Below are 57515 nucleotides of genomic sequence, written 5' to 3' on the forward strand. Positions count from 1 at the left end.
GTGGACCGATCTACACAACGGGGCTAAATGGAACCAAACCTACTAAACCGTAACCAACACATTTTGTCCTATAAGCCCCAAAAAGACCAGAATATTGGGAACCTTCCCGATAACGCTCACGGATTCGCTGCTGGGAACGACGACGCTAAACCCGTCTTCACCGGCTTTGTTCGTAATAGTGAGCTTTCCTTGATCATCCACGGTGACCTGATCACGGGTGAGGCCGAGAGCTGGGTTGTTCTTGAGGAAAGCGTCAACGATCTTTGCCTGCTGATCCGCGGACAGAGTGTAACTATTTGGGTCAGCAACAGTTACTTTGCCCGCGTTATGGGTGCTTTGATTTTGAGGGGCGCCCTTTTGGGGATCCGGGTTCTCCTCCCGGAACGCGAACGGCGGAGCGTAGTAAAAAACCTTGACGTTGTAGGTGTCGAAGGTGTCCGGAGTTCCCTTCTTGGCCACGATAACCGGTACATCCTTAACGCGATCTTTACGCTTCGGGCCGTACGAATTGGCGTTGGCCTCACTGAGGTTCTTTACCGTGAACTCATACTCATCGGGGTTCAGGTTGTTCTTGGTGAGCTGATCCTTGACGGAGGCAATCACCTCAGCCTCGGTCAGTCCGTCGACTAAGAAGAAGTTCTTTGCGATGGCGCCGCCGAACTTTGCGGAATTGGCTTGTTCGGCGCTGGAAGCTCCCGTGGGGGAAGCTGGATCGGCGAGCGCGGGTGTGCCGCCGAAGAATATAAGGGTGGCCGCCAGGGTGGCACCCGCTATCTTACGAAAAGAGGTCACGAGATCCCTTCCTTATTTCCCAATCGTTGAACAATGAATGCAACATTGATTTGAATAGAGAATTCGTATCATTATTCTAATCCGCAGGTCAGAGGGTTGAAAACCGATTTCCTGTGACGTATGACCAGGTCTTTTCTTGTTGGCGAATGTGCGGGTAGCAGGGAGGGGGTGGGTGCTGCCTTACCTGTTCAGGCTTGTATGCCACTGGGCGTAGCGTTCTTGGACGGCGTGGAATTCTTCTTCGGAGATGCCGTACTCTTCAATCCCTGAAAGAAGAAGGCGGGTGAGTTTACGCTGAAATTCGAGATTTTCTATGGAAGATCCGATTCTCTGGCAGTTCCGGAAATTTTGATTCCCACATCGCGTAGACGCGCCACGGCAAGCTAAGTGTTGGCCAGGCCCGCATGAGGAGTTCCCGATTGAGCCAGCGCTCCTGCTGCTCTGTGGTTCCTTCGTTGATCAAAGCTGTGTAACCGCGCTTGATGAGGCCGTTGCTTTCAAGATGGATCGTCTGAGAATTTGGTGCCCAGATGATCGAGTGGTCGAGGTAGAGAGTGCCACCCATGCCAGGGCCGCGAAGCGCATCTAGGGAAGAAGGTAGTTCGTAATGCTTGCGTTGTGAATAGGGTGCAATATCACGCATGCGGCCTCCTTCCCGGTTCTTCCCCCATCCTAGAGGGGAAGGGCACCGCCGGCCATAGTGGGAACAATTAAATTGAATACCGCGCAGAATAAATGCGATAAAATTATGCGTAACGGTGTTATGTGGGTGCACGGTTACGTAGGCACAAGGAGGTGCGGGTTATGGCACGGCTACATGTGAGAAGGCGGTGGTCCTTCTTTGATGACAGGAGCCGCCACTATTTGAGCGTGAACGGAAAGAAACGCCCGGAGGTACTGCTTCCCGAACGCGATAATGTTTTTGAGGTGGGCGACGGCGCCTGCGTTGCTCAGGTGCGAACGCTGGTTCCCCTCAAGAGTAATCCCGTATCTTTCTCTGCGACGGCGGGGAGCGATATCTATCTCAGCTATCGCCTCAAGAAGGGAGCCATTATTGGCCTCATTGTGCTCTTCGGCGCGGTGGCGGCCCTGCCCTTTGTGGTGAAATCCGTGAACCGCATGATTCTGCTGCCGGTGGCCGGGGTGTGCCTGATCGTGCTGCTGGTGCTGTCGCTCACCGTTTTTTCGACGATGTACACGCTCAAGATAGAGGACTCATCCGGAGTGGCTGCATAGCCGGCCGCGTGGGCCAGCCTCCCACAGGCATGTGTGCTGGCGGCGGGCTAGGCGGCGTCGTCGTTCTTATCGGGAATGCACTGCGTTGTTGACGAAATACGCTGGGCGCCGCGATGGTCGGCGAGCCAACGCTGGCCGTTAACGTCAGTAAAGCAGAAACGGAAGTTTTCGTTGATGACGGTGCGCGGGGGTCGGTCGCCAAAAAGGGCGTCGCCGTAGGTGTCCACGTACTCGGCTTTTTCTTTCGGCGGGAGCGTGGGGAATGTGATTTCGTAGCCGGCGGCGGTTTGCCGGAATTCGTGATAGTGGTCGGCGGAGACGGTGAGGCCGTTGGGCGGGGCGGGCATTGCGAGCGTGAGGTCGAAAACCGGGTTGGGGGAGGCGTTGTGGAAACTCGAGGTGATCTGCCGGCCGATTTTCCCGGTGTCGGTGCGGTGTTCCTCCGCGGTGATCTTATTTTGGGTGAAGGCCTGGTTGGCCTGGGAAAACTGCTCGGCTTTGATCGCCTCGTGGCGGTCGTAAATATTCAAGCCGAGCACGGCCACCGCGATAACCACCGAAATAAGCGAGAGCGTTTCGGATAGCGGCAGCCAGCCGCGTCGCTTCCCGCGCGGCTGTTCAGTGCCGATGGCCTTCTCCTCATCCATGCGGTTATCCCTTTTCTGCCCGTTTTCGAATCGTAGCCGCGCTTGGCGTGACTGACGCCGGCGCCGTGCAGCGCGGGCCCGTAGTGTGGGCCCGCGGTGTGCGGCCACCGATGAATTTTAGCGTTTTCAAGAGGGGGAAACATGTGGGGTTCTTCAACTGGCGATGTTGAATCGATAGCGACGACGGAGCGCAGTGTAACTATGGGAGGTGTTCGTCAATCCATGCGCGTAGGCCTGATTCATCTACCTGTCCCGCAGCCACGCTTAAAATAATCGCGATCATCTCATCGTCCGTATAGCTCAGTTCCACACCGTTGAGCGCGAGGAAGACTAACATCGCGTGCGTGCCAATACGCTTGTTTCCGTCGATAAACGGATGATTCTTGATAAGCCCAAACGCAAGGCGAACAGCTTTATCAATAAGACTGGGGTACAGATCCTGCCCACCAAAACTCTGTAATGGAGTCATGAGGGCTGAATCTAAGAGGCCTTCGTCTCGGAGCCCCGATGTCCCACCTGATGTTTCAAGTAGTTCCTGGTGAATCAGGAGGATCTGCCGCTTGCTTAGGTACTTCACTTCGCCAGTTCCTCATATACGCGCGCATTTTTTCTTATGAGTGCGGCTGAGACCTTCGCGAGCTCGGCATCGTCCGGCTCTGTGATTTCATCCGCCTTAGCGAATTCTGTGATGATGTAACGAGGGCGATTATTTTTCAAAATAACGGCTGAGCCATACTCGTCTACCAATCGCGCCACCTTCGAGAAATTCTGATTCGCTTCCGAAATTGGTACCAAGGTATTCGTATTGACATTCATGGCTTACCTCCCCTTCCAAGAAGAATATACAACATATCCTAGGTTGAATATAGCCTAATTTGAAGGGGGTATGGGTGTCGGTTTTGGCGAGAGTTAGCCCGCCTGACTAACTGTTTCTAATACTCGCTACCAGATCGTTCACGGCTTCTTCGGATTCAAGTCCCAAACGTTCTGCTTCGCCCGCTAACCCAGTTTGGAGCACTGACAATGCATAGCGGGCGGAGTTGATCACGCGCACATCGCTGCCGTCTACGACGAAGGCAATGCGGTCTCCTTTGTTGATGCCCAGCCGCTCGCGCACCGCCTTCGGGATGGTTACCCGTCCCTTCGCCTTCACTTTGGCGGATTCTGCAAATTTTTTAGTCACCGTCATCCCTCCTTGGATGTGGGTGTAGTGCTGATGCTTGCGATTTTAGTGGGTGAGATATTGATGTGGGGCCGGACTCGCTGCCTGAAAACTGGAGCGGGCGACGGGAATCGAACCCGCCTCTGCAGCTTGGGAAGCTGCCATTCTACCGATGAACTACGCCCGCGAGAGCGGTGAAGCCTCACGCGAGCGGCCGAACCGCAGGCGCGAAAGAATCACTAGGTGATTATCCTAGCGTGCCATCCCCGCCAGCGCAAAGCGCGCCCGCGGCTTAGTGCTTGCGGCATGTGTTGCTCAGTTCCCGCGGCTTGCGCGACCCAGCACTCACGGCGCGGAAGCGCGCCCGAATTGCTTCAATTCCTCCACATACCGCCCCGCAGGTAGCGCCCACCCGCGCGGGCGTGTCAGAATCTAGGCGTGTTACTTTCCGATGTTGATATTTTGCGCTCCGTGAGCGAGGGCCGCATCGCCCTGCACCCCTGGGATCCGGCGATGGTGCAGCCCTCCTCCATCGATATTCACCTCGACCGCTTCTTCCGACTCTTCGATAACCACAAATACCCGGTCATCGACCCGGCCGCGGACCAGTCCGACCTCACGCGCCTGGTAGAAGTTCCCGCCGACGGCGAATTCGTTTTACACCCGGGAGAGTTCGTGCTCGGCTCCACTTTTGAGCAGGTCACTTTGGGGAACGACGTCGCAGCTCGCCTGGAAGGGAAATCCTCCCTCGGGCGCCTGGGACTCCTCACCCATTCCACCGCCGGGTTCATCGACCCGGGCTTCTCCGGGCATGTCACCCTCGAGCTGTCCAATACGGCAACGATGCCGATCAAGCTCTACCCGGGCATGAAAGTGGGCCAATTCTGCTTCTTCCAACTCTCCTCGGCGGCCACTAACCCCTACGGAGCTGGCGCAAGCGGTTCACGCTACCAGGGTCAGCGCGGCCCCACGGCCTCCCGCTCCCACCTTAATTTCCACCGTATCGACGTGACCCACTACCCGGAAGCCGATAACTAAACTCCGGCCTTAGCAAGCCTCGCGCTTCCAAAGCAAGCCTGGCCGCGCGGTCTCATCGAGAGCGGAAACACGGGACACTCCCGCATATTTTCGCTACTGTAATGATGTTCCATGCGTTAACAATGAGCTCCACCGCCTAAGAAACCGGCGCCCGCACCTACTAGCTGTATCGCGCCAGGTCATCCGCGGAGGGGCTCAGTGGCGTATGTTTGGCACGCTGCGCACGTAGAGCACGTAGCGCACCCGGCGTGCATGGCAAAGGTCGAAGGGACGGAGGCTGCCGTGGCATATGTGCTCCTGCTATTTGCGGTGGGGGCGCTGTGTGCACCGCTCGTGATGCAGCGCGGGCGTTTCGGCTTCGCAATCCTCGCTCTCCTCCCGGCCGGTACTTTCCTGTGGCTCCTCAGCCTCATCCCCCGCATCCTTCGCGGTGATATCTACCAGCAATCCCTCACCTGGGTGCCCCAATTGGGCATGGACCTGGATATCCGCATTGACGCTCTCGGCCTGCTCCTCGCCCTCATCGCCACCGGGGTGGGCGCGGCCGTGCTCTTCTACTCGGCGCGGTATTTCAAACGTGATGCCTCCTACCTGGGCCGGTTCGGCGCGATTTTCGTGGCTTTCGCCGGGGCTATGCTCGGTTTGGTCACCACGGATAACACCGTCGCCCTCTATATTTACTGGGAACTCACCACCGTTTTTTCCTTCCTCCTCATCGGCCACTATTCCGACCGGCAATCCTCGCGGCGCGCGGCTTTCCAGGCCATTATTGTGACCACGGCGGGTGGGCTGGCCATGCTGGGCGGGATCACCATGCTCGGGGTCATGCCCGGGGGATCTTTCTCATTGCGCGAGCTCGTGGTGGCTTCCCACGAAGCCACGCTGTCACCGGGGAATTCCGCGCTGCTGACGAGCGCCGTCGTACTTGTACTTATCGGGGCTTTCTCCAAATCCGCCCTGGTACCTTTCCATTTCTGGCTGCCGGCCGCCATGGCCGCACCCACGCCTGTCTCCGCCTACCTGCACGCCGCGGCGATGGTTAAAGCCGGGGTGTACCTGGTGGCGCGCCTGGCCCCCGGTTTCGCGCATAATCCAGCTTGGCGCTGGATGGTAATCATCCTCGCCTCGTACACGGTGCTGCTGGGTGGTTACCGGGCCCTCAAACAAACCGATATTAAGCTGGTTACCGCTTTCGGCACGGTCTCCCAGCTCGGACTCATTATTCTTTTCGTCGGCTACGGAGATTCGGCGATGCTGCTGGCCGGGCTCATGCTGCTGCTGGCTCACTCCCTCTTCAAATCCGCACTCTTCCTCTCCGTGGGTATCGTGGACGTGTGTACCGGCACCCGTGACCTGCGCGAACTATCCAATGTGGGCCGCAATATGCCCGCGGTTGCCACCTTCGCCGGAATGGCGGATGCCTCCATGATGGGTTTCCCGCCCTTCGCCGCTTTTGTAGCGAAAGAAGGTGCGCTCGGCGCCCTGTGGGGTGGTAGCGCCACCGATATCGCGGTGCTCGTGCTCATCGCGGTGGGTTCGGCGCTCACGGTGGCCTACGGCCTGCGGTTCTGGTGGGGCGCCTTCATGCGCAAGCCGCGCGTAGAGGATACCGAGGTGCGTGACGTTTCCGCGGTGATGATCTGGCCGGTAGGAATATTGGCGACGGCGGGCCTGGTGGCCGGGCTCGCAACCGCGCCCATCAGTACCTTCCTAGAGCAATACCTGGCCCAATACCCCGTGCTGGCCCCCTACCAGGGCCACCTGCACCTGTGGTCCGGCTTCAACGGGCCCTTCCTGGTGACCCTCGCCATCCTCGCGGCCGGTTGCTGCCTCTTCTGGCAGCGCCACCGCATCTCCGCCTTCACCCAGCGCCACGCCCTGCGCCTCAGCGCCGAGGAAGCCTACCAGCGCATTGTTTCGGGCACCGAGCGTTTCTCCATGACCGTCACCGCCCGCACCCAATCCGGTTCGCTTCCCACCTACCTCCTCACCATTTTCTGGTTCCTGCTCATCACCGTGGGAATCGCGCTGCTCACCAACCCGGTGGGTACCCTGGTGGTGCCCCGGCTCTTCGATAGTTGGGCGCAGGCCGCGGTGGCCGTTGTTGGCTGCCTGGGAGTGCTGCTTGCCGCGGCCTCTCGCCACCGTCTCAAAGCCGTGATCCTCATGGGAATCGGTGGCTACGCCGTTGCCCTCACCTACGAGATGTACGGGGCTCCTGACTTGGCTCTCACCCAGGTGCTTTCCGAAACTCTCACCCTCGTGGTCTTCGTGCTGGTGTTGCGGCGCCTGCCTTCCTATTTTTCTTCCCGGCGCACCAAAGGCACCCAGCGGTTCCGCATCGTTTTCGCGGCCATCATGGGGGTGCTTTTCGCGGGGCTGGCGTATCTGGCAGCCGGGGTGCGCACCCACGCGCCAATTTCGGAACTCTTCGCCGATGAAGGTTTCCGTTTCGGGTACGGGCGCAATATCGTCAACGTTACCCTCGTGGATATCCGGGCTTGGGACACGATGGGGGAGACCTCCGTGCTGGTGGTCTGCGCCGTCGGCATTGCCTCCCTCCTCTTCGTGCGCGACCGCCTCGGTGGCACGGATCGGTTGCGCAATATCCTGGGCGCGAAAAGCGAACGGGCGCAACGCTTGCACCGCCTCGGTGACGACCCGGTGGCATATGTGCGCAACTCGCTGCGCGCCGAAGAAGAAGCGAAACGTTCGGGGCGTAACCGCGCCTGGCTCGCTTCCGCGAACCGCCCCGGGGTGGCCTCCCGCCCGATTATGTTGCAAATCGGCACTCGCCTGGTTTTCCATACCATCCTCATTATTTCGCTCTTCTTCCTTTTCGCCGGGCACAATATGCCGGGCGGAGGTTTCGCCGGCGGGCTGCTGGCCGGCATCGCGCTGACATTGCGCTACCTGGCCGGCGGCCGTTTCGAACTGGGCGCCACCCTCCCCATCCTTCCCGCACACCTACTGGGAACCGGGCTGGGCTTGGCTACCCTCTCCTCGCTCGCCCCCATCATGTTGGGCGGTAACCCGCTACAAACCGCGAAAATCGACATGGTGCTTCCGATCTTTGGGGACGTTCATTTTACGACGGCGCTCATTTTTGACACCGGCGTCTATATCGCGGTTGTTGGCCTGGTGGCCGAAATTCTGCGCTCCCTCGGCGGGGAAATTGACCGGCACGGAGAGATCGAAGAAGGCGTCTGGGATGCTGATATTCGCATCGAACCTTCCCATGACGCCCGCCAGAACCTGCGTGAAGAAATGGAATCCCAGGCGGAGCTCAGCGAACGCGCTTCCCCGAAACAAGAAGCCGAGCGCCTGGCTCTGGCTGCCGAACAACGCGATGCGGCAACGGAAGGAGAGCAAGAATGAGCGTATCTCTCGCCCTCATCCTCATGTGCGGGGTTTTCGTTGCCGTAGGGGTCTATCTTATTTTGGAGCGCTCCCTGTCCCGGGTGATTCTCGGGCTGGGCTGCCTCTCCAACGGCGTCAATATTCTTTTCCTTATCGCGGGTGGCCGCACCGGCAATCCGCCCTTTATCGGTAACGGTTCGCCGGATCTGTGGGCGGACCCGCTGGTCATGGCCATGATGCTCACCGCGATCGTTATTACCCTGGCCACCACCGGTTTCCTGCTGGCCATGGCCTATCGCACCTGGCAGCTGCGCGATGATGACGAAGTACGCGACGACGTCGAGGATCGCGCCGTCGCCGTTCGCCAACAACTGGAAGAAAGCAGCCAGCGATCCGAAGTGGGAACAGACTTGCAGGAAACCTCCGCGGAATTCCGCGACGAAACCGATACCCCGGCCCCGCGCTTCGGGCGTTTGGGCCGCTGGAACCGCAAGCATCCGCAGCGCCGCCGGCACCGCTACGTCGCTAACCCGAATGCCACCCACGGCGTGGACGGCTCGCTCGCGAACGGCGGAAAACCGCGGAATAGTGGACGCGGCGGAAACGCGGGAGGTACGCGGCGATGATTTCCTGGCTACTTCCCGTTCCCATTGTGCTGCCCCTGCTGGCCGCCGGGGTGCTCCTGGCGGTTCCGCGCCGGCGCCGCGTGCAAGCCTGGACTGCGGTAGGGATGCTTTCCATCGTCCTCGTGGTCGCGGTGATTCTGCTCTTCGTTTCCGCGCGCGGCCCCATCACCCTGGACGTGGGGAACTGGGCGGCACCCGTGGGTATTTCCCTGGTGGCCGACAGGCTCTCCACCATCATGCTCACCACCTCGGTCACGGTGACCCTCATCGTGCTGGTGTACTCGGTATTTCAGGGCGTGGCCGACGGGGAACGCGGCGCCCCCACCTCGGTGTACTACCCGGCTTTCATGATTCTTTCCGCCGGGGTATCCGATGCTTTCCTCACCGGCGATCTTTTCAATATGTACGTGGGCTTTGAGATTCTCCTGGCCGCGTCTTTCGTGCTCCTCACCATGGGTGGCACGGCCGAACGCATGCGCTCCGGCTCGGTCTACGTGATCGTCTCGATGGTTTCCTCCCTCATCTTCCTCACCGCGCTCGGCCTCACCTATGCCGCGGTAGGTAGCGTCAATCTGGCCGACCTCGCCGTGAAACTCCCGCAGGTAGATCCGGGAATGCGCATGGTCCTCCAGATCGTGTTCCTCGTGGCCTTCGGCCTCAAAGCCGCGATCTTCCCGCTGGCCGCCTGGCTACCGGACTCTTATCCCACCGCCTCCGGCCCGGTCACGGCCGTTTTTGCGGGCCTGCTCACCAAAGTGGGCGTCTACGCGATTATCCGCACCCAGGTGCTGCTCTTCCCGGGCGGGCGCCTGGACGATATCCTCGCCGGCTTCGCGGTGGCCACCATGCTCATCGGTATCCTCGGCGCGATCGCGCAGGAAAACATTAAGCGCCTGCTCTCCTTCACCCTGGTGAGCCATATCGGCTACCTTATCTGGGGCATCGCTATCTCCACCGAAGCGGGACTCTCCTCCACAATTTTCTACGCCGTGCATCATATCGTGGTGCAGACCGCGCTGTTTTTGGTGGTGGGCCTGATTGGCTGGGTGGCAGGAACGACGTCGCTCGTGCGGCTCGGCTCCATTATGCGCGCGGCACCCATGGTTGCGGTGTTGTATTTCCTCCCCGCGCTTTCCCTGGGCGGTATTCCGCCGCTCTCCGGTTTCCTCGGCAAAGTGGGCTTGCTGGAAGCGAGCGCTGCGCGCGGCACCCCGATTGACTGGGTGCTGATAGCGGCCGGCCTGGTTACCTCACTCCTTACTCTCTACGCCGTGATCCGTGCCTGGAATATGGCTTTCTGGCAGGAAGCCCCGGCGGAGCTGCCCTCCACCACCTACCCGAGCGGCATGGTGATCTCCGCCTCCGGACTCATCGCGGTGATGCTCGGTATTACTTTTGCGGCCGCGCCGCTGCGTTCTTTTACCGACGGCGCAGCTGCCGAGCTGGAAGCCCGCACCCCCTATATCAGCGCGGTGCTTCCCGATTGGGATCGCGGTACCGGGATCTCCCCGGAAGTGGATGAAGAAACCGTGGTACCCCACGAAGATTCCACCCCGGATACCGGCACCTTCACCCACACTCCCGCACCGCAGGAAAGCCCGCGCCTGCTGCGCTCCCCGAGCCCCACGCCCGCGGCGTCGCTGCCGGCTGGTGCGCCGGTGCCGGGCGGTGCGCCGTCGTTCAACACACCTACGCCCACGCCCGCGGCGGTTCCCACGCCCGTTCCCACAGTCTCCGGAGGTGAGCAATGAGTCGCGATAGCGAAGCAATCCGCCTGGTCACCCGGCGCGAAGGTCGTTTCCCGAGCGCCTCCCTGGGGGTGCTGATGTGGCTGACCATCGTGTGGGTGCTGCTCTGGGGGCAGGTCAGCGCCGCCAATATCGTGGCCGGTTTTTCCCTCGCGCTCCTCGTCACCGAACTGGCGCCGTTCCCTACCGCCTCCTTCGACGGGCGTTTCCGAATCTGGGGAGTGATCCGCCTCGTCGCGATTTTCGTACGCGACCTCGTGCATGCCTCCTGGCAGCAAGCCTGGTTTATCCTGCGGCGCGCTACTCCGCGCGGCGCGGTGATCCGCGTGCGGCTGCGCTCCCACTCGGATGCCTACCTGGCGATTACCGCCGGGATGTCCACGCTGGTGCCCGGCTCGCTCGTTATCGATACCGATGCTGCTTCGGGCACCTTGTACGTGCATGTATTCGATGTGGGCATGGCCGGGGGAGTGAGCGCCGCGCACCAATCGGTGCTCGATTTGGAGGAACGGGTGCTGCGTGCTTTTGCCTCGCGCAGTGAGCTGGTGCAGGCCGGCTTCGTGCCAGGTTCCAGTCCCAAGGCCGGGCGCCTGCCCGTTCCCTTCGCTCCCGATAGCTCCGGAGGTGAACGGTGATTATCGTGATGGTTATCTGCGGGGTGCTTCTGGCTATCTCCGCGCTGCTGGTGACGGTTCGTATTGTCAAAGGCCCCACGGTCCTCGACCGGGTGGGAGCGCTCGATGTGATCACCTCGATTATGGTGGGGGCGCTCTGCCTCCTCGCGGCAGTGACTCGACGAGCCGATTTGCTCGCGGTTTTCGTCGTCGTCGCCATTGTCGGTTTTCTCGGATCCGTGGCCGTGGCGCGTTTTATTCGGCCCGTGGACCAAAACGACCCGAAAGAAATGCGGCGCCTCGCGAAGGCGAACGAACGCGAAACAACCGACGAAGAAGAAGACGAAAGCCCCGCTCACGATCCGGATCGCGAGCCGCCCACCGCTCGCACCCAATCGGATACCGCGAACCTTCCGCGGGCGGATGCCGCGGGCACCCAGGAAGGAGCCCGGCCGTGAACCCTTGGGATATTATCGGTGCCGTGCTTATGCTGGCCAGCGCCACCCTCACCTTCGTGGCCGCCATCGGGATGTTCCGCTACCCGGACCTCATGACGCGCCTGCACGTGGCCACAAAACCGCAGGTCCTCTCCCTCATTATGGGCTGCCTGGGCGCGGCCTGCCTGGTGCGTGACCCGTCGATGACGTGGACGCTGCTCCTCGTTATCGGCTGCCAGCTCATTACCTCGCCCATTTCTGCGCATATGCTTTCGCGGGCCGGCTACCGCACCGGGCGTATCGATTCGGATGCCATGGTCGTGGACGAATTGCGCGAGGACCTGCGCTTCGGGCGTGGGCTGAGTCATAATAGTTCTGGACAGGAAAAGAATTCTGCGCGGGGGAGCACCTCCACGCATTAAATATCGGAGGCGGCGCCGGGTTTCCAGGCGGGGCGGCGCCGCGCGAAGAAAGGGACGCTGTGGATATCGGTTGGAAAGTTGTGAGTGCGGGCGTTGGGGTGCTCTCGGGGATCGTCGCCAATAAAATCGTGGACGTGGTGTGGAAGGGCATTTCCGGGCGGGAGATCCCCGATTCGGAGGATCCGAATGCGCCGCTCGTAGACGCGGTTATTTTTGCGGTTGTCTCGGCGGGGGTGGCCGCGGCCGTTTCCCAGCTCACCCAGCGCCAGGCCGCCAAATGGTACGGCAAGGGCGAAGTGATCGATTCGCAGGTGCGCGCTCGGGCCTAAGGTTCGCGCGGCGCCGATCCGGTTCCGACCCGGCGCCGATCCGGTTCCGACCCGGCGCCGATCCGGTTTCGGCTCGGGACCGCAGGTGTGAAAATCTGGGACCTCCGTACTAGACTGGACGGCACGACAGGGGAGCGCAGCAGCGCTGAGAGTGCGGCCGGCACGCGGCACGCAGACCCTCGAACCTGCTCCGGTTAGTACCGGCGAAGGGAGTCGAGATCTCTCCTCCGCACCGCGGAGACCCTCCTTATATCCTGAGGAGGATGCATGGTCCAGAAAAATAGGCACGGCGCCCGCGCACTTACGGCCGCCGCGATGGTTGCGGCACTGGCCCTGGCCGGCTGCTCAAAGAACGACGACGCCGCCTCTCCGGCAGCGAGCGATCATCCCACCACAGTTCGCGTGGTCAGCCACGAATCATTCAACCTACCCGATGAACTCATTGCCCGCTTCGAGAAAGAATCCGGGTACACCATCGTGAAATCGGCACCCGGGGATACCGGCCAGGTTGTAAACCAATTGGTGCTGGCGGATGGCAAACCCGGCGCGGATATGGTGTTCGGGGTGGATACCTACACCGCCTACCAGGCGCTGGACGGTAACACCATCGCCGATTATTCTTCCCCGAAGCTTCCCGCGGGGGTGACCGCCCTCGAAGGGAAACTCAATCCCATCGATCAGGGCGAAGTCTGCGTGAATTACGATCGCGAGTGGTTCACCCAGAAAAATATGATTCCGCCCCTGAGTTTCGCGGATCTTTCCCGCCCCGAATACGCCGGGCTGCTCGCGGTGGAAAACCCAGCTCTTTCCTCTCCCGGCCTGGCTTTCCTGGCTGCTACCGCGCACGTTGCCGGGGGAACGGAGGGGCTCTCCCAGCTGTGGGGTCAGCTACTGGGGGCCGGAACCCGCATTTCTGGCTCGTGGACGGATGCTTACTACACTGATTTTTCCGGTTCGGAAGGCAAGGGAAACTACCCGCTGGTGGTTTCCTATTCTTCCTCCCCTGCTGCTGAAAACGGGCGCACCGGCGTGATTGAATCGACCTGCGTACGCCAGGTGGAATACTCCGGGGTGCTGCGCGGGGCAGAGAACCCGGAAGGCGCGCAGGCTTTTATCGACTTCCTGCTTTCCGAGGATGTGCAGAAAGCTATCCCGGAGTCGATGTACGTGTACCCGGTGGCCGATGTGGAGCTGCCCGCGAGCTGGCAGCAGCACGCCCCGCGTGTCAAGGACCCCATCGTGCTGGACGCCAAAGAAGTGGGGGCCCAGCGCGCCGAATGGATCCGCGCCTGGCGTGACACCGCGGGAATGTGAGTAACGCATTCCGTATCCCGCGCCCGCGCGGAGCTTCCCTGGTGGTTGCCCTCGCGCTCGCGGTCCCGCTATTTTTCCTCGCGGTATTTTTCCTGTGGCCGGTGGTGGCGATGCTCGCGCGCGGGCTCGTCACCCCGGCCGGGGTGGATACCGCGGGTTTCGCCGCCGAGCTCACCCGCCCGCGCACCTGGAAAGTCGCCGGGCAAACCCTGTGGATGGCGGCGGCCAGCACCGCCTGCTCGGTCGTGCTGGGGCTTCCCCTCGCCTATGTGCTCTACCGCCTGCGACTGCCCGGGGTGCGGGTGGTGCGGGCCTTCGTGGTGGTGCCTTTCGTGCTCCCCACCATCGTGGTGGGTACCGCGTTCCGGGCGCTGCTGCGCGCCGACGGCCCCTACGGTTTCCTAGGCTGGGATTCCAGCCCGTGGGCGGTGGTCGCGGCCATGGTTTTCTTCAATACCGCGGTGATTTCCCGGACGGTAGGGCCCCTGTGGGCGGCGCTGCCCCCGCACGCGGAGGCCGCTCGCACCCTCGGTGCCTCCCCGTGGCGGGCTTTCCGTACCGTCACCCTTCTGGAACTGGCCCCGGCTATTACCTCCGGCGCGGCTATTGTCTTTTTATTTTGTTCGACGTCGTTCGGAATCGTCCAAACCTTAGGCGCACCCGGCTACGGTACCCTCGAAACTGAAATCTGGGTGCAGACCACCACCTTCCTTGATTTACGGGCCGCGGCGGTGCTTTCGCTGCTGCAAGTGGTGATCGTTGGGATTGCCACCGCGGTGGCGGCCCGGGCCACCCGGCGCACCTCAGCGGCGCTGCGCCTGCGCCCGGCCGCCCGCAGGAAAGTGGGCCCGAGTGATATTCCGGCGCTGCTCATCAGCTCGGCTACCGTTATTTTCCTGATCGGGGCTCCGCTCCTCACCCTGGTGGCGCGATCCTTCCAGCGTTCGGGCACCTGGACGCTGGAGAACTACCGAAACCTCATCGGTTCTTCTGGATTTGCGGGGGTGTCGGCTTCCGATGCACTCCGGAATTCTTTGACGACGGGACTGAGCGCTGCCGCACTTGCCCTACTCCTCGGGGCGCTGTTGGCTTTCGCGTTGGCCTCCCCGTGGGCCCCGCCGCGGCCGGTGAGCACGGCCGCGGAAGGGATCGCCCTGCTGCCGCTGGGTGTTTCCGCGGTGACGGTCGGTTTCGGATTATTCCTCACCATCCGGATGCTTGTACCTTCCGCGCAATTACTCGTGCCGGTAGCCCAAGCGGTGGTGGCCCTTCCCCTCGTGGCCCGGGTGATTCTCCCGGTGGTGCGGGCCATCGACCCGCGCCTGCGCGAGGCTGCCGCCACCCTGGGGGCCGGGCCGGGGCGGGTCTGGAGAAGTATTGATCTGCCGCTGGCCGCCCGGGCGCTCGCGGTGGCCGCCGGTTTCGGCCTGGCCATTTCCTTAGGGGAATACGGTGCCACATCCTTCCTGGCCACCAGTGATTCCACCACGCTTCCGGTGCTGATCGGCCAGCTCTTGGGGAGGCCCGGGGCGGAAAATTACGGGACCGCGATGGCCGGGGCGGTAGTGCTCGGTACGGTCACCGGGGGGCTGATGGCGCTGAGTGAAATGGCGGCGCCTGCCGGGGCTGCGTCGTCGTTATTAACGCAGCAGAAAGGAAAGCTTCGTGTTAGAACTTTGTGACGTGTCGGTGCGTTACCCGGACGGTTTCGAGGCGGTGCGCGGCGTGAATCTTAGCGTGGAGTCGGGCACGACCGTGGCGCTGCTGGGGGCCTCCGGTTCGGGGAAATCCTCGCTGCTGCGCGGGATCGCCGGGCTGGAGGCAGTACGCGGGCAGGTGCTGATCGACGGCGCTGATATGACGGCGGTTCCCACCCATCGGCGCGGGGTGGGCATGGTTTTTCAGGACGGGCAGCTTTTCCCGAATCGCAGCGTGGGTGGAAATATTGCCTACGGAATTGAGAAGGGCCGTCCGCGCGCCGAGGTAGAGGCGGAGGTTGAGCGCTGGCTGGAGCTGGTGGAACTGAGCGGTTATGCCAAGCGGGCGGTCACGACTCTTTCGGGTGGGCAAGCCCAGCGGGTGGCTCTGGCCCGTTCCCTGGCGGCGCGCCCGCGGGTGCTGCTCCTGGACGAACCGCTTTCCGCCCTCGATACCCGCCTGCGGGAGGACCTGGCGGTATTCCTGCGCCGGGTGCTGCAAAAGGCCGGCACGACGGCGGTCTACGTGACCCACAATGATGCCGAAGCGGCGACCGTTGCCGACCGGGTAGTGCACATGGATAGCGGGCGGCTGGTTGCCGCAGGTTAACTAATCTTCCTGAACAGTGCAGCTAGAGCCCGAGGAAGCGCAGGATTGCGGGGAAGTCCTCGTTGATCTGCGCGGTGCCGGCCGCGAAAGAGGCTTCCAGCTTTGCCACATTGGTTTCCCTATTCGAAGTCAGCTGGTGGCGCGGGAAGTAGAGGTAGGCTCGCCCCCGCGCTTCCAGATTGAAAAGATGAGCCCGGGTGGCGTTGTACTTCGCGGCACGTTCCTCCAGTGCGGTAATGAGGTGAGGATATTTGCGGAACGCCGCCCGGATCAGCGCACTTGCCTTTCGGGAAGGTGCCGGGCGCACGTAATCGCGCGGTTTCGTCATAATAACGACGGCGCGCTCGAAGCCAGCAGCCTCAGCAGCATCAATAGGTATACCCCCGGATGGCCCGAGCGCGCCGTCGGCGTAAAGCTCACCGTCGAGCGTTACGAAAGGCATAATGCCGGGCATCGTTGAGGACGCCTGCACCCGCACCAACAGGTCGTCAAGAACCCTAATATCGCTGCGGTGCCAGTGCGCGGCGGCGCCGTCGCTCAAACGAAAAGCACTGATATCGAAATCACCGGGCGTGGACTGGAAAGTCTCGAAATCAAAGGGAAGGGCTTGGCCCGGGCGCGACGTGTGAAGGTAAATATAATCCGAGTTGAAGGCGCCCTTGCCGCTGAGGAAGGTCCGCCAGTTTCCGATATTCGGATCTGCCCCAAATTCCACGAAAGAATGCCGGGCCCGCAGCGGGTCGCGGCTGAGGTAATTCGCCACGTGGCTGGAACCCGCCGAAATTCCCGAAACATGCGGGAATTCCAGGCCTGCCTCGATGAGCTTGATAACCACCGGGGCGGTGGCGCTCGCGCGCATACCGCCGCCCTCAAAAACGAGGGCGGTTTCAGCAATCCGAGACATGGGGTTTCCTTTCTACGTGCCAGGCCGGGGCGGGTGCGGCCGCGAGCGAAGCTGACTCCGGCCGCGGCCCGAACTACCTGCCGCGCACTCCTGATTCGCCCATTCCGTAACGCAGCGAATTGACTTCGCAGCTGCATTCGGTGGCGATATTGATAGTGGAAGCAATCGCACCTTCGGCACGCAGCTCCAGCAGGCGGGGAACAACCCGATCCCGCAAGGACCACGGGTCAATGGTATTGACGTAGATCTTGGTGCCGCCTTCAAAACCGGCGAGGGTGGAGGTGCGCCATTTGAGGAGCACCCGCCACGGGGTTGCTACTTCCATATCCCGCGAAGGTGCGTACCATTCTTCATTCGTGGGAATATCTGGGCCGGTGGCCGCGTGCATGGCATGCACCAGATCCGAAACGGCGCGCAATTCATGGCGGGTGTGCTCGAAGGGTTGGGAGGCTTCCGAACGCGACCATACTTCGAGGGTGGGGTAGCGATGCCCGAAACCGGCGTAGGCCACCGCGTACTTATTCTCCGCAATAACGAGATTGTGGTAGCCGGCGTAATCCACCCCGTACTCGTTGAAGATATTGGGGTTATCGCGCACCCGGTCCACTTCGTAGCGGTGATTGACGGTGCGCTCATCAATCGAGACCAGCTGCTTATGGAGGTGTTCGAAGGAGGCACCGGCCGGCCGCAACCAATTCTGGAAGACCTGCACGTATTTGACGTAGCGGTTCTGCTCGTACAGATCGCGCATGGCATCCGCGGTAAGCAGGAAGTACCAGTAGTGCTCAGCCGGGGTGAGGGTACCCGAGCCAGCCCGATTCGCGGTGGAATCGGAACCGGGCACATAGTGGTGGCGCCCGATAATGAGGTCATGCCCGCCCCCGTAGAACGGTAGCGCGCTCAAGAGGCGCTCCCGCTCCGGAAGTGCATTCCAGGCATCCTCATCCATGCCCGAGGCAATGGCCTTGTTATGCGCCACGGAAAGCACGTGGGCCCGCCCGGCCGCATCCGAGGTGTAGCGCTCAAAAGCATCCTGGCGGCGGGTGGTGAGTTCGTACTGGTAGTTGGTGGTCCAGTACTGGAAAGGAACAATCTCAAAAAGATTGGGAACCCGCCGGAAATCCCACGGGTCCGCCAGGGAATCCACCGGGGCATCATAGGTGATCCGAGCTTCACCCGTGGCGGGATTGCCAACGATGCGCGCCTTTTCCGGCGGTGTTTCCAGCACCCGATCCGCGCAGAAAGAACAGAAGTTTTCCGGGTGATTCGCGCTCAGCGGTTCCGCGATAGGAACTTCCGCCTTGAGGGGCCGGTTAGCGCGGCCCGGCTGGGTCCACACTTCGGTACCGGAAAACGGGTTGATCTGTTTGATGGTCCCATCCGGAAGCCGGGTAATAGGCGGGCGAATTTCGTGGCGTACAACCATAAGTTTCCCTCACGTTCGGCAGCAGAGCCACCCACCATAGTAGTGGGTAGCCCCGCTGCGAGCACGGTGAAGCTGAATTCTTAGCTCACCGAATACCCGGCCTGCGCCAAAGTTGCATAAGCCTCATTGACGAAGGCTCTGCGTACCTGCACCTCATAAGAATTGGCGGTGGTGGCCCGCACCGAAGCGAAGTCACGCCGCCCACCGGTGAAGCCGTGCGAGATCGCGCCCATAATGGCACCGAGCACCGCCCCGCAAGCAAGCCCGAAGAGGAGCACCTGCCAGAGCACCACGGCCGGCGCGAAAAGAATAAAGAAGAAGGAGAAGAAGAGACCCCAGGAAGCCCCGCCTGCCGCGCCGTAGAGCGCGGCCTTTCCGGTAGTCAGGCGCCCGGTCACCTGCTCCACGCTTTCCAGATTCACGCCGACGATACGCACATTTTCCACCGGGAACCCGGCATCCGAGAGCGCATCTACCAGGCGTTCGGCCTGCCGATAATCAGAAACTTCCGTAATGGTGCGGTAATCCGCGGCACTTTGTTCAGCGGCGCGCGCGGTGGCGGACGCGCCAGTAGTTATGTTTTCATTCATAGGCTCATCCTAAAGGTGGCCTATGACAGAAAAATCGCCCTCGAAACAAAAATCAGCTGCGCGCCGGAAATGCTCGCTAGCGGTGGAAACCGGGAAGCGTATTCCGGCGCGCAGCCTGGATGGTGTCAGTGCGCGCCAAATCATACGGGCGCGCAGCTCACGCACACTGGCTAGCCAGCCACGTTAATCAATCGTGGATAGGTCCGCGGCGCCAATAATCCCGGCGTCATTCCCGAGCCGCGCGAGGCGAATTTCCGGCAGCGTCCGGTATTTCGCCACGGGGAGAACTTCGGGGAATTCGCGTACCAGCGGATCGAGCACGAGCGAACCTGCTTCGCTCACCCCGCCGGCGATCACGAAGATTTCCGGATCGAAAATGGTGGCCATATCCGCCAGGCCGATGGCGTTCCAATGGGCGAGCTCGTTGAAAACATCGAGGGCCATCTCATCGCCTTCCTGGGCGGCCGCGGTCACGGCCGGGCCGGTCACGCGCCCCTCACCCAGTTCCAGGATGCGAGCGGCACCGCTGGGATAATTCGCGGCCCGCTCGGTGGCGAAACGTACCAGCGCACTACCCGAGCCCATCACTTCCCAGCACCCGCGCGAGCCGCATCCGCACAGCGGCCCGTTCGGAACCATGTGGATATGCCCGATTTCAGCCCCGAAACCGAAAGCTCCGCGCAGCAGATTCCCGTTCATAATGACGCCGCCACCCAGCCCGGTGCCGAGCGTTACTACAACGGCAGATTCCGCATCCGCGGCCGCGCCGAAACGGTATTCGGCCCAGGCGGCAGCGTTGGCGTCATTTTCAACGACGACGGGCATGCCGGTGAGCTCAGCGATACGTGAACCGAGCCGTCCGTTCTGTAGGGGCACATTCGTGCCGTAGATCAACGTATCGCGATCCGCGGCGATATAGCCGGCCTGCCCGATTCCAACGGTGGTAGCCCCCGAGGATTTGAGGTCATTGACGCAGGCGGCGATAGTTGCGATAAAGGCCTCGGAATCCTGGCGCGGCGTGGGGCGCCGGACCCGCTGCAAAATTTCACCTTGTTCATTGACGACGCCGGCGGCCACCTTCGTGCCGCCAACATCCACACCGATGCTCAGAGTCATGGTGCAAGTCTACCTGGCGTGGCCAGCCGGATTCCGGGATGGCGCAGCGGCGTCGTCGTACCGAAAAAAGAGGGTGCGCAAGGACGTGACGTAGCTCGCGAAAAGTGGGCGGGAATAAAAACCACGCCCCTAAGGTTGAGTTAGGTGGACTCAAGAAAGGGCGAGCCGATTGGACATAGGTTCTCGGATCGTTCAGACTTGGAAGGAAACTTTGTCGAAGGGTCCGCGGCCGGTACCGCCGGCGTGCGGATCTGCGGCACGAATGCAGAAGGAGCAATCATGGCACGTGCAGTAGGTATTGACTTGGGAACAACCAACTCCGTGGTGGCCGTCCTCGAAGGCGGGGAACCCACGGTGATCGCGAATGCGGAAGGTGCGCGCACCACCCCGTCCGTCGTGGGCTTCTCTAAGAGCGGAGAAGTGCTCGTGGGTGAAGTGGCCAAGCGCCAGGCTGTCACCAATGTTGATCGCACGATTTCTTCCGTCAAGCGCCATATGGGCGATGACTGGAAGGTTGATATTGACGGTAAGGATTACAACGCGCAGCAGATTTCCGCGTTTATTCTCCAGAAGCTGAAGAAGGATGCGGAAGCCTACCTGGGCGATACCGTCACCGATGCGGTTATCACCGTGCCGGCCTACTTCAATGACGCACAGCGCCAGGCCACCAAGGATGCCGGCACCATCGCCGGTCTGAATGTGCAGCGTATCGTCAACGAACCCACGGCCGCGGCGCTGGCCTACGGCCTGGAAAAGGGTAAGGAAGATGAAACGATTCTGGTCTTCGACCTGGGCGGTGGCACCTTTGATGTTTCCCTCCTGGAAGTGGGCAAGGATGAGGATGATTTCTCCTTCATCCAGGTGAAGGCCACCTCCGGGGATAACAAGCTCGGTGGGGATGATTGGGATCAGCGCATCGTCAACTGGCTGGTTGACCAGGTGAAGAACGCCTCCGGTGTGGATCTGTCCAAGGATAAGATCGCGCTGCAGCGCCTCAAGGAAGCCGCGGAAAAGGCGAAGATTGAGCTGTCTGCCGCGACCTCCACCCAGATTTCGCTGCCCTATATTTCCATGAGCGAATCCGGGCCGATCCACGTGGACGAAACCCTCAGCCGCGCCAAGTTTGAGGATATGACCAAGGATCTGCTGGATCGCACCAAGACCCCGTTCATGAACGTGATTCGCGATGCGGGCATCCAGATTTCCGATATTGATCACGTGGTGCTGGTGGGTGGATCCACCCGTATGCCGGCTGTGACCGAAGTGGTCAAGGAGCTCACCAACGGGCGCGAACCCAATAAGGGTGTCAATCCTGATGAGGTCGTGGCCGTGGGTGCGGCGCTGCAATCCGGTGTGATTACCGGGGACCGCAAGGATGTTTTGCTTATCGACGTCACCCCGCTCTCCCTCGGTATTGAAACCAAGGGCGGCGTGATGACCAAGCTCATCCAGCGCAATACCGCTATTCCCACCAAGCATTCGGAAACCTTCTCCACCGCGGAAGATAACCAGCCTTCGGTATCCATCCAGGTGTTCCAGGGTGAACGTGAGTTCACGCGCGATAACAAGCCGCTGGGCACCTTCGATCTGACCGGGATCGCGCCGGCTCCGTCCGGGGTGCCGCAGATTGAGGTGACTTTCGATATCGATGCCAACGGCATCGTGCATGTGTCCGCGCGTGATAAGTCCACCGGCAAGGAACAGTCCATGACCATTACCGGCGGTTCGGCCCTATCCGAAGAGGAAATCAACCGCATGGTCAAGGAAGCTGAGGAGCACGCCGCGGAAGATGCCAAGGCCAAGGAAGAAACCGATACCCGCAACCAGGCGGAGCAGACCGCGTACTCCATTGAGCGCCTGATCAAGGACAATAAGGACAAGCTCACCGATGCCACCGTCACCGAAGTGGAGGAGGCCATCGCCAAGGTGCGCGAAACCCTCAAGGGCACCGGCAACGTGGAGGATGTCAAGAGCGCCCTGGCCGAACTCAACGAGAAATCGCAGAAGATCGGGCAGGAAATTTACGCGCAGGCCCAGGCTGCTGAGCAGAATGGCGGCGCGAATGCGTCCGGTGCCGCGGGTGGTTCCGGTGCGTCCGGTTCTTCTGACGACAATATCGTCGACGCCGAAGTCGTGGACGATGAGGAGAATAAGTAATGAGTGAGGACGATCTGAAGCGCAACGGCCCGGAAAGCGCGGGTGCCGGTAACGGCGCGGGCGGTTCCGGTGCGGGCGCTGTTTCTGGGAACGACGACGCAGCTACCGCCGCGGCCTCGCCGGCAAATGCGGGTGAATCTGGCACGGGCACGGCTCAGGAACCCGAGGTGGGCGCGGCTGACGCTGGAGAAGCTGGCGCGGCTGGCGCTGCCCAGGCATCGGATACTCACGAATCCGATACTGAAGCTTCCGGTGCTGAGGCCGGCGCAGGCGATACGGAGGCCGTCGCGGCCGATCCGCTCAGCGAAGCAATGGCGACCATCAGCACCCTGGAGGATCAGCTCAAACGCGCCCAGGCATCGCTGTACAACACCGAAACGGAGTACACGAATTACGTGCGCCGCTCCAAGCAGGAAGCCGGAGCGCACCGCGATTCGGGCACTCTCAAGGTGATTGAGGCCTTGCTTCCGGTTCTTGATGATGTGGAGCTGGCTCGCCAGCACGGGGACCTGGAAGGCCCCACTGGCTTGATCGCGGAGAAGGTGGAGCAGATTCTCTTCTCCACCTTCAAGGTGGCGCGTTTCGGTGCGGTTGGTGATGAGTTCGATCCGGAGTACCACGAGGCACTCATGAATCGATCCTCGGCGGAAGCCACCGCTCAAACTATTGAGACGCTTATCCAACCCGGATACACCGTGGCGGATAAGGTTCTCCGCCCGGCCCGGGTGGGAGTGGTCTCACCGGAATAGTGGGGGCAGGCTTCACGCAATACACACAGCAGGATAAGAAAGGGGAGGTGAGCATATGGCAGGGGCAAGCCAAGATTGGCTCGATAAGGATTTCTACCAGGAACTCGGCGTGAAAAAAGACGCCACCCAGGAGGATATTAAAAAGGCCTACCGGAAGCTATCCCGCCGTTACCACCCCGATCGGAATGGCGGCTCGAAGGACGCCGAAGAAAAGTTCAAGAGGGTGGGGGAGGCCTACCAGGTTCTCTCCAACCCGGAGGATCGCAAACAATACGATGCGATCCGGGCGCTCGGGGCCGGCGGGCCCCGCTTCCGGGCCGGTGGGCAAGGCAGCGGTGGTTTTGAGGACATCTTCTCCATGTTCTCCGGCGGCCGCGGCGGAACCTACCACGCCTCATCCTCCACGGGCGGCACCCGCGCAGGCGGCTTCAGCGGTAACTTCGAGGACGTGCTAGGCGGACTTTTCGGGGGCGGACAGGGAGGTGGAGGTTTCGCCGGATTCGGCTCCCAGCGCCGGGCCCAGAAGGGTGCGGATATGACCGCCACGGTCTCGCTCCCGCTCCGCCAGGCTGTGGACGGGGCCACCGTGAAAATCCAAACCGCCTCCGGCAAGTCCGTGACCGCGAAAGTCCCGGCCGGCGTGAGTGACGGCCAGAAAATTCGGATCGCCGGGAAGGGGCATCCGGGCCTCAACGGCGGGCCGGCTGGCGATATTATCGTCACCGTCCACGTGGAGCCCCACCCGGTTTTCGAGGTGCAGGGCAAGGATGTTTACGTCAATGTCCCGGTGTCCTTCCCGGAAGCCGCTCTCGGGGCTACCGTAGAAGTACCAACGCTGGCAGGGCACACCGTCCGGGTGAAAATCCCGGCCGGTTCCTCCACGGATAAAATTCTGCGGGTGCGCGGCAAGGGTCTCACGGCCAAGGGTACGGCCGGGGATATGTACGTGCGTCTCAAGGTCGTGGTTCCCACCCGGCTGTCGGATGATGCCCGCAAAACCGTGGAACTCTTCGCCAAAGCCACAGGCGATGCCGATCCGCGCGCGGATTTCATCCGCATGGCCAAGGTCTAGGCGAAGTGCTAGCGAAGCTCATGCGAACGGATAACCAAGCTAGCGCGAAGCTCTAACGAAGCGACACGAGGAACGAAAAACCCGGCTAGCCCGGCCCCACGCGGGGCCGGGCCCGGAACCCCAACAAAGGAGGTTGAGGAGGTATGGCGAATCGACGCGCACCGTTACTCACGGTGTCAGTAGCGGCCGAACTCGCGGGCATGCACGCCCAGACGCTGCGCCAATATGACCGCCTGGGGCTGGTGTCCGCCCGGCGCACCCGCGGAGGCGGGCGGCGCTACTCCCTGGAGGATGTGGAACGCCTCCAAGAAATTCAACGCATGTCCCAGGAGGATGGCATCAACCTGGCCGGCATTGCCCGCATCCTCCAGATGCAAGAGCGCATTGACCAGCTCACCCGCTCCCTCCAGCACGCGGAACAAGAACTCGCGGCAGAGCGGGAACGCGCCAACGAACGGCGCGCCCATGCTCGCCGGATTTTCGCTGCCGGAGCGGATGGCGACGTCGTTCTTACTCGTGGTCATAAAGACCTACGCGAGTACCTGCGCCACCAGGCCGCGCAGCGCCTCGCACAGCTACGCGCACAAGAAGGCGCCGGGCCTTCCCGCGCGGGGGCCGCCGGAAGTTCGGCGGCAAGTTCCGCAGCCGGTGCCGCGCGCCACCCCGGCTCCGAACTGACCCGCTACCAACCCCACACCCTGGATCTACTCCTCTCCGCGCTCGCGGTGCAGATGGATTGGGATCGCAACCGCGAACGCGACCGTGAACACGGGCGCGTCCCCAGCCGCGACCACAGCCACGAACGCAGCCGCGACCGCAGCCACGCACGTGACCGCGCCTAGGAACGCGACCGCATCCAGGAACGCGACCGTGACTTCCAGCGCGGCGCGGCACGCGAACGCCCCGGGAACAGCGCGCAGTACTGCTAGGGTCACTATGTGCACGCACTGCTAAGAATTTTTCGTTTCACCTCCGCGCTGTCCCGCTACTACGTGGCGGTGGCCCTCGCCTCCATCCTCGTGACCGCCGGAACCATCATTGTTCCCTTCGTGCTCGGCGCCGCCACCGATACCGCGGTTGCTGCCGTGAGCGGCAGTCTTGACGTTGATGTGGCGGTGCGGCGGGTTATCCTGCTGGCCGGCGCCTTCCTCGCCATCGATTTTTTCTCCACCACCATCGACTCGCTGGGTGGCTATGCCGGCGACCTCATGAGCCAAAAAATGCGCTCCATCCTCTCCGTGCGCTACTTCGATAAACTCCTCACCCTCCCGCAAGATTATTTCGACCGCGAACTCACCGGCACCATCACCTCGCGCCTCAACCGCTCCATTATGGAGGTCACGAATTTCGTCAAGAACTTCGCAAACTCCTTCTTCACCACGCTGCTCACGGTGATCGCCGTACTGATTATTTCCTTCATTTATTCCCCGCTGCTCTGCCTCCTCCTGCTTATTATTTTCCCGATTTACATGTGGCTGACCGCCCTCACCTCGCGGCGCTGGCAGGGCCTGGAAGCACAGAAAAACGAAGACATCGACGTGGCCGGCGGGCGCTTCAACGAAGTAATCGGCCAGATCCGCGTGGTCAAATCCTTCACCCGCGAACGCGGCGAACTCGCGCATTTCGCCCGTCACTACGAACACGCCGAGCGCCTCACCGCCAATCAATCCCGTCACTGGCACACCATGGACTTCCTGCGCCGCATGGTTATGGCCGTTATTTTCTTCGCGATTTACGCCATTATTTTCCTGCGCACCGCACGCGGCCAATTCTCCGTGGGCGACATGGTTATCCTGGTGCAGCTCGTGGGGATGGCACGCCGCCCGGTCATGTCCATGAGCTGGATCGTGGACACCACCCAGCACGCCATCGCCGGCTCGCGCGATTACTTCGAGGTCATGGAACTCACCGAAACCGAACGCGGCCAACGCCCCGTATTGACCGGCAGCGCGACTCTTTCCAGCAGCACTGCCGTTACTCCTAACGGCGCCGTCCTTACTCCTAACGACGACGCCGCACCGGCCCGCCCACTTACGGCCCGCGCGCTCCACCAGAACGTGGTGGAAATTGAGCCTGATGTACCGGCGATTCGCTTCGAGAACGTAACTTTTGGATACGGCACCGATCCGGATGTTTTACGCGATGTTAGTTTCGCTATCGAGCCGGGGGAGCGGGTCGCTTTCGTTTCAGAATCCGGGGGTGGGAAAACCACCCTGACCTCGCTTCTCCTGGGGCTATACGAACCGCGGGCCGGGCATATTGAGCTCTTCGGCAGCGATATCGCGGGTCTGCCACTCGGGCAGGTTCGGGCCGCCATCGGGGTAGTTTTCCAGGACCCAGCGCTTTTCTCGGGAACAATTCGGGAAAATATTGCTTACGGGCGCCCGGATGCTACTGAGGACGAAATCCTCGATGCCGCGACCCGCGCACACGCGGATCGTTTTATCCGGCGTTTTGCCCAGGGGTATGACACCGTCATCGGGGAGCGCGGGCTCAAGCTTTCCGGTGGGCAACGCCAGCGCATCGCCGTGGCTCGCGCCATGCTCAAAGCTGCCCCGGTTTTGGTGCTGGACGAAGCAACCTCCGCGCTGGATACCCGCTCCGAGCGGTGGGTGCAGGCCGGTCTGGAAGAACTTATGAAAGACCGCACCTCGATTATTATTGCGCACCGGCTCTCGACTATTGCCAGCGTGGACCGCATTATTACTCTGCGCGCCGGGCGTATTGATGAGGTGGGTAGCCCGGCAGAGCTTGCCGAGTCCGGAGGTATCTACGCCGAGCTGCTCGCCTTGCAGAATGACAACTCCGCGCGCGCTCAACGCCACCTCAAACGCTACGGCTTGCGGTGAGTGTGTAAGCCGCGAGCGAGCCATGTGCGACTGTGCCGGTCTACGATAGCGGTGCGAGCGGGGTTTTTCGTTGCTATTGTGCCGATCCGTCAGTTCCTACTGCAATGATTTGGTGGGTTCTACTGCAATGATTTGGTGGGTTCTACTGCAATGATTTGGTGGGTTCTACTGCAATGATTTGGTAGGATCTACTGCAATGATTTGGTGAGTTCTGGTGCATACATGCGGTGGCTCTGCTATCGCAATGAGGGGAGAGGGTGGCACGGTGATTCCTCGCAGTGCGAGTGGTTATATCGCACAATTAGCGCAATGGTTTCCGGTAGTTTTCGTTACCGGCCCGCGCCAAAGCGGGAAATCAACCCTGGTTCGGACGGCTTTTCCCACGTATGAATACGTCAACCTCGAAAATCCGAATCTCCGTGCGGCAGCTACCCAGGATCCAGTTGGTTTTCTTGCCGCGCACCCCGCGCCGCTTATCGTTGATGAGGCGCAATACGCTCCGGATCTTTTTTCTACCATTCAGGTGCGATCAGATGAGCGTGGTGAGGCGGGCCAGTACATTTTGACCGGTTCGCAAAACTTTTCGCTGCTGCGGAGCATTCGCCAATCCTTGGCCGGCAGAGTTGGAATGCTTCAGCTGCTGCCCTTGAGCTGGCAGGAACTTCAAGCACTTGATCCTGTGCCCACACTCAGCGAAGCGCAAGTTGCCGGAGGTTATCCGCGTATTTACGACGCAGGTATCCCGGCCCACGTTTTTATGCCTAATTACGTGCGGACTTACCTTGAAAGAGATGTCGCGGATTATCTCGGTGTCCGAAATATTGACGTGTTCCGTGCTTTCCTGAGGTTGTGCGCAGAGTCGAGCGGAAGCCTCATTAACTACAGCGGCTTGGCGCGCGATATCAGCTCCACCTATCGGACCGTTAAAGAGTGGGCGTCGATTCTCAATTTCTCCTACATCACGTTTACGCTGCAGCCGTATATGTCCAGCGGTGTGAAACGAGTGACGAAGACTCCGAAGCTGTTCTTTTACGATACGGGTTTGCTGTGTCATCTTTTGGGAATCCGAAGTGCTGCTGAACTTCTGACCCATCCGAAACGAGGGGCGGTATTCGAGAATTTCGTGATCGCGGAGATGCGGAAACAATATCTCCATATGGGAACGGAGCCGGAGCTCTATTTTTATCGTGATGACTCCAAGCGCGAGGTTGATCTCCTTGATTGCACTGTGCGTAGTCACCCGCGCATTTTCGAGATTAAATCCTCGATTACGATGCGCGATAAATTCGGCCACCAGCTTTCCCAGATCGGTGAACTCCTGGGAATCCCGGCCGAAAATCGCGCGGTTATATACCAGGGTGAAGAATCGTACCAAGGGAAAAACTTTGCAGCCCAGTCGGCGGCGCACTTGCTCGCTACCTATCCGCAACCTGCGCCGGCTGCTTAACTCCCGTAGTGCGATCCTTGTTGTGCTCCGTCAAGGAGCTTTTTGAAGCCCTAAATGTCGAGGATGCTCCACATACGCGAGCTGCAACCATCAGCTCAGAGCCACAAGAGCTCTAAATGAATCAAAGCGGCTGGGCATCGGTGCCTATCGCGGAATCCCATTCGCCGAACTCTAAACTCAGTGATTTAAATACTTCTTCTGTGGGTTTGGTGTCGCCTGATTCGATGGACCGGAGGCCTTTGTCCAATTCGGCAATTAACTCATCTTTGGTCAGCGAGCTAATATCAACCGGCCTGGAATGAGGGAGCTTCACTTCAAAGGGGATGCCGCGGTGCAAGATCACTTGCTTATAAAGCAGGGTGATAAGAGTTGATGGGGAGACGCCTAATAAGCTCAAAATGCGTTCTGCCCGTTCCTTGAGTTCCGGATCGATGCGGACGTATACATTCGCTGTCTTTGCCACGGGTGCCTCCTTGCCTCCTGTTGAACAGTCTGCGCCAATGTAGTGGCATGCGCAAGCACTTATCCCTCGCGAAAGGCCCAGAATAAATATGGTGGCATGCCGCTTCCGAAATGCCGCAGCCGCCGCCTAATCCACCCGCTCGGCCAGCACCATGCATTCCATGTGCGCAGTTTGCGGGAACATGTCCATGAGGCGTGCTTCGTGCACGGCAAAGCCATCCAGTAGCTGCAAGTCCTTGGCCAGCGTGGTGGGATTGCACGATGAATAGATGAGCCAGCGCGGGGGATTCGCCGCAATCCACTCGGTGAGATCTGTCAGGCCGCGTCGCGGTGGATTGACGATGAGCAGATCGGGCGTGCCGCCGAGCTTGCCGGCGGCACGTGCGGCGTCGCCGGCAAAAAACTGCGCGGAACTGCCGGCGTTTGCGGCAGCGCGGCGCGCGGAATCCACCGCGGCCTCGGAAATCTCCACGCCGGTCACGCGCCGCCCCGGGCCGGCCACATGCAGTGCGAAACCACCCACCCCGCAATACAAGTCCCATACCGTGCGCACCCCGTCCAAACCGGCGGCCCACGCGCGCGCCTGTGCGTACATCGCCCGGGCAATCGTAGTATTTGTCTGGAAGAAGGAACGCGGGGTGAGGTAAAGCGTCACCGCGCCGAGCGGGAAAGGCAGCGTATCCTCCCCGGTCAGCACCATCTCCTCCTCACCCTCCACGAGGGCGGCACGCTGCGGCAGCAAATTAACAGAAATAACCCGAGCGTTCGGGAGCTGCGCGCGCAGCCAGGCCACATGCTTGCGAATCCGTACCACCGACTCGGTCGAGCGCAGCACAAAACGTAGCAGCAGCTCACCGCTCGGCGCCGCGGTGATGAGAATATTTTTGAGTTCCCCGCGCCCGCTTGGCACGTCGAAAGGCGTGAGCCGTGCCCGCCCGATGAACTCGGTTAGAACCGGGAGCGCCGCGGTAATGGGCTTTTCGTAGAGTCCGCATGCGCGCAGGTCCACCCCGCGCATGTCCCGATCTAAAATTCCCAGCGTCGGCGCCTGCGTGCTTCCACCCACGGCGAGCTTTGCTTTATTACGAAAATGCGATTCCGGGGAGAGTACAGGCGGCAGCCACGCCGGCGCGAAAGGCGCCAGTAATTCGGCGAGGCGTTCTTCCTTGTCCGCCACCTGAGCGGGGTAGGCCTCACCCATCCGGGTACACGAACGGCAGGTCCCCGCCTCAAAATACGAACAGCGCACGGTCCCAGCTTAGTGGGCGCGCCCCGTATCTACGGTCTCCACCACCGCGAGCTCGCGCACTCCGCGCCGCGCCGGCCCTAATTCCACCCCGGTGATCACCCCGGCCGCGGTTTCCTCGCCCACCAATTGCTGGCACAATTCCGCTAATTCTTCGGCTTCGTGCGGCGGGGTAGCGGCCAGGAGCGCCAGGCGCGCCACCCGCCCGCGGAAATATTTCGCGGCGTGTGAGATCGTGCGGGAGGTTGCGCCCGTGATGCGAGTCGCGGTTATTTTTACGACGTCGCAGCTAGCCGGCACCTTCCACCCCGCGTAGGCACCGGATCTCGCGTCAATGACCAATCCGGAGGCCCGGCTATTGAGAACCGGCCACAGGGGTGCCCAGCGGGCCGAAATTTTCGCGCCACCCAGCTCCACGTTCATTCCCAATCGGTAGGAAGGGATGAGGTCAAGTGGCGAGGTGGCCCCGAAAAGTCCCGAGAAAATCAGAGTGTGCTCCCCGGCGCGGGTGAGCTGAGCGGCCGAGAAGCTTCCCATATCGAGGGCCTGGTAGAGCACCCCGGTATACACCTGCCAGGCCGGAGCACAGGGTTGCTCGCGCAGCGTGATCTGCGTGGCGACCTCATCGGCAATACTCGGACCCACCCCGAGGATATCGAGGGCATCCGGGTGGCGGGATACGTCTTCCAGCTCCGCCACCAGCTCGGTGCGCAAGGCCGTGAATTCCGGGATGCTCAGGGCGCTCAGGTCAAGTGCGGGGCCGCTGGCCGGCGCGGTTTTCCCTTCCGAAGGAGGTAGGAGGATAAGCACTGTTTACTCCCCGCTTTCTGCGCCCGCGTGCCAGGAAAAGAGTTCAACGTCGCCTCCGGTAGGATCAACGCCAATGACACGAGCGCTCGGGTGCGGCTCGAGTTCGAGGCGCACCCGCAGCTCAGCGGGCTTGCCAGAGTCCCCTTGCGCGGCAGAGTCCGCGCTGGCCGGGACTGCGTCGTCGTGCTGACGCTCCCACACGCGGTACTCGATCCAGGTATTATCCTTGCCCGTGACCTCGAGGCGGGCGCGGGTGAGCCACGGGTGGGTGCGGCGCAGCGCGATGAGGGCGCGGTAGGCGTCGTACATCCCGGAACCGAGGTTGGAGAGCTGTTCGGGGCGTTCGGGTAGGGGCGGGCGCAATTGGTCGTCGGCAGAAAAGCCCTCGAGTTTGGTTCCGGTGAAGCCCTGTTCATCCCCGTAATAAATCGAAGGCATCCCGGGAACCGTGAAAAGCACCGCGGCGGCCAGCACCGCCCCGGCCGGGCCCACCGCCGTGGCGATGCGTTCCACGTCGTGATTGCCGATGAATGTATTGGGGATGAAATGTTCGCAGAATTGCGCGTGCCGCCCCAGATTCCAGTCCAACTCCCAGAAATTACGCGCGGCAATCGACTGGCGGATCGAGGCCCAGAGCTCGTACTGGGTGAGGGTATCCACGCTGGACCGCGCCACAAAATCGGGGTAATCGCCGTGGATAACTTCGCCTAGGAACAGCGCTTCGGGGAAGCGCTCGCGGACTTTCCCGAGCACTTCCGCCCAAAAATCGGTCGGGACCGCGTAGGCCACGTCCAGGCGCCAGCCATCGATACCGCGCTCCAGCCAGAATTCCATGACCTCGCGGACCAGCTCACGCACCCGCGGCGAAGAATGGTCGAGGGTAATGAGATCCCCGTGCCCTTCCCAGGTGTGGAAATCACCGCTCTCGGTGCGTAGGCCCAGCTCTTCGAGCTGCGGGTGGGAGCGGGAAATATGGTTGAAGACGCCGTCGAAAAGCACCCGGATGCCGCGGCGGTGCGCTTCCTCAATAAGGTGGGTAATATCCGCGTTATCGCCCAGGCGCGGATCGAGGCGGAAATGATCGAGGGTGTCATAGCCGTGGGAAACCGAAGCGAAAATCGGGGTGAGGAGCAGGCCATTGGCACCGAGCTCAATAAGATAATCCAGCCACGGATCCAAAGCTCGTAAGCGGTGTTCACCGGGGGCGGCATCGGGAAGTTCCCCGGTTGCGGTCAGGGGGCTATGCCCCTCGCGAATGGGCGCCCCGCAGGCTCCCAGGGCAAAAACTTGCCACCAGATGGTGTCGAGCTGTGACATAGCTACGAGCTGCCTTTCTTCGCTTGAGCGCTTGGTTGCTTATTCGCTTATTCGTTTGATCGCTTGTGTGCCGCTACGATCGCCGCCGCGGTAGGTGCGATACCGGGTGGATCGCCGCTACGAGCGCCGCCGCGGAGCGCGCTCAGCTGGGTGAATGCGCCGCGGCCCCTCGCTCTCGATTCTAGAGCGAAGGGCCGCGAAGAGAAACGCCGCGTAACACAGCGCCCAGCGAAACTAGCGAAACCAAACGCCAGGCGCAGAAAACACGCCGCGCGAAAACCGCCAAGCGAAATAAGCGGCGTTTACTGCAAGTTAACAGTGGCGTTATGAATCCACCCGGTCTCCAGTTCCAGCTTGGCTGGAACTGCATCGGCCGGCACATCGTAGAGCAGCTTGCCCGTCACGGTATTGCCCGGATTGACCTTCTCGTAGATCATCGACGCATCGCCCAAGTACAGGGAATCCCCGGAAACCGAATGCTGGCGCCCCTCGGTATCCACGAGCTTCTGCTCCGATTCGGCGAAGCCAGCCGCTTCCTTCCCGGTATTCTTCACGGTCACATCCACAATGACGTACTGGCCGGTGGCATCCTTGCCCAGCACATCATTGCCGATATGGCTCACGCCCTTCTCCACATTGGTCACGGTCACTTCAAAATCACCGAGAACGACCGGGGTGCCGATGCCCACGGTTGCGTCGTCGTTCTTATCTTTCTTATCGCCTTTATCGCCCTCAGCCTCGGCCTTCTTATCCGCGCCCTCCGCGGCGTTCCCGGATGCGGCGCTATCGGCGGCCTGGGAGCTGGACGTGGCGGCGGGTTTGCCATCGGATTGCTTGGACAGCGCGGTGCCCACAATCGCGAGCACCACAATAACGAGCAGCGCGGTGAGGAGCTTATGGCGCGCAAACCAATTCTTTTTCTGTTCCGGAGCGGGTACTGCGCCGTACACCGGCGGCGTGGATGCTGACATGCGAGAACCTTTCTTATCTACAGCGGTGGGCGCCGCCCCGGCCAGGCAGGAGGCCGCGGCCGGAGTCGCTCACGTATCGCCTCCAGGGTAGAAGCGCGGCGCGGCGCGCACATCCTCCACCTGGGCAGACCCGCCTCATCCCTTCGGGTGGCATTCGCGGGCCGAACGGCGGTTCTGAAGCGCGCGGGCGCGCCGTACAATCACAGGCATGACAGATTACGCGCCGAAGAAACGCAGCGGTGCGGCGGCGCGTGCGGGGCAGAGTCCGGCGCGCCGGCGCGGGCTCGCCGCCCTCCCCTTCTATCTCAAAACTGCCGCCATATATATCGTCATGGTCGTGGGGGTCGGCTACCAGATTGAACGCGCGAAAATCCGCGCGCTGCCTGGCTGGCTCGGCACCCTCGACGAAGTCGGGATCTTCGTATCGATGTGCTGCTGCATTATGGCGGGCGTGTGGGTGGCGCGCCGGGAACGCTACCCGCGCCGCGCGCTCGCGGTTGCGGCCGTGTGTTCTACTTTGGGTGCGATCGGACCGGTGGTCGGGTTTTTGCTGCCGCGCTATCTTGCGGGGGCGCGTGCATGGGGGCGACGACGCCGCGCCTTGGGCGTGTGCCTCATGTATGCCCTCATTACCGCCTGGCAATTCGCCCGCGAACTGACCGGGAAAGATTACAACTCCTCCTGGGTGATGGGTTTCCTCAACCACCAGAATCCGCTGGAGGATTTCCCGAATAATATTGTGCCGCTCCTGGTGCTCTACGCGGTGGCGGTGCTCCTCCCTATCGGTTGGGGGCTGTGGCGCAGCGCCACCGCGGAACTCCAGGAAACCCACCATCGCCTGGATGCCACCAGCGAGGAACTCCAAGCCTCCGCCGCCACTTCCGAAGAGCTGGAAACCCAGCTCACCCGCAAAGAAGAACGCGATGCCCTGGCTCGGGAAATTCATGATTCCATCGGCTCTCAGCTGGCCATTATGAGCCTGCAGGCCGGCTCCTTGGAATTGCTGGCGCGCGGGGATGCGGACTTAGAGGAAGCGGCGCGGTCGCTGCGGGAATCTTCCCGCCAGGCTACCGATGATTTGCGTTCCCTGGTGCGGGTCATGCGTGATCCGAGTTCCTCGGCCTACCGCCCGCCGCGTTCCCTCACTGAATTAGCGGATCATATTGATAAGGTGCTGGCGGCCGGGCATCCCGTCGTCGCCAATGTTTTTATTACGGATGCCGAACGTGCCCCGGCCGCGCTTACCACGGCCTGCTACCGTATCGTCCAGGAACTGCTCACCAACGCGGTGAAATACGCCCCGGAAGAAACCACCCGGGTGCGGGTGAGCGGTGGGCCGGATCAGGGCCTCGATATTGCGGTGCGCAACGCTATGCCCGCTCCGCATGATGGGGAGCAACGCGAAAGCGAGCACGGGGCGGGTTCGGGATTGCGCGGGGTGCAGGCCCGAGCCCAGGCCCTGGGCGGGCGAGCCAGCTTCACTACCGCGGGCGGCGTTTTCGCAGTTGATGTGCACCTTCCCTGGGACGGGAGTGCCCGGGGTGGCAATCCTGGAATGGTAAAATAGCGCGGTGCCGATTTCCTCACCCATTCGCGTTATGGTCGTTGATGACGACCCGATGGTTCGCCGTCTCCTGGTACAGATTATTAACCTGAGTCCGGAGCGCGATAGTGAGGTGGTGGCGCAGGCGGGCACGGCCCGCGAAGCTTTGGAAACTCTCACCGCGGTGAAGGTCGACGTCGTGCTCATGGACGTGGCGATGCCCGGGGGTATGGACGGCATCGAGGCCACGCGCCAACTGCGGAGTTTCCCGCATCCACCCCAGGTGATTGTGGTGACCACTCTGGATGCCGATGATGAAGCGGTGCGCGCCGCGGAAGCCGGCGCCTCCGGGTTTATTCTCAAATCGGAAGATCCCCAGGTTCTCCTCCAGGCGATCCGCAATGTGGCGGCCGGGGATGGCGCTCTCTCCCCGCGCGCGGCCAAGCAGGTGTACGAATATTTGGCGGCGACCCGCACCGTGAGCGCGCGCCGGCGCGCCCAGGAAAAAATCGCGCGGCTCACCGCCCGCGAACTCGAGGTGGCCCGGCAGGTTTCCCGGGGGCTCTCGAATCGCGATATTGGCGAGAAATTGCACCTGTCCGAATCCACGGTGAAAACGCACCTCTCCGCCATCGTGGCGAAAATGGGGGTGGAAGGGCGTATCGGGGTCGCGGTGGATATGACGCGCGCCGGGTTGCTCGACGACGAGCCTGTGTAGCGCCGCGAGCCCTGGTCACCGCCCGTTTACCTGGTGTTTAAGAGTTGGCGATGCGGCCGGGCTAACGTGGAGGAGGCGTGAAGCACTTTCCGCGCCCGCCACGCGCGGACCACACAGAAAGGTCGCAACGTGAAAAAACGTGCCCTCGCGGGCGTTGCGGTACTATCAGCCACGGCTTTGATGGTTCCCGGCGTCTCCCTCCTCCCGGCGTTCGCCGCGCCGGACGGTTCCGGAATTGTCATTAATGAGATTTACACCCGGGGCGGGTCCTCCGGATCCACCTACACTCATAAATACGTTGAGCTGTATAACCCGAGCTCGGCGGCGATTGACCTGAGCGATCTGACGTTGGGCTATTCGGCAAGCCACGGGAAGAACATTTCTTCCAAGGTGGCCCTGAGTGGCAGCCTGGACGCCGGGGCTTATCTGGTGGTCAGCGCCGGATCGAACGGGTCCAACGGTGTTCAGCTCCCGGAGGCGGCCACCTCCCCGATCAACCTCGGAGCCAAGGGCGGGATTGTGGTGCTGGCGCCGTCGTCGCGTATTGACGCGGCCCTAGCCGATCCCGCCACCGCTATTGACCTGGTCGGATACGGGAACGCGAGCGTGGCGGAAGGTGAGGCGGCGCGCGTCGGCTCCAATTCCCAGATGGCCGCGAACTCCGCCTCCCGCATCCCCAACGGCGCGGATACGAATAATAATGCGGCCGATTTTAGTGTTGTTCCGGCTACGCCGGGACGTGCGAACGACGACGCAACCCCGGGCCAACCGGATCCCGGCACCCAGCCGCAACCCGGGCCAAGCACCGGCCCCGGCACCGAGCCAACAACGGAGCCGGGCACGGGAAGCACAAGCGATCCGGCCGCGCTCGTCACTATCGCGCAAATTCAGGGAAGCGGGCAGGCAAGTCCGCTCGCCGGGCAGGAGGTGACCACGCGCGGCGTCGTGACCGCGGCCTACCCGGAAGGCGGACTCAACGGGGCCTATATCCAAACGCCCGGGGTGGAACATGCTGATGCATCCCACGGTATTTTCGTGTACGGGGCAGCGGCCGCCCAGCTGGAGGCCGGCGCCTATGTGGAGGTGCGCGGCACGGTCACCGAATTTTACGGGCTGACCGAAATTAATGCTGCTGCTATTACCGCGCTGGAGGAAAAGCCGGCGGCGATTGAGCCGGTTGAGATTGCCTGCAATGCCACGGCGGCGCAGCGCGAAGCGGTGGAGGGCATGCTCGTGCGCGTGACCGGGCCGCTCACGGTGACTAATAACTATGCCACCAACCAGTACGGTGAGGTGGGCCTGGCCTGCGGCACCCAGCCGCTGTGGCAGCCCAGCGAACGCTTCAACCCGAGCGAGAACCCCGAGCAGATACAGGCCCTGGATGCCTATAACGCGGCGAATGTGCTGGTTGTGGATGATGGGCGCTCGCGGGCCTACTTTGGGCGCAATGCCCAAACGAATGTGCCGGTGCCCTATCTGTTCGCGGATAATGCGGCCGGCGATGCTGCGCAGGCCGCGCCGGTGCGAGTGGGCGCCGCTGCGACTCTCCAGGGCGGGCTCATTATGGACTTCCGCAATAATTCCTGGAAGCTGCAACCGCGCTTCCCGGTGACGCTGGAAGATGGCACGGATCGCTCCACCGAGGTGGTCACTTTTGAGAACACCCGCGCGGCGGCCCCCGGGAATTTGGGCGGGGATATTTCTCTCGCCTCCTTCAACGTGCTCAACTACTTCACCAGCCTCGGCGAAAATGAGAAGGGCTGCCGGGCCTATACCGACCGCGAAGGTAATCCCATCGCGGCGAATCGGTGCAAGGTGCGCGGGGCCTATACCCCGGAGTCTTTCGCGCGCCAGCAAAGCAAGATTGTGCGGGCCATTAACGAGCTAGATGCCACCGTGCTGGGGTTGCAAGAAATTGAGAATACCGCCCGGGTCTCCGGCGGGGATCGCGATACTGCGGTGCGGGCCCTGGTGGCGGCCCTCAATGCGGACGCGCAGGCCGAGCGCTGGGCTTATGTGCCTTCCCCGGCGAAAGTGGGGGAGAACGAGGACTATATTCGCCTTGCCTTTATCTACCAGAAAGATAAGGTGCGGGCGGTGGGTCCCTCGCAGATTCTCAATAGCGAGTGGTATACCGGGACCGCGCGCCAGCCGCTGGCGCAAAGCTTCCAGGCGATTGTGGATGGCGAAGGCGTGGGCCCGGAGTTCGTGGTGATTACCAATCACTTCAAGTCCAAAGGTTCGCTATCCAAGAAGATCGCGAATGACGAGGATGTGTACCAGGGCAATAACAACCTCCTGCGCACCAAGCAGGCCGAGACGCTGCGCGATTGGATCGCTGCGGAGTTTGCCGATAAGCCGGTGTTTGTGGTGGGGGATCTCAACTCCTATTCGAAGGAGGACCCGATCCGGGTCTTTGAGAAGGCCGGCTACACCAATCTGCACGGGCATTTCCAGCCGGATTCCTACACCTACCAATTCTCCGGGTTGGTGGGCTCGCTCGATCACGTGCTGGCCAATCCCGCCGCCGCGAAGCTCGCCACCGGCGGGCAGGTGTGGAATATCAATTCCCCCGAGTCGGTGGCCCTGGAGTACTCCCGTTACAACTACAACATCAAGAATCTGTGGGATGAGAGCGCTTTCCGCTCCTCGGACCACGACCCCTTCAAGGTCGGGCTCAAGGTGATTCCGGAGAAGGAAGATCCGGCTCCTGCGCCGGAGCCGACTCCCACTTCGCCGGAACCGACCGCGCCTGAACCTACTCAGCCTGCACCGGAACCGACGCAGCCGGAGCCTACTCAGCCGGAACCCACGAAGCCCGCGCCGGAACCGACGGCGCCTGAACCAACCACGCCCGCGCCGGAACCGACGGTACCTGCGCCCGCACCGACAACTGGCAATATGTTCTACCTATCCAATACCTGGCAAGCCACCGTGGCCGACCTCGTCTTCAGCTACGGCCGGGCCGGCGATGAGGTCCTGGTCGGTGATTGGGATGGTGATGGTGTTGATACGTTTGCGGTGCGGCGTGGGAATGTCTTTTACGTGAAGAATTCCCTGGCCAGTGGCGAAGCGGATAGCGTGTTTTCTTATGGCCGGGCCGGTGATGAGGTCCTGGTCGGTGATTGGGATGGTGATGGTGTTGATACGTTTGCGGTGCGGCGTGGGAATGTCTTCTATGTGAAGAATTCCCTGGCCAGCGGCGCGGCAGATACCTCCTTCTCCTACGGCCGGGCCGGGGATGCCACCCTCGCGGGAGATTTCGACGGCGATGGCCGGGACACCCTCTCGATTCGCCGCGGCAATACCATCCACGTCAATAACTCCCTGGTGAGCGGAAACGCTGATCACACCCTCCCGTACGGGCGGGTAAGCGATGAGCTCTTCATCGGAGACTGGGACGGTAACGGTACCGACACCCCAACGGTGCGCCGCTAACCTCCATATTGCTACCAACACGGGTGGGTGCCGGGACCGCGAGTTCCAGCACCCACCCGCGTTGTATGGGAGAAATTCTCAGGATATAACGCCTTGCGTTAATAACGTGTGGCGTTATATTCTTATTTTGTGATTGCTTCGTTCGCAGATCGGGACACAGAGCGTCTCTATTGGCGAGAGCGTGTTAAGGGACTCGACTCTCGAATAGCACGGAAGGCGCTCATGAAACTGATGCTGCTCGACGCGGCAACGGAACTCGATGAGCTGCGGGTACCGCCAGGTAACCGTTTGGAGGCTCTTAAGGGTAATCGTGCTGGTCAGTACAGCATCAGAATTAACCATCAATGGCGTATCTGTTTTCTTTGGACGCCACAAGGTCCAAGCGAAGTTGAAATAGTTGATTATCACTAGGGAGGTATCATGACTAGCAAGATTCCCCCGATTCATCCGGGAGAAATCCTTGAAGAGGAATTCCTGGCACCGTTGGATATTACGCAGCACAAACTTGCGATTGCCATTGAGGTTCCTCCGCGTCGAATCAATGAAATTGTGCATGGGAAGCGTCGGATCACCGCGGATACCGCGTTGCGGTTGGGGCGTTTCTTTGGGACCAGTGCTCAGTTTTGGATCAATCTGCAAACCCACTATGACCTGGAGAAGGAGTTAGATGCGCTAGGGGATGAGCTAGAAAATATTCAACCCTTGCAGAGCGCGTAATCGGGTACGGTAGCGGGGTTCTGGCCTCGGAACACAGCCCCACCCGCAACCTCGGCTTACCGGACGCAATCGGATAGCACCTCGTGCAGGGCGTGACGTTCGTCGTCGTCGACCCGAAGCCCGTACGCACGCTTGACCGCCACCTGCCGCGCGGCGTATTCGCACACAAAAGCCGGGTTATCCGGCAACCACTGCGCGGCGGTGGCGTGCCCCTTCTCCTTATTCGCCGCCCCAGAGACCGCGAGCAAATTGAGTGGGTCGGTGGCGAATTGCGCGCGCGTATCCGCGTCCCAATCCTGCGCCCCGGCCCGCCACGCATCGTAAAGCGCGACAACATGATCAATCGTTACCGCCTCGGGCGCGCGGGCGCGGTCGAAAGAAATCACCGTTCCGCTATACGGGTCGCGGAGGGTTCCGGTGGCGACGACGCAGCCCGGCGGCGTGGACTTCCCCGACCAAAATGTGACTCCCGCGAGATCGCGGCGCAGCACTTCGTTACGCACCGTGCAGCCGTCTCCGTCGGTATCGGGCCAGCCATCTCCCAGGCAGAACTCGGCGCGCGAATACCCGTGCCCGGAATCGGGGCGGCCCCCGGGCAGCAGCTTGAGTGCGGAAAGTGCCTCGGACGCGGTGAGTTCGCCGTTGCTCGCATCGCTCGCGCTGCCCGCCGCGCCACTCGCGCTGCCAGCACCACCAGGAGCCGGAGCGGAATCCGAATCAGCGCGCCACAACTGGATGAGCGCCACCGCGAGGACCACCAGCAGCGCGGCAATCACGTTCCACATGCGCCGGTGCGGCGAAGGGGAAGCTGCGCCGGATGCGCGCTCGGAAGCACCGGGAGCACCGGATGCGCGGCCGCGGTTCCCAGATGCACCGGAACGATGAGGCGCACCGAAACGACCAATCGAAAAACGCATACATAACCTTTCGGGACACATGCCCGTGGCGGGCCTGCGCCTGCAAGGTAGCATAGTGAGGGACCTTGGCACAGTTACGACAATGAAGGAGTTATGAATGGCCCAGGCACTTGAGACCGATATGGTGAAGAAGTTTGCGGAGGATTTCGCGGCGGATCGCACCGCTCGCATCGTCCAGAACGCCGTCACCCAGACCTCGATCACGAAGGTCGCCCAGGATCGCGATGTTATTAACGCGATTGATCCGTCCATGTCGGTGAAGGTGGACACCTGGAAGGTGAATAACCAGAAGAAGTCCGGGCGCTGCTGGCTTTTCTCCGGGCTCAGCTCGCTGAAGATGCTCGTCAATCGCGCCACCGGCCTGAAGAACTTCGAGTTCTCCCAGTCCTTCCAGCATTTCTACGACAAGCTGGAGAAAGCCAATTATTTCCTCACCTCCATGATTGAGCTGGCGGACCGCCCGGTCGATGACCGCACCGTGCACTACCTGCTGTCCGATCCCATCGGGGACGGCGGGCAGTGGAATATGTTCGTGGCCCTGGTGGACAAGTACGGGGCCTGCCCGAAGTTCGCGATGCCGGAAACGGAATCCTCCTCCAATACCCAGCTCATGAACCGCACCCTGGAAATGCTGCTACGCCGCGCCGCCCACGATATTCGCGAGGCTGAAGCCGGCCAGCGCGAAGCCGTGCGCGAAAAGTTCATGGGGCAGGTCTACCGGGTGCTCGCGATTCACCTGGGCACCCCGCCGGAAAGCTTTGTGTGGCAGTACGAAGATGAGGAGGGGAACTTCCACCGCGAAGGGAAGATGACCCCGGTGGAATTCGCGCAGAAGTACCTGCCGGATCTGGATCAGTACGTGTGCATCGTCAACGATCCGCGTAATGAGTACGGCAAGCTCTACACCGTGGATCGCCTCGGCAATGTGGTGGGCGCCAAGCCGGTCACCTACCTCAATGTTCCCATCGAGGTCATCCGCGAAGCCACCATCGCCACCCTCAAGGACGGCCAGCCCGTGTGGATGGGGTGCGATACCGGCAAGCAGTCGGATCGCGAACGCGGTATTTGGGACGGCCAGCTCTACGATTACGAAGGCACCTACGGGATTGACCTGGCGCTCTCGAAGGCCGATGAGCTCTACTACGGCGAAGCGATGATGACGCACGCCATGGTGTTCACCGGCGTTGACCTGCGTGAAGATGGCAGCCCGCGCCGCTGGCGCATCGAAAACTCCTGGGGCGATGAGCACGCCGATAAGGGCTTCTGGACCATGAACGATTCCTGGTTCGACCAGCACGTTTTCGAAGTTGCGGTCACCAAGGATCGCCTTTCCGCCGAGCTGCTGGCCGCGCTGGAAACCGAACCGGAAGTGCTGCCCGCCTGGGATCCGATGGGTTCGCTGGCCTAAACCGTGGAGTACGGCCGGTACGCACCCTCGCCGAGCGGAGACCTGCACCTCGGGAATCTCCGCACCGCGCTCCTCGCCTGGGCTCTGGCCCGGCGCAGCGGGCGCGGTTTCCTCATGCGCGTGGAGGATATGGACGAACGGTCCCGCCCGCAGTTCCAGGAGCGCCAGCTCGCGGACCTGCGCGCCCTTGGCATCACCTGGGACGGCCCGGTCCAGATCCAATCCCAACGCACCGCGGGGTACGACGCCGCCTTCGCGTCCCTGTGGGAACGTGGACTGCTCTACGAGTGCTATTGCACCCGGCGTGATTTAGCCGACGCCGCCCGGGCGCCCCACGGGGCGCCCGGGGTATACCCGGGCACCTGCCGGGACCTGAGCGCGGCCGGCCGTCGGGCCGGGCGCGCCAAGCTTGCGGCGGTGGGCCGCCAGCCGGCCCTGCGGCTGCGCACCGAGGTGAAAGAACTGAGTATTCACGATGAGGTGTGCGGGGAAGTGAGCGGCGTCGTCGATGATTTTGTGATTCGGCGTGGCGATGGTCGGTACGCCTACAATTTTGCCTCCGTGGTGGATGATGCGCTTGAGCATATTACCCAGGTCACGCGCGGGGCGGATTTGGCGCCCTCCACGCCCCGGCAGGTGTATTTGCAGCGTTTGCTCGGGGCGCCCACCCCGGAATATTGGCATGTTCCCATGGTGCTCAACCAGGCCGGCGCGCGCCTGGCCAAACGCGACGGGGCCGTGACCATGCGGGCGCTCGCCGAATACGGCTGGAGCGCAGCTGATGTGCTGGCGCTCATCGGGCGTTCGCTGGGGTTGGAGGTGCGCACGGCCGCGGACTTCGCGGAGCAGCTGGATATTCAGGCGCTGCGCCGCGGGCCCTGGTATGTGGACGTGGCGGCTCTCGAAGCTGGGCCGGCCTAAGTATGCCGGCTAAAATCAGCGACCGGCGCGAACGTCGCGCGGGCCGCGGCCGCTAGATCCGCGGGAGCTAGCCGCACCGAGAGTCCGCGTTTCCCGCCCGACACCACCATCGCCTCCAGTTCGCGTGCCGAGGCATCAATAAAAATTGGGCTGCGGTGTTTTTGACCCAGCGGCGAAATACCCCCGGTCACGTAGCCGGTGAGTTTCTCGGCATCATGCGGATCCATCATTGCGGCCTTTTTGCCGCCCGCGGCCTTCGCCAGAGACTTGAGATTGAGCATGGCGGCAGCCGGCACCACCGCGCACACCGCCTTCCCATCCACCCGCGCCAGCAGGGTTTTGAAAATAACACGGGGATCCATCCCCAGCTCAGCGGCGGAATCGAGGGCGAATCCGTGCTCGTGATGCAAACTTTGTTCGTACTCAAGAATCGTGAACTCCACGCCGGATTTCTCCAGGGCGAGGAGGGCCGGAGTCCCGGCCGGCTTATTTTTCTTCGACGACATACGTCCAGGATAGTAGCCCTCATGTTCATATGGATGCACTACCATATTCCTACCGGGAGCCAGCCACCCGGAGACGGAGGAAACCGTGAGGAAACGCCAATTCGGCCGCCGGCATGATGACCAGCAGCGCGGCAGTGCCACCGGGGAAGATCCCGCTATCGAATCCGAAGAAGAACTGAGCGGCGGCTATGATTTCGGCGGCTACCAGCCCGGGCAGAGCTACTACCCGCGCCGTCGCCTCTTCTGGCAACGCGCCACCATTATCGGCATCGCTTTCGTTATTTCGATGGTCGCTTTGGTGGCTTATTTCCTGTAGCGCCGGATAGGGCGCCGCGGAAGCGGCGCGGCGTCGTCGCCCTGAAACAGGGTAGTGAGGTACGACGGCGCTGCCGGGCACGGGGTCGCTAGGCCGGTGAAATCCGGCCTGCCTGTGGGTGACACGCCCGCCGGGCTCGCGCCTGTGGATAACATTTTCTCCCTCTCGACAAGCACCACTTTTATCAGCCACTATGGGAACACCGGTCCTCACCGGCCGGCGTCCGAAGCGCGGAACTCTCACCACCCGCGCGCCACCACCTACGTACCTCAGGGGGATGTATGGCTGTATCCACCGCACAATTGCGGGTCGCTCATGATTCGATTCTCACCGTTCGCGCGCTCGTTACCCAGGCTCAGGAGGAGTTGCGCGCCCACCTGCACTCAACTATGGACCGCATTGCCGCCTGGCATGCCGGCTGGCGGGGTACCGCTCCGGTAGCTTTCGCCGCTGCGCTGGAGGAATACCGCGCGGCCAGCGAAAAACTGCTTGCTCTGCTGGCTGATTACGGGGCGCGCCTGGGCCGCGCGGATGCCACCGTCGCTGAAACAGACGCGGCCACCCGCGCGGATTTTTCCCGCATGGCCGCGCTAGTCGGGGATCTGCCGGCGGCGTAATAGCGCCCACACCCGGGATATCCGCACACTTAAAGAAAGGATTGTTATGACCGAGCTTCGTGCTCATTTTGGGGAACTCTCCGCGGGGGCGGCTGATATGACTGCCCACGCTTCCCGCATCGAGGGGGTGCTCGCGCAGCTTGATGCGCGAATACGCACCGCGATGGCGGATTGGGACGGGCAGTCGCAGGCAGCCTACGAAGCCGCGCAAACGCGCTGGCATGCCGCGGCCCGCTCCCTGAATGACATTTACGCGCGTATTGGCCAGCAGGTGGAATGCGCTTCGCAGAACTATCGCGCGGCTGACCGGGCGGTGGCTCGCCTCTTCGGGTAGCGCGCGGCGGTTAGTGGCTGTTAGCGGCGGTATTTTCCCGCCCGCATTTTCTGCCCGCACCATGTTCGTTACGCATGCGCATTCGCCGTGCATGCAGCTTCATCATGGCTCTATTTCGTCATGCAAAAAATAATATTGTGAAAGGACTCGTATCCACCATGGCAATAACCACGGGCCCGAAATCCACCCCACATGTGATTCGGGTATTTCTTGCTTTTCTCATGGTGTTCGCTCTGGCGGGCGCCGGTCTGTTCGGCGGCGCCGGAGCGCGCGCCGATTGGGATCATTCTGTTGGCCGCGGCATCGAAATTAAAGGTGTGAACATTGTTGGCCACCTCCGCCTCGGCCCGCATTACGCGGAAACACAATCAATTAACGGGGTGGCGGTGGAAGGCTATCCCATCTGGTGTATCCAAGCGAAATATGCCGATCCTGGCCCCGGGGAAATGGTCGATATTACGACTCTTACCGAATCCCGGGCGCTCGGGCCGGGGGAATTGCAGCTGAGCACCCCGCAAATGGCCTGGCTGCTCAACCGCTATGAAGGAAATACCACGGATGACCTCAACCTTGCTGCGTTGAGCTACCTCATCCACGTTAATTTCGAAAAGGAATACCCGGGGCGTCCGGGGCGGGCCCAAGAGACCGTGAACGAACTGGTGCAGGCGGTGCGCACCCAGCGTCCTGATATTGAGGAGCGGGCCCAGAGCTACGTGCGAGAAGCGCGCGCCAGCGCCGCCGTCGGCTACGTGAGCGGAATCGTGGAAGGCGAAGGGGAGCGCAGCGGTGCCATCCGCGGTATCGGCGTGCACCCGGATGATTCCGAGGCGTGGCTGCCCGGAATTCCCGTGGTTATTACCCTCACCGGCCCGGCAGTTTTTGATGCGAGCGGAAGCACAACCTGGAGCGGGGTGACTGATAGTAAGCCGCTGGAGCTGGCGTGGTCGGCCACCGGGAATGGCCAGGTGAGCTACACAGCCGTTTTCGATACCCCGGTTCGTACCACCCTGACTATTTTCGGGGCTGATGGCACTGTCCAAGACACCATCACCTACGGCCACCGCCCGGTCAGCGATCCTCTCACTCGCAAGGTTCCGGGGCGCACCTGGGAAGTTATTTATGATTTCCAGCCGCTTGGCACCTCGAAGGTCAGCACCCGTCCTATTAATACCGACGGCGTTATTCGCGATACTCTCACCACCGCCGTCAAGGAGGATTACGGGGACGGAAAATGGAGCCAGGTAAAGGGGGAAAATGTGCCCGTTACCTACCGGGCTACCGCCTATTGGGCGGGTCGCACCTCCCCGCAGCGCAGCGATATCGTTCCTGAAGGAGCCGAGGTCCTGGGCTCGGTCACGGTCCAGGCCAACGGCCCGGGGCAGACCCTCACCGCGGAACTTTCCACCCCCAAACGCGGTTTCGTCACCTGGGTATGGGAGGTCCGCAAAAACGAGCAGGGGGAGAACTCCCGCTATATTCACGCCGATTGGGCTGATCATTACGGGCTTCCGGAGGAAACTTCTCGGGAAGAATTCCCCTTCCGGCCTCTCGGGGTGTCCCATGTGGCTGATGCGAAAGTGGTAGATACCGGCACGGTCCTCAGCGATACTTTCGTGGCCCGCGCGGATGAGAATTTCCGGGATGGGGAATGGAGCCGCCGCCCGGGAACCAACGGTTCTTTTGAGGATGGCCCCTTTATTCCGGTTACTTACCGGGCCACCGCCTGGTATGTCTCACCCACGGCCGTTCCCGAGCCGGGCGTGGTCCCGGCCAGCTCGGAAAAAATCGGGTCGGTAACGGTGGTGGCCGAAGGCCCGGGCCCGATCCGGGCAGAATTGAGCGAACCGGTGAGCAAGCCCGGAATGTACACCTGGGTGTGGGAAGTCCTCGCGGAGGACCAACCGGCCGAGTTCTTGCCCTGGATCGAGGCCGGCTGGTCGGATACGTTCGGGCTGGCCGATGAAACAACGTCGGTGCGCTACCCCGGGAAGATCGATTCGGCTCTCTCTATTCGCCAAACGAAGTCCGGCACCTACCTGGTCGATGATGTGTGGGTGAGCGGCCTACCCGCGAACCATCCTGATTTCACCGGCGGGGCTGGATTTGGGGCGGATACTCAGACGCTAACCCACACCCTACTGTTCTTCCCGGAAGGCCAGGCGGTCACCGATGAGAACCGCGCGGCCGCCCGCCAAATCGGGCAGCCGGTGGTACTTCCCGCCCGCAACGGTTTCTATCCGAGCGTGGGTGATCCGTCGTGGATTATGGAACAGGATGAGGCCGGGGAGAACCTGCCGGGCACCTACGTAGTGGTGTCTGATTTCGCGGGCGATGACCGGGCGGCGCCGCTGGCCACCAGCGTCACCGATGTGACCGAGCAGTTCACGGTGACCCGCGAACCGTCCCTCCACACCACCATGCACCACGAGGACACTCATATCGCACCCAATACCGGCACCGTCACCCTGGTGGATACTGTTTCTTATCAGCACCTGATTCCCGGTAAGGAATACGAGGTCCACGGGGCGCTCCTGGATCCGGCTAGCGGTCAGCCGCTGCGCGATACCAGTGGCAGCGAGCTCACCAGCACCAGCCGTTTCGTGCCCGAGCACCCCAACGGTAGCGTGGAGGTGGTTTTTGAGGTCGACGCCGCAACTCTGGCCGGCACCAAGGTGGTAGCAACAGAAACTCTGCGCCAGGACGGCCGGGATATTGCCGTGCATGCTGACCTGAAGGATACCAACCAGACGGTGACCTTCACGCGCCTGGCCACCCGCGCCCGGGATGGCGCTCCGAGTGCTGCTGATCATGCCAGCGGCAAAGATGGTTCGGCGGGCATCGATGGTACCGAGGGAACAAATGGTGCCGGCGGCGATCAGATTCTGAGCGCCACCGCGGACGCGGTGATCACCGATGAGGTATGCGAGCTCAGCGGAGCACTTATCCCCGGGGAAACCTACCGGATCGAAACGGCCGCCATGTTCCCCGATGGGACGCCGGTGCTCGGGAAGGATGGCACCCCGGTACGCAAAGTCAGCGACTTCGTTCCCGGTTCTCCCAGCGAATGCGCCCGCATTAAATTGGACTTTGATGCGAGTGCTTTAGCTGGCCGCGAGGTGGTTCTTTTCGAATGGGTGTACCTGGGCGACCGGCTCATTTCCGAGCACACCGATCCGCTCGATAGCGAACAGACCGTTCGTTTCGAAGAACCACCGGTACCTCCGACGACGCCGCCCGCTACGCCACCGGCCACTCCGCCCACCACTCCGCCGGCTACGCCACCCGCTACTCCTCCGGTTACGCCGCCTGCGCCTCCGGAGCTGCAACGCACCGGTGCGGCGCTCGCGGGCTGGCTCCTGGCCGGGCTCACCGCGCTCGCCGGCGGCTTGACCCTGCGCTACCGGGCTAATTCCCGTTCCAGCGCTACCCGCTAAATCCGGGATAACCAGCCACTAACTATCTCCAACGTATGTCACTCACCGCCCGGGCCGGGGAGGAAAAATCCTCTCCCCGGCCCGGGCTTGTGGGTCTGGTCATTCACGGCCGGTTCCGGGTGCAGGCAGCAATATCGGTCCGGGCGGTACCGCCAGGACCGGTGCAGAGCGCATCGCCGGAAAGAACCGCGGCCGGCTCTGGAAGGAGTGCGCGCCAGGCGGGCGGAATCTCAAGCGGAGTGATGTTTTCCCAATTCGCGGCCCGGCGCAGCTGGTCAAGATCGGCGATATCTACGAGGGTGCTTCCCTGCAAAAGGGTGGCACTCCCCGCATCCGTGCCGGCCACGAGCGCAGCTCCGCTGGGTAGCAGCGGGGAATCAGGTGCGTACACCAGGAACGAGCGTCCCGCGTGGAAAGCCGCGCATACCCGCGCGGTGCCGGGCTGTGTGGCAACGGGAGTTGGGCCCGAAGCGATAGCGGAATCGTGTTCGGAAACCGGAGCGGTGAGCGCGCCGAGATCAGCGGGCCAGCCGTCCCCGGGGCCGGTTTCGCGAAAGGTGAGATGGGCGCGAGCTGCCGGATCAAGAGCGTATACCCGCGCCCGGGCACTGTGCTCGGAGAGCCGATACAGATGGAAAGCGGTGGGGGAGAGCGGTTCGAGCACCCCGCCCGAACTGATCTGGAACCAGGTGCGGGTGCCGTCACTTCCGCCAAAAACAACCAGGTCACCAACCCGTGCCTCCCCGATACCGGGAAAATAACCGACCGGCTCGCCAGCAGTGGGAACGCTGAGCGGCGTGAGAGCCCGGCCTTCAGCCCAGAGTTCCACCCACGCCGGCGGCGCCTCAAGCACCGGCACATCTGGAAATTCACTACGGAAAGCGGCTTCCGGTATATCCACCCGGTAGCGTTGGCCGGCAGCAATCAGCCACAAACCGCTTGTTGTTCGCACCAGTACCGCGCCACCGAATTCAGGGAGTGGGGCTGAGGCCGCCAGGGATAACGGCGCGGCCGTGCCCTGCGTATTTTCTCTGTTGGCTTCCCGTGAATCTGTAACAGTCGCGGGGCAGGCCACCAGCCACGGGTCACGCAGCTCCGCTGCGTTCGGTAAAGAATCGGGAGCACCCGGAATTCCCACGGGCGCCCCGCGCGGTACATCTGCGAGCCGGGCAGCCGGGAGCACATGTGTCGCCACGCCTTCCGGATACAAAAGATAAGCGCCAGCCAAGGTAGTGAGGGGATGGAGAATTCCCCCGGAACTGAGATAGCGCGCCCCGCTCTCCGCAGCGATGAGAACAGCGCCATCTTCCCAGCCGTCGGGAAGTTGCGGTGAGATCGCTCGCGCTGCCCCGGTACCAGCCGCGGCCACCAGGGCAAGCCCAAGAGCTCCGGCCAGCCCGGCTAATCCCGGGCGGGGAGCTTCCTCATGAGCCGGCATCCCCCACCACAACGCGCCCGCCATGCTGCGGCGCCGAAAACGGCGGGAGCTCATAATCGTGCGTGCGTTTACCATGGGCTGACCGCGATAACTATCCCGGCTCCAAGCAGCGCGGTAAGAATCTGCTCGGCGATCTCTACCCGCCGGATGAGAAGAAGCTGGGCTTCGGAGCGCTCACCGCGGCCCCGATGCTCGGCAGCACCCAGGGTCTCCAGGGTTTCCGGGGCTTCCCGAGGGCTCCGATACCCGAGGAACAGAGCGGGAATACTCACCAGTGCGGGAGCCACCAGGCAAGCAAGAAGGTACAGTGCTGCGTGCGCTGCCGGATTCCGCATGGCCAGCACGCAGAGCTCCACATCAAGAAGAAGGAAGAAGACAAGCCGAAGTACAAACGCGGCGTCGGCGTGCATACTTATGGCACGCAGCCCGAGCACAGTTACTGCCGTGCCGCATATGGCCGCGCTGAGGATATCCGGGCGGTAGGCCAGCGGTAGCAGCGCGGCGATCACGAAGACCGTGCCGGCTTCGCCGCCCAGGGCGCGGAGGATGAGAATGCGGGCCCAGTTTTCCGGGCTGTGCTCCGCCGGTAAATCCGCTATTTCGGCGGCGGACACCTCCGGCGGGGGCGCGCTCAACCGCAAGATAATCGGCGCAATCAGGCGGGTCGTGCACACCAGGGCCACCACGATCACGAGGGCAGCCGGCTCGGTAAGCCGGGCGTGAAGCAGGGTGCTGCCGCCCCAGCCCGCCAAACAAAGTGCCCAGCTCAGCAGCATACTGCGGCCGCCCGGCACGGGAACTATCGCCCGGGCTAGCAGCGCGATGATAAGGAGAAGGCTCCCGGCTGCAATCCCACGCGGTCCCGCACCTGGCACAACCAGCGGGGCCGCGCGCCATCCGCAGGCTGCCCCCGTCCAGCCGCTGGCCGCGAGTAGCGCTAACACCACCAGCTGCACCTGCACGCTCGCACCTGAGCTTCCCTGCCGGCGAGCGTGCGCCCAATTCACGCGGGCAAGACCGAGGAAAACAAGCGCGAGCCCGGCCAGTACGGGAAGGGCGAGCATGTGGGGGAGCGCGGCCCGCGCGGTATATCCGGCCAGGCCCAGCCCGCATACCACCACCAGTACCGTGGCACAGTTGCGGAGTGTGGCTGAGGAAAGTTCGCCGCGCTCCTGCAGGGTGGAATGGCGGATGCGGCTGAGAACCGGGTCGCTGCGCGGGGGCGTGGGCGGTGCAGGTCTGTCAATAAAAAGGCAGATTCCGGGGGAGAGCTGGCCGCCTGCCGGCAGGCTTGGATCTAGCCGTTGCCCGGTGGCGGTACGAACCGTCCAGGTGGGAGCCGCAAAATCCGGGGCGAGGAGGCGCAGCACCTCGGGAATAAGCGCCGTTAGTGAGAGCGAACTGGCCAGCTCGAATTCGCCGCGCTGCCCCGCGCAATGCACGCAGACGGGAATCGCAATATCCGCCGGCTGCGCGCCGCGCGATTCTGCTAGTTCTTCGGCCATATGCCCTCCTTTCTGCGTTCTTAGGTGACCGCGCCCGCCTACCCGAGCACTCGCTTACCCGAGCACTCGTCCGCCCGGCGCGCGGCATACCGCTCGGCATACCCGCCCGCTCATGTCGCCGCAGCCGCGGGGTGAGGGCACGGTATCAAGAAGGCCGCAACCTGACCAGGGCTCATCCACAGGCCAGAGAGTTATCCACAAGCCCAGCTGGCTCTTTGCGAGAGAAATGCGTCGTCGTACCGAAGCTGTGGATAACGGTTCGCCAAGAATCCGGACCCCCGCTAGGGTGTGCCGCAAGGAGAGCGCGCTCGCGAAAGGAGGAGCCATGGAAGGCCTGAGCATTCCCGCGCCGCCCGCGTGTTATCGCGGCAGCGGGCAGAAAATGAGCGCCGTCATGTTCCTTCCCGCGCTGCTGTCCGTGGTGATGCTCGTGATTCTCACGTCCACTACCCGGCGCTCTCTCAACCTGCTTCTCCTCATGGGAACGCTGGGGGTTCTCATGCTCGCGCTCACGCTGCTCAACGTGGGCCTGGGGCTGCGGCGCAACGCCGGGGAACGCGACGGCGCGCGGCGCGACTACCTCGCCGCCCTGACCAGGTGCGAAGCCGAAGCTGCCCGCATACTGGAGGCCTGTGCTCGCGAAGAAGCGCAACGTTATCCGGCCCCGCTCGTGCTCCCGTTGCGCCTGGCCCGCGGCATGCCACCGCCACCGGGCCCGATCCGGGTGGGGCAGGCGCTGCTCGCGCCGCCGTATACCGTTACGCTTGCGGAGGACCCTCCGGGGGAGCGCGACGACGCCGCCCGCCGGGCGCGGGACCGCTGTGCCACGGAGGTGCAGCGCCCGATCCCCGGCCCCGCACTCCTCGACCTGCCCTCGTATTCCACCGTGACGGTGAGCGGGGAGGCGGCCTGGGCCTGGGTGCGGGCCCTCCTCTGCCAGCTCGCGGCGAGCGTTCCGCCTGGTGATCTCGCTATTATCTCGGGCGATCATGTGCCTGCGGCCGAGTCGGACTGGCTCAGTTGGCTGCCCCCGTACGCCGTCTCGGAGGCGGGGCTCGGAAAGGCCATACACCTTATTATTAAGGGGCCTTTCGGGGAGCGTGATTGCCCAGGTTCCTCGTCCCACCTCACTTTGCATGTCCGGGACAAACCAGAGCGCGAAAAATCGCATCCGGAAGAAGCTGGCCCGGCTGATCAACCCTGCGTGCTCGCACGCGACTGGCCTGCCCAGCATGAAGCGGGCCCGCTTCCCGAACCCGGCAGCCTCGTCGCACTTGTGGATTATTCGGAGGGTGCCGAGCCCGCACATCTCAGCCTCGCCGATAGTACCGGGGTACGCTCGGGGATTCCCGATCTGCTTGACCTGGACGGAGCGGCTTATTGTGCCCGGGCGCTCTACCGGGCTCGCGGCTCGGCGGCCCAGGATTCCACCAGCGTGCAGGGTTTTGCGAAGTTGCTCGGATTGCCATCCCTCACGCCGCAACTCGCTTCGCCGCACGCCACGTCGCCCGCTCAGCAGCTCCCCGGCTCGCCTTCTCCAACTCACCGCCCGGCCGCCACCTTGCGCGTGCCCCTCGGGCTCGATCCGCAAGGCGCCCCGGTGTGGCTCGATCTCAACGAGGCCGCGGCCGGCGGGATGGGCCCGCACGGCCTGCTCGTGGGCGCAACCGGCTCCGGGAAATCGGAGCTGCTGCGCACGCTCCTCCTCGGGCTCTGCCTCACCCATTCGCCCGAACAGCTCAACCTGGTCCTGATCGATTACAAGGGCGGGGCGAGTTTCCATCCTTTCGCCGAGCTGCCCCACACCGCGGCCCTGGTCACCAACCTGGAACGCGATAGCTCCCTGAGCGAGCGCATGGAGGAAACCCTGCGCGGGGAAATGAACCGCCGCCAACACCTGCTCGCCGAGCACGGCCAGCACTCTCACCTGGGAGAATACGAGGCAGCGCGCGCTCGCGGCGCCCATGGCGGCCCGCTTCTCGCACCACTCCTTATTATTATTGACGAATTCGCCGAGCTCCTGACCGACCACCCCGATCTCATCGACACCATCGTCGCTATCGGCCGCCTGGGCCGCTCGCTCGGCATCCACCTGCTGCTCGCCACCCAGCGCCTGGACGAAGGCCGGTTGCGCGGCCTGGATTCCCACCTGTCCTACCGCATCGCGCTGCGCACTTTTTCCGAGCACGAATCTCGCGCGGTCATCGGCACCCCGCAGGCCGCCCACCTCCCACCCCAGCCCGGTTGCGGTTTCCTTGCCTGCGGCGGTGTGCCGCATCGCTTCACCGGGTTTTATGTTTCTGCGCCGCTCGCGGCCCGCCCGGCTCAAGTCCCCTCGGTACGACGACGCAGCTCCGGGCCACCAGCCGCCCCGCTCACTCATGCAGCTTCCGGGGCGGGCACGGTTCAGACCGGGCCATCCACACTCACCGCGGCACTCGCACCGCTGCGCGGGGCCGGGCCGCGGGCCCACCCGATCTGGTTGGAGCCGCTCACCCGCCCGCGCCACCTCACCGAGCTCATCGCGGTGCATACCTCAGCCCGGTTTGGGATATATGCGCCGAGCCAGCGCGCCACCCCGCTCCGGCTCACGCTCGGCGAGCGCGATCTTCCGCTGCTGCAACGCCGCGAAGCACTCCATATTGATCTCGCGGATTCTCATCTTCTGGTGCTCGGTGCTCCGGGAGCCGGATGCGATGAAGCATTGCAGACTGTTGCAGGGGTTCTGGCGTTGGGATATACCCCGGCCGAAGCACAGTACGCGCTGTGTGATGCTTCGGGATCTGAGCTCGCCGAGCTTATTAATATTCCGCATATATGTTTCCGGGTCGATCATTCCGAGCCGGAGCGGATGCGCGCCGGATTGGTCGAGCTGAGGAACGTGCTCCGCGCTCGCGAAGCCGCGCGCAGCGGGGAATCACCGAGCCCCGATCCCTTCGGAGAAATATTTATTTTTCTGCGCGGTTGGTCGGCACTGCGGGCACGCCCCGAGCTGGATGAGCCACTAACGGAACTTATTGAGCGCGGCCCGGCCAGCGGCATCCACATTATTACCACGGCTGCCCGCCCCACCGAGATTCCCGCGCACCTGCGCGATTTTTTCACCACCCGCTTGGAGCTGCGCCTGGCTGATCCCTATGATTCCCATGCCCCGCACCGGCGCGCGGCCACTGTGCCGGTGGGTTGCCCGGGCCGGGGGATAACTCCGGCAGGGGAGCATTTTTTGCTCGCCACCACCCGGCCGCGCCCGGATTCACTCGGCCCGCACCCGGATTCACCCGGCGTCGGCCAGGGTGATCTCCTCGCCGAGATTCGCGTGGCCTGGTCCGGGCCACCCGCGCCCCAGTTGTGGGAACTTCCCACCCACCTCGACTACCAGGAACTACAAGCGGGATACGGCCTCCACAAGCCTTCGCTACATTCGCTGCGCGTGGGAGTGAGCGCCCGCAACCGCGGGCCGGCCACTCTTGATCTTGCCGCTACCGGGCATGCTCTTATTATTGGGGAGGCGGGTTCGGGGAAAACCGCGGCGCTGCGCCTCCTCGCCCAGCAATTCGCGCACATATCCCCGCTCCCGCGGCTCTTCCTTATTGACCCGCACGGCTACCTGCGCACGTGCCTCCCGCCGGAACTCATCGCGGGAAGTTACCGAAGCGCCACGCAGGCCCGGGCGGATATGGAAGCCCTCGCCCAGGTGCTCGCCGCCCGCCGCACCCAAATGCACAGCACGGCTGACCGTCCCCACACTCCAGATGCAACCGGCCACACCGAGCCAGCCTCGTCACCAGCCCCGCCGCCATCCCCGTCACCCGCACCGATTATTGTCATGGTGGATGATGCCGAACTTCTTGATCCGCAGAGTTCTCCGCTCGCGCCCCTCGCCGAGGTACTCGTAGATGCCGCAGAACTCGGGTGGCACCTGATCCTCGCCACCGCGGAGCCAGCACACCTCAGCCATCTCCCGCTGTGGCGGCGACTCCTGGCTATCTCCCCCGCAGTATTCCTGCTCTCCGGAGATTTTCGCTATCGCGGCGTGAGTGCCCGCCGCGATATTCCGGGCCGAGCCCAGCTTATTATTGGCCCGGCAGCAGATACCGTGCAGATCGCGTGGTCCCCGCCCGCCCAGAAAACCCGCGGGTTAACGCTGGCAGCCCGGGCACCAGAAGAGGCGCCGCCCCGCCATGAGTTCCTCCCGGATAATTGCGCCGCAGCGCACGCACGGGCGGCCGGTGCGGTGATACACCGCGAAGCGTGAGAGCTCTGGATCGCCTTCGGGAATCGGGTCGGGCTGGAATTCGGGCGGGATCGTCACAATAATCCCGGAATCCACATCGCGGCCCATGCACAGCACCAGGTCATCCCACAGCTCGCGGTAGCGGGATTCGGAAACTTTATTGGCCGGCCGCAGCGGGGAAATCCCGGTGCGCCACAAACAATCAGCCCGATAAATATTGCCCGGGCCCGCCACAACAGCCTGGTCCATCACCACCTGGCCGGCCGGGATTTTCCGGCGGCGCGCCCCGGCCACGAATCGCTGCCGGTCACCCTCCTCATTACGAATAGGATCGGGGCCGAGCCGCGCAATCACCCCCAGGACTTCCTCCCCGCTGAGAATCTCACAGCGGGCCGGGCCGGTGAGCTGGGCAACCGCCTCCGGCCCGGCGAGGCGCAAGCGAGTTGTCGGCGTCGTCGCCAATTCTCCCAGGACTTGAATATTGTCTTCCGGTAGACCATCGCGACCACCCGCAGGCGCGGCCTCTACCAGGCGCGTGGTGCCATCTTGCCCGCCGTCAATGGTTTTGCGCATGCCCGAATCTTCGGTGGGGCTCACCCGAATCCCGGCACCGTGCAAACCGGCCACCCCCGGCCCCGCAAAAGCCCATTTTCCGTAAAGCCCCAGATGAATATGGAGCCAGGTGGCCTGCGGGTCACCGAGCTCAACGGTAGGAATACCATCCGCCGCGGCTTGTTCGGAAGTGGAAAGGAAAGGCCAGAAAAGATGCTTGCCCCAGGCGTGGGCCCGCCCGGCGCGCAATCCGTCCAGCAGGGCCGCACCTTCAGCGAAACGCCCCTGCGGGGAACTGGCAGCCACGGCGTCCCCGCCAAAAAGCGCCGTGAGAATACGTCCGTGACGATGAATAGCGTGACCTTCCGGCACCGCTCCTCCTCCATTCGGTATGCAATTCATCCAGTATAGGCGGGCGGGTTCGGGTGCGCCCCGCGGGGCGGCTCCGCGCGGCCCCGCAATATGCGACGCGGCACGCGGCCGCTAGGATAGCGGGTATGGAGCCGAACGCAGCAGTACGTCTTTTCTCTCGCGCAATCGAGGGGCGCCTGACCGCCACCGATGAGGGCGAGCTGGCTCGGCTGGAGGAAACCGGGCGCGTCCATGATCGCGCGTCGTTGCTGGCCGCGTGTGCGCCGGCCGCGCCGCTGCGAGAACGGGGCGGGCAGCTGCTCTACAGCGATAAAACCGGCAAAGATTTATTGCGTAACCTCGCGCTCATCACAAAAACTTATTGGATTTCTGGGGCTCTTGCGCTGTCGGCGAGCCTGGATCACGCGGTGAGCGGCACACCTATTTTTTATATTCCGCAAGCCGATATTGATCGTCTGGATAAAACGGCTGCCACCTGGGGCGGCATGCAGCCCCTGTGGGTGCTCCCGATTGACGAGGATGTGAGCGCGGGAGCGCAGTGGATCGATTTCTTCAAACATTACGTGGGGGTCGGGCGCGCGGTTGTAGATACGTACGCGGTTGGTGACGTGCCGGCGGCGCTCACCTGGATTAAGGAAAAAGAAGATGATGTCGCGGTATAGCCTCGGGTCGCGGCAGTATCGAGGGTACGACGACGCCGCCACCGGGCAGTCGGACTCTGTAGGCGATGATAGTGCCGTTTTTCTACTGCCCGCTCCTGCCGCACCCGCGATTGCACCCCGCACGCCGGAAAAAGCGGTCGAGCGCTTTGCCTATCTCACTTCGGGACACGTGTGGTCTATGGCCACGCTGGAAGGTAAAACTATGATCCTCCCCGAGATCGTGACCCTGATCGAAGAACGCCCGCTACCCGGCCAGAAGCGCAGCGATGAGGATGTGGCGGCGATGGTTTCCGCCCATGAGTTGGTCGCAAATCTAGTGCGGGCAGGTTTGTTCCGGATGGATGAGGACACCCAGAACCGCATCCATCGCACCCTCACCTACCACTCGCTTATTGATTCCGGCGTATTTCGGGGAGAAGGCGCGGTCCGCGGGGAGCACGGGAATGTGGACGTGGCGGGTACGCACTACCAAGCACCCCAGGATCCGGCTGCGCTGCACGCGATTTTCACGGCTTCGCTGGCGCGTCTGGATGATAGCGATCCACTGCGGAGCGCGGTGCAATTTTTCGCTACCTCTACGCTCGCGCAGTATTACTTCGACGGAAATAAGCGCACCGCACGGCTCATGGCTTCCGGGTATCTCATGACCCACGGATACGATGCCATAGCTATTCCGGCCGCGTATTTCGAGGAGTATCAGGATGCGCTGCGCGAGCTTTTCTTGAGCCGTGACAT

At 62.4% G+C, this 57515-nt stretch carries 52 protein-coding genes, 1 tRNA gene and 1 riboswitch (1 of these 54 running past the window's edge); of the genes, 32 read left to right on the plus strand and 21 right to left on the minus strand.

Annotated features, from left to right (window positions below; translation table 11 throughout):
* Window positions 1-42 precede the first annotated feature (42 nt).
* The gene (locus tag ACRQEG_RS05070; protein ID WP_435730947.1) at window positions 43-792 is read right to left on the minus strand and encodes a hypothetical protein; all 750 of its coding nucleotides are present in this window, start codon (window positions 790-792) and stop codon (window positions 43-45) included.
* Between the two features lie 289 nt (window positions 793-1081).
* Window positions 1082-1435, minus strand: a complete 354-nt coding sequence (locus tag ACRQEG_RS05075; protein ID WP_320758035.1) for a transcriptional regulator — start codon at window positions 1433-1435, stop codon at window positions 1082-1084.
* Between the two features lie 227 nt (window positions 1436-1662).
* Between ACRQEG_RS05075 and ACRQEG_RS05080 the strand changes: the two genes are divergently transcribed.
* A complete protein-coding gene (locus ACRQEG_RS05080; RefSeq protein WP_320758034.1) occupies window positions 1663-2028 on the plus strand; it encodes a hypothetical protein in 366 nt (121 codons plus the stop codon).
* 47 nt (window positions 2029-2075) lie between these two features.
* On the opposite strand, the gene ACRQEG_RS05085 is transcribed toward ACRQEG_RS05080, so the two are convergent.
* The 5 genes from ACRQEG_RS05085 to ACRQEG_RS05105 all read right to left on the minus strand — a co-directional run bounded on the left by ACRQEG_RS05085 (window position 2076) and on the right by ACRQEG_RS05105 (window position 4024).
* Window positions 2076-2675, minus strand: coding sequence for a hypothetical protein (locus tag ACRQEG_RS05085; protein WP_320758033.1), 600 nt, complete (start codon window positions 2673-2675; stop codon window positions 2076-2078).
* 199 nt (window positions 2676-2874) lie between these two features.
* On the minus strand, window positions 2875-3252 hold the full coding sequence (locus tag ACRQEG_RS05090; RefSeq protein WP_320758032.1) for a type II toxin-antitoxin system death-on-curing family toxin: 378 nt from the start codon (window positions 3250-3252) through the stop codon (window positions 2875-2877).
* On the minus strand, window positions 3249-3491 hold the full coding sequence (locus ACRQEG_RS05095) for a type II toxin-antitoxin system Phd/YefM family antitoxin (RefSeq protein ID WP_016441879.1): 243 nt from the start codon (window positions 3489-3491) through the stop codon (window positions 3249-3251). Before ACRQEG_RS05095 ends, ACRQEG_RS05090 begins: the two co-directional genes overlap by 4 nt.
* A gap of 106 nt (window positions 3492-3597) precedes the next feature.
* The gene (locus tag ACRQEG_RS05100) at window positions 3598-3858 is read right to left on the minus strand and encodes an AbrB/MazE/SpoVT family DNA-binding domain-containing protein (protein ID WP_394532471.1); all 261 of its coding nucleotides are present in this window, start codon (window positions 3856-3858) and stop codon (window positions 3598-3600) included.
* Window positions 3859-3950: 92 nt separating this feature from the next.
* Window positions 3951-4024: transfer RNA gene (locus ACRQEG_RS05105), tRNA-Gly, on the minus strand.
* A gap of 251 nt (window positions 4025-4275) precedes the next feature.
* Between ACRQEG_RS05105 and dcd the strand changes: the two genes are divergently transcribed.
* The 11 genes from dcd (at window position 4276) to ACRQEG_RS05160 (ending at window position 16032) form a co-directional block, all read left to right on the plus strand.
* Window positions 4276-4875: a dCTP deaminase gene (gene dcd / locus ACRQEG_RS05110; protein ID WP_320758030.1), complete on the plus strand. Its 600-nt coding sequence runs from the start codon at window positions 4276-4278 to the stop codon at window positions 4873-4875.
* A gap of 252 nt (window positions 4876-5127) precedes the next feature.
* Window positions 5128-8253: a Na+/H+ antiporter subunit A gene (locus ACRQEG_RS05115; protein WP_435733798.1), complete on the plus strand. Its 3126-nt coding sequence runs from the start codon at window positions 5128-5130 to the stop codon at window positions 8251-8253.
* A complete protein-coding gene (locus ACRQEG_RS05120) occupies window positions 8250-8861 on the plus strand; it encodes a Na(+)/H(+) antiporter subunit C (RefSeq protein WP_126135813.1) in 612 nt (203 codons plus the stop codon). Before ACRQEG_RS05115 ends, ACRQEG_RS05120 begins: the two co-directional genes overlap by 4 nt.
* Window positions 8858-10612, plus strand: a complete 1755-nt coding sequence (locus ACRQEG_RS05125) for a Na+/H+ antiporter subunit D (RefSeq protein WP_435733799.1) — start codon at window positions 8858-8860, stop codon at window positions 10610-10612. Before ACRQEG_RS05120 ends, ACRQEG_RS05125 begins: the two co-directional genes overlap by 4 nt.
* Window positions 10609-11244: a Na+/H+ antiporter subunit E gene (locus tag ACRQEG_RS05130; protein WP_126135811.1), complete on the plus strand. Its 636-nt coding sequence runs from the start codon at window positions 10609-10611 to the stop codon at window positions 11242-11244. The genes ACRQEG_RS05125 and ACRQEG_RS05130 overlap by 4 nt, the downstream gene beginning before the upstream one ends.
* Window positions 11241-11681 carry an MrpF/PhaF family protein gene (locus ACRQEG_RS05135; protein WP_274734286.1) on the plus strand — a complete coding sequence of 147 codons (441 nt, stop codon included), beginning with the start codon at window positions 11241-11243 and terminating at the stop codon, window positions 11679-11681. Before ACRQEG_RS05130 ends, ACRQEG_RS05135 begins: the two co-directional genes overlap by 4 nt.
* Window positions 11678-12082 carry a monovalent cation/H(+) antiporter subunit G gene (gene mnhG / locus ACRQEG_RS05140; RefSeq protein WP_274734288.1) on the plus strand — a complete coding sequence of 135 codons (405 nt, stop codon included), beginning with the start codon at window positions 11678-11680 and terminating at the stop codon, window positions 12080-12082. Before ACRQEG_RS05135 ends, mnhG begins: the two co-directional genes overlap by 4 nt.
* Window positions 12083-12141: 59 nt before the next feature.
* Entirely contained in the window at window positions 12142-12411 is a 270-nt protein-coding gene (locus tag ACRQEG_RS05145) for a DUF4235 domain-containing protein (protein ID WP_274734290.1), read from the plus strand.
* A 118-nt stretch (window positions 12412-12529) separates the two neighbouring features.
* Window positions 12530-12640, plus strand: a riboswitch (TPP riboswitch).
* 38 nt (window positions 12641-12678) lie between these two features.
* Window positions 12679-13725 carry a thiamine ABC transporter substrate-binding protein gene (locus ACRQEG_RS05150; RefSeq protein WP_284898917.1) on the plus strand — a complete coding sequence of 349 codons (1047 nt, stop codon included), beginning with the start codon at window positions 12679-12681 and terminating at the stop codon, window positions 13723-13725.
* Window positions 13722-15407, plus strand: a complete 1686-nt coding sequence (locus tag ACRQEG_RS05155; protein ID WP_284898916.1) for an ABC transporter permease — start codon at window positions 13722-13724, stop codon at window positions 15405-15407. The genes ACRQEG_RS05150 and ACRQEG_RS05155 overlap by 4 nt, the downstream gene beginning before the upstream one ends.
* Window positions 15391-16032: an ABC transporter ATP-binding protein gene (locus tag ACRQEG_RS05160; protein ID WP_284898914.1), complete on the plus strand. Its 642-nt coding sequence runs from the start codon at window positions 15391-15393 to the stop codon at window positions 16030-16032. The genes ACRQEG_RS05155 and ACRQEG_RS05160 overlap by 17 nt, the downstream gene beginning before the upstream one ends.
* 22 nt (window positions 16033-16054) lie before the next feature.
* On the opposite strand, the gene ACRQEG_RS05165 is transcribed toward ACRQEG_RS05160, so the two are convergent.
* The 4 genes from ACRQEG_RS05165 to ACRQEG_RS05180 all read right to left on the minus strand — a co-directional run bounded on the left by ACRQEG_RS05165 (window position 16055) and on the right by ACRQEG_RS05180 (window position 20068).
* Window positions 16055-16936 carry a patatin-like phospholipase family protein gene (locus ACRQEG_RS05165; protein ID WP_284898912.1) on the minus strand — a complete coding sequence of 294 codons (882 nt, stop codon included), beginning with the start codon at window positions 16934-16936 and terminating at the stop codon, window positions 16055-16057.
* 73 nt (window positions 16937-17009) lie between these two features.
* The gene (locus ACRQEG_RS05170; RefSeq protein WP_284898911.1) at window positions 17010-18362 is read right to left on the minus strand and encodes a DUF4921 family protein; all 1353 of its coding nucleotides are present in this window, start codon (window positions 18360-18362) and stop codon (window positions 17010-17012) included.
* A gap of 80 nt (window positions 18363-18442) precedes the next feature.
* Window positions 18443-18952 carry a general stress protein gene (locus ACRQEG_RS05175; RefSeq protein WP_087069990.1) on the minus strand — a complete coding sequence of 170 codons (510 nt, stop codon included), beginning with the start codon at window positions 18950-18952 and terminating at the stop codon, window positions 18443-18445.
* A gap of 183 nt (window positions 18953-19135) precedes the next feature.
* The gene (locus tag ACRQEG_RS05180; protein WP_284898907.1) at window positions 19136-20068 is read right to left on the minus strand and encodes an ROK family glucokinase; all 933 of its coding nucleotides are present in this window, start codon (window positions 20066-20068) and stop codon (window positions 19136-19138) included.
* 279 nt (window positions 20069-20347) lie between these two features.
* Here ACRQEG_RS05180 and dnaK point away from each other — a divergent pair, with 279 nt between their 5' ends.
* The 6 genes from dnaK (at window position 20348) to ACRQEG_RS05210 (ending at window position 28342) form a co-directional block, all read left to right on the plus strand.
* A complete protein-coding gene (dnaK, locus tag ACRQEG_RS05185; protein WP_026428617.1) occupies window positions 20348-22225 on the plus strand; it encodes a molecular chaperone DnaK in 1878 nt (625 codons plus the stop codon).
* On the plus strand, window positions 22225-22974 hold the full coding sequence (locus ACRQEG_RS05190; protein WP_087069988.1) for a nucleotide exchange factor GrpE: 750 nt from the start codon (window positions 22225-22227) through the stop codon (window positions 22972-22974). The genes dnaK and ACRQEG_RS05190 overlap by 1 nt, the downstream gene beginning before the upstream one ends.
* A gap of 55 nt (window positions 22975-23029) precedes the next feature.
* A complete protein-coding gene (locus ACRQEG_RS05195; protein WP_087069987.1) occupies window positions 23030-24046 on the plus strand; it encodes a DnaJ C-terminal domain-containing protein in 1017 nt (338 codons plus the stop codon).
* A gap of 143 nt (window positions 24047-24189) precedes the next feature.
* A complete protein-coding gene (locus ACRQEG_RS05200; protein WP_087069986.1) occupies window positions 24190-24888 on the plus strand; it encodes a heat shock protein transcriptional repressor HspR in 699 nt (232 codons plus the stop codon).
* Between the two features lie 96 nt (window positions 24889-24984).
* Window positions 24985-26895: an ABC transporter ATP-binding protein gene (locus tag ACRQEG_RS05205; protein WP_087069985.1), complete on the plus strand. Its 1911-nt coding sequence runs from the start codon at window positions 24985-24987 to the stop codon at window positions 26893-26895.
* Window positions 26896-27139: 244 nt separating this feature from the next.
* Window positions 27140-28342, plus strand: a complete 1203-nt coding sequence (locus tag ACRQEG_RS05210) for an ATP-binding protein (protein WP_087069984.1) — start codon at window positions 27140-27142, stop codon at window positions 28340-28342.
* A gap of 121 nt (window positions 28343-28463) precedes the next feature.
* Here ACRQEG_RS05210 and ACRQEG_RS05215 read toward each other — a convergent pair whose 3' ends face one another.
* The 5 genes from ACRQEG_RS05215 to ACRQEG_RS05235 form a co-directional block, all read right to left on the minus strand.
* A complete protein-coding gene (locus tag ACRQEG_RS05215; RefSeq protein ID WP_284898897.1) occupies window positions 28464-28805 on the minus strand; it encodes a type II toxin-antitoxin system RelB/DinJ family antitoxin in 342 nt (113 codons plus the stop codon).
* Window positions 28806-28931: 126 nt separating this feature from the next.
* Window positions 28932-30005: a methyltransferase domain-containing protein gene (locus ACRQEG_RS05220; RefSeq protein ID WP_284898895.1), complete on the minus strand. Its 1074-nt coding sequence runs from the start codon at window positions 30003-30005 to the stop codon at window positions 28932-28934.
* A 57-nt stretch (window positions 30006-30062) separates the two neighbouring features.
* Window positions 30063-30860 carry a YaaA family protein gene (locus ACRQEG_RS05225; RefSeq protein WP_435733800.1) on the minus strand — a complete coding sequence of 266 codons (798 nt, stop codon included), beginning with the start codon at window positions 30858-30860 and terminating at the stop codon, window positions 30063-30065.
* A gap of 3 nt (window positions 30861-30863) precedes the next feature.
* Window positions 30864-32177 (minus strand): alpha-amylase family glycosyl hydrolase, encoded by a 1314-nt coding sequence (locus ACRQEG_RS05230; protein ID WP_435733801.1) that lies wholly within the window; start codon window positions 32175-32177, stop codon window positions 30864-30866.
* A 302-nt stretch (window positions 32178-32479) separates the two neighbouring features.
* Complete coding sequence (locus ACRQEG_RS05235; protein WP_087069979.1) at window positions 32480-33148, minus strand: DUF4352 domain-containing protein; 669 nt, start codon at window positions 33146-33148, stop codon at window positions 32480-32482.
* 208 nt (window positions 33149-33356) lie between these two features.
* On the opposite strand from ACRQEG_RS05235, the gene ACRQEG_RS05240 reads away from it, so the two are divergent.
* From ACRQEG_RS05240 to ACRQEG_RS05260, 5 genes are all read left to right on the plus strand, one after another.
* Window positions 33357-34715, plus strand: coding sequence for a sensor histidine kinase (locus ACRQEG_RS05240; RefSeq protein WP_087069978.1), 1359 nt, complete (start codon window positions 33357-33359; stop codon window positions 34713-34715).
* Between the two features lie 4 nt (window positions 34716-34719).
* Entirely contained in the window at window positions 34720-35409 is a 690-nt protein-coding gene (locus ACRQEG_RS05245; RefSeq protein ID WP_087069977.1) for a response regulator, read from the plus strand.
* 129 nt (window positions 35410-35538) lie between these two features.
* Window positions 35539-38847 (plus strand): ExeM/NucH family extracellular endonuclease, encoded by a 3309-nt coding sequence (locus ACRQEG_RS05250; protein WP_284901242.1) that lies wholly within the window; start codon window positions 35539-35541, stop codon window positions 38845-38847.
* 129 nt (window positions 38848-38976) lie between these two features.
* The gene (locus tag ACRQEG_RS05255; protein ID WP_087071130.1) at window positions 38977-39258 is read left to right on the plus strand and encodes a type II toxin-antitoxin system RelE/ParE family toxin; all 282 of its coding nucleotides are present in this window, start codon (window positions 38977-38979) and stop codon (window positions 39256-39258) included.
* A 9-nt stretch (window positions 39259-39267) separates the two neighbouring features.
* Window positions 39268-39564: a HigA family addiction module antitoxin gene (locus tag ACRQEG_RS05260; protein ID WP_016441845.1), complete on the plus strand. Its 297-nt coding sequence runs from the start codon at window positions 39268-39270 to the stop codon at window positions 39562-39564.
* A 56-nt stretch (window positions 39565-39620) separates the two neighbouring features.
* On the opposite strand, the gene ACRQEG_RS05265 is transcribed toward ACRQEG_RS05260, so the two are convergent.
* Window positions 39621-40481, minus strand: a complete 861-nt coding sequence (locus ACRQEG_RS05265) for an HNH endonuclease family protein (RefSeq protein WP_200807158.1) — start codon at window positions 40479-40481, stop codon at window positions 39621-39623.
* Window positions 40482-40578: 97 nt separating this feature from the next.
* Here ACRQEG_RS05265 and ACRQEG_RS05270 point away from each other — a divergent pair, with 97 nt between their 5' ends.
* Both ACRQEG_RS05270 and gluQRS read left to right on the plus strand, forming a co-directional pair.
* Entirely contained in the window at window positions 40579-41889 is a 1311-nt protein-coding gene (locus ACRQEG_RS05270) for a C1 family peptidase (protein ID WP_087069975.1), read from the plus strand.
* Between the two features lie 3 nt (window positions 41890-41892).
* Window positions 41893-42810 (plus strand): tRNA glutamyl-Q(34) synthetase GluQRS, encoded by a 918-nt coding sequence (gene gluQRS / locus ACRQEG_RS05275; protein WP_101595258.1) that lies wholly within the window; start codon window positions 41893-41895, stop codon window positions 42808-42810.
* On the opposite strand, the gene ybaK is transcribed toward gluQRS, so the two are convergent.
* On the minus strand, window positions 42807-43316 hold the full coding sequence (gene ybaK / locus ACRQEG_RS05280) for a Cys-tRNA(Pro) deacylase (RefSeq protein WP_180948650.1): 510 nt from the start codon (window positions 43314-43316) through the stop codon (window positions 42807-42809). The two genes, gluQRS and ybaK, sit on opposite strands and share 4 nt — an antisense overlap.
* A gap of 85 nt (window positions 43317-43401) precedes the next feature.
* Here ybaK and ACRQEG_RS05285 point away from each other — a divergent pair, with 85 nt between their 5' ends.
* The 4 genes from ACRQEG_RS05285 (at window position 43402) to ACRQEG_RS05300 (ending at window position 48017) form a co-directional block, all read left to right on the plus strand.
* Entirely contained in the window at window positions 43402-43632 is a 231-nt protein-coding gene (locus ACRQEG_RS05285; RefSeq protein WP_087069974.1) for a hypothetical protein, read from the plus strand.
* A gap of 281 nt (window positions 43633-43913) precedes the next feature.
* Window positions 43914-44249 carry a WXG100 family type VII secretion target gene (locus ACRQEG_RS05290; protein WP_087069973.1) on the plus strand — a complete coding sequence of 112 codons (336 nt, stop codon included), beginning with the start codon at window positions 43914-43916 and terminating at the stop codon, window positions 44247-44249.
* 46 nt (window positions 44250-44295) lie between these two features.
* Window positions 44296-44583, plus strand: a complete 288-nt coding sequence (locus ACRQEG_RS05295) for a WXG100 family type VII secretion target (protein ID WP_087069972.1) — start codon at window positions 44296-44298, stop codon at window positions 44581-44583.
* 137 nt (window positions 44584-44720) lie between these two features.
* Complete coding sequence (locus ACRQEG_RS05300) at window positions 44721-48017, plus strand: VaFE repeat-containing surface-anchored protein (RefSeq protein WP_244899285.1); 3297 nt, start codon at window positions 44721-44723, stop codon at window positions 48015-48017.
* 103 nt (window positions 48018-48120) lie between these two features.
* On the opposite strand, the gene ACRQEG_RS05305 is transcribed toward ACRQEG_RS05300, so the two are convergent.
* The gene (locus tag ACRQEG_RS05305) at window positions 48121-49530 is read right to left on the minus strand and encodes a type VII secretion protein EccB (protein ID WP_087069970.1); all 1410 of its coding nucleotides are present in this window, start codon (window positions 49528-49530) and stop codon (window positions 48121-48123) included.
* Window positions 49524-50960: a hypothetical protein gene (locus ACRQEG_RS05310; RefSeq protein ID WP_087069969.1), complete on the minus strand. Its 1437-nt coding sequence runs from the start codon at window positions 50958-50960 to the stop codon at window positions 49524-49526. Before ACRQEG_RS05310 ends, ACRQEG_RS05305 begins: the two co-directional genes overlap by 7 nt.
* A 325-nt stretch (window positions 50961-51285) precedes the next feature.
* On the opposite strand from ACRQEG_RS05310, the gene ACRQEG_RS05315 reads away from it, so the two are divergent.
* Window positions 51286-55215 carry an FtsK/SpoIIIE domain-containing protein gene (locus ACRQEG_RS05315; RefSeq protein ID WP_159454971.1) on the plus strand — a complete coding sequence of 1310 codons (3930 nt, stop codon included), beginning with the start codon at window positions 51286-51288 and terminating at the stop codon, window positions 55213-55215.
* On the opposite strand, the gene ACRQEG_RS05320 is transcribed toward ACRQEG_RS05315, so the two are convergent.
* Window positions 55099-56118: an Fpg/Nei family DNA glycosylase gene (locus ACRQEG_RS05320; RefSeq protein ID WP_087069967.1), complete on the minus strand. Its 1020-nt coding sequence runs from the start codon at window positions 56116-56118 to the stop codon at window positions 55099-55101. The two genes, ACRQEG_RS05315 and ACRQEG_RS05320, sit on opposite strands and share 117 nt — an antisense overlap.
* 125 nt (window positions 56119-56243) lie before the next feature.
* On the opposite strand from ACRQEG_RS05320, the gene ACRQEG_RS05325 reads away from it, so the two are divergent.
* Together ACRQEG_RS05325 and ACRQEG_RS05330 are read left to right on the plus strand one after the other, a co-directional pair.
* A complete protein-coding gene (locus ACRQEG_RS05325) occupies window positions 56244-56780 on the plus strand; it encodes a hypothetical protein (protein ID WP_087069966.1) in 537 nt (178 codons plus the stop codon).
* A protein-coding gene (locus ACRQEG_RS05330) for a Fic family protein (protein ID WP_143231806.1) crosses the window boundary here: on the plus strand, window positions 56764-57515 show its 5' portion. Its footprint extends 49 nt past the window's final position; 752 of the gene's 801 nt are visible here — the first part of the coding sequence; the start codon lies at window positions 56764-56766; its stop codon lies beyond the right edge, outside the window. Before ACRQEG_RS05325 ends, ACRQEG_RS05330 begins: the two co-directional genes overlap by 17 nt.

It is taken from the genome of Actinotignum stranguriae (assembly GCF_051265215.1).
GTDB lineage: Bacteria > Actinomycetota > Actinomycetes > Actinomycetales > Actinomycetaceae > Actinotignum > Actinotignum schaalii_C.

Coding starts and splice junctions, on each gene's coding strand:
- ACRQEG_RS05120 (WP_126135813.1), top strand. CDS start 8,250: ATGAGCGTATCTCTCGCCCTCATCCTCATGTGCGGGGTTTTCGTTGCC.
- ACRQEG_RS05270 (WP_087069975.1), top strand. CDS start 40,579: ATGGCCCAGGCACTTGAGACCGATATGGTGAAGAAGTTTGCGGAGGAT.
- ACRQEG_RS05265 (WP_200807158.1), bottom strand. CDS start 40,481: ATGCGTTTTTCGATTGGTCGTTTCGGTGCGCCTCATCGTTCCGGTGCA.
- ACRQEG_RS05165 (WP_284898912.1), bottom strand. CDS start 16,936: ATGTCTCGGATTGCTGAAACCGCCCTCGTTTTTGAGGGCGGCGGTATG.
- ACRQEG_RS05325 (WP_087069966.1), top strand. CDS start 56,244: ATGGAGCCGAACGCAGCAGTACGTCTTTTCTCTCGCGCAATCGAGGGG.
- ACRQEG_RS05075 (WP_320758035.1), bottom strand. CDS start 1,435: ATGCGTGATATTGCACCCTATTCACAACGCAAGCATTACGAACTACCT.
- ACRQEG_RS05230 (WP_435733801.1), bottom strand. CDS start 32,177: ATGTCACAGCTCGACACCATCTGGTGGCAAGTTTTTGCCCTGGGAGCC.
- ACRQEG_RS05315 (WP_159454971.1), top strand. CDS start 51,286: ATGGAAGGCCTGAGCATTCCCGCGCCGCCCGCGTGTTATCGCGGCAGC.
- ACRQEG_RS05190 (WP_087069988.1), top strand. CDS start 22,225: ATGAGTGAGGACGATCTGAAGCGCAACGGCCCGGAAAGCGCGGGTGCC.
- ACRQEG_RS05115 (WP_435733798.1), top strand. CDS start 5,128: ATGGCAAAGGTCGAAGGGACGGAGGCTGCCGTGGCATATGTGCTCCTG.
- ACRQEG_RS05180 (WP_284898907.1), bottom strand. CDS start 20,068: ATGACTCTGAGCATCGGTGTGGATGTTGGCGGCACGAAGGTGGCCGCC.
- ACRQEG_RS05095 (WP_016441879.1), bottom strand. CDS start 3,491: ATGAATGTCAATACGAATACCTTGGTACCAATTTCGGAAGCGAATCAG.
- ACRQEG_RS05310 (WP_087069969.1), bottom strand. CDS start 50,960: ATGGCCGAAGAACTAGCAGAATCGCGCGGCGCGCAGCCGGCGGATATT.
- ACRQEG_RS05170 (WP_284898911.1), bottom strand. CDS start 18,362: ATGGTTGTACGCCACGAAATTCGCCCGCCTATTACCCGGCTTCCGGAT.
- ACRQEG_RS05240 (WP_087069978.1), top strand. CDS start 33,357: ATGACAGATTACGCGCCGAAGAAACGCAGCGGTGCGGCGGCGCGTGCG.
- ACRQEG_RS05235 (WP_087069979.1), bottom strand. CDS start 33,148: ATGTCAGCATCCACGCCGCCGGTGTACGGCGCAGTACCCGCTCCGGAA.
- ACRQEG_RS05220 (WP_284898895.1), bottom strand. CDS start 30,005: ATGGGTGAGGCCTACCCCGCTCAGGTGGCGGACAAGGAAGAACGCCTC.
- ACRQEG_RS05175 (WP_087069990.1), bottom strand. CDS start 18,952: ATGAATGAAAACATAACTACTGGCGCGTCCGCCACCGCGCGCGCCGCT.
- ACRQEG_RS05150 (WP_284898917.1), top strand. CDS start 12,679: ATGGTCCAGAAAAATAGGCACGGCGCCCGCGCACTTACGGCCGCCGCG.
- ACRQEG_RS05305 (WP_087069970.1), bottom strand. CDS start 49,530: ATGGTAAACGCACGCACGATTATGAGCTCCCGCCGTTTTCGGCGCCGC.
- ACRQEG_RS05125 (WP_435733799.1), top strand. CDS start 8,858: ATGATTTCCTGGCTACTTCCCGTTCCCATTGTGCTGCCCCTGCTGGCC.
- ACRQEG_RS05260 (WP_016441845.1), top strand. CDS start 39,268: ATGACTAGCAAGATTCCCCCGATTCATCCGGGAGAAATCCTTGAAGAG.
- ACRQEG_RS05195 (WP_087069987.1), top strand. CDS start 23,030: ATGGCAGGGGCAAGCCAAGATTGGCTCGATAAGGATTTCTACCAGGAA.
- ACRQEG_RS05200 (WP_087069986.1), top strand. CDS start 24,190: ATGGCGAATCGACGCGCACCGTTACTCACGGTGTCAGTAGCGGCCGAA.
- dnaK (WP_026428617.1), top strand. CDS start 20,348: ATGGCACGTGCAGTAGGTATTGACTTGGGAACAACCAACTCCGTGGTG.
- ACRQEG_RS05085 (WP_320758033.1), bottom strand. CDS start 2,675: ATGGATGAGGAGAAGGCCATCGGCACTGAACAGCCGCGCGGGAAGCGA.
- ybaK (WP_180948650.1), bottom strand. CDS start 43,316: ATGTCGTCGAAGAAAAATAAGCCGGCCGGGACTCCGGCCCTCCTCGCC.
- ACRQEG_RS05290 (WP_087069973.1), top strand. CDS start 43,914: ATGGCTGTATCCACCGCACAATTGCGGGTCGCTCATGATTCGATTCTC.
- ACRQEG_RS05295 (WP_087069972.1), top strand. CDS start 44,296: ATGACCGAGCTTCGTGCTCATTTTGGGGAACTCTCCGCGGGGGCGGCT.
- ACRQEG_RS05130 (WP_126135811.1), top strand. CDS start 10,609: ATGAGTCGCGATAGCGAAGCAATCCGCCTGGTCACCCGGCGCGAAGGT.
- ACRQEG_RS05210 (WP_087069984.1), top strand. CDS start 27,140: ATGAGGGGAGAGGGTGGCACGGTGATTCCTCGCAGTGCGAGTGGTTAT.